The organism is Methylobacterium sp. 092160098-2 (assembly GCF_028920805.1).
Classification (GTDB): domain Bacteria; phylum Pseudomonadota; class Alphaproteobacteria; order Rhizobiales; family Beijerinckiaceae; genus Methylobacterium; species Methylobacterium fujisawaense.
On sequence record NZ_JAQPZJ010000001.1, the window covers coordinates 4930835 to 4986591 of the forward strand.

Genomic DNA, 55757 nt, shown 5'->3' on the forward strand with positions numbered 1-55757 from the left:
CGTAATAGTCGGAGCGTCCTGCCGAGATCACGGTCAGCAGGCCGCCGCTGGTGACCAGCGAGAACGTCCGGGCCTTCTGGGGCTGCGGCTTCGCCCCCTCCGGCGTGGCGGCATCGAGACCGACGGACGCCTCCTCCGTACACGTCATCGGACGGCGCAGCTGGGAGGCGGACGGCGTGATGCTCAGCAGGAGAAGCGCACCGGCGAGCGCTACCCGTTTCGCGATCATCGGCGAGGGATCCGTGATTCGTGGGTAGTTTCTACCCACAAGCTAGGCCTTTACCCGTCGGTGTAAATGCCGCCTGCTCGGGCGGAGAGGCCGATCAACAGATTTGCCCGCTCGTTCCATTTCACGGCGCGCGTGATTACGGGTCAAGCCGGTCTCGCCGAGGACGGCCACCCGGCTTCCGCGGCCGGCGAAACGGGCTCTACGCCTCCGGGACATCTGGATTATCGTTGGCGGCCGCTTCGGCATCGCGCCGCGCCGCGATCTCCGTGCCGATTTCCATCAGCAGCAGCCGGGACAGGAGCTGCATCGTCGACGTGCCGTGCATGGCCAGGAGTTGATGGGCCGCGATGGCCGTCTCCACCATGCGGTCAAAACCGTCTTCGTCGGACATGGCGGGGCGGTAACCTGGTTGAATGCCGAGCATACAACTTAAAGGTATGGATCGAGTTCGATCGCCCGCGCAGAAACAGGAGGCCCCATGATCCCGCCCGGCCAAGCCGACGTTCTGCTGAGGAGATTGGCCGAGGCACTCGAAAGTCCGGTCGAGATCTTCTTCAAGGCATCCGGCTCCGAAGCCGGAGGCGCGTCCGGATCGGACTGCGACCCGATGCCGACCCTGGAGCTGCTCCGCCTGTGGCATGCCTTGCGGGAGCCGCGGAGCCGGCAACGGGTCCTGGCGGCCGCTCGTCAGGAGGCCCGGAACCTGCGCGCGACCGGCGCGACGGACGCGGCGGCCGGCTGATCGAAGCCCGGCCGCGCAGCCGCTTTCAGAGGCTGCGGCGGCCGGGTCGCGCGTGCGCTGTCAATGGCTCGCGGACGGGGGCGCGGGTACGGCCGCGAAGGTCAGGACCGTCGCGGGGAGGGCGGGCGCCGCCGGTGCGGCCGGCTTGTCCTGCGGATCCGGCTTGTCCTGCTTTGCCATGCGCTTGTCGCGCTTCTCGTAGAAGGCATTGCCCCCGGCGACGGCCACGTAGTGCATGTTGGTGTAGGGGAACCGGTGGCCGGCGGTGTGGAAATACATCGCCTTCCCGACCTTCGGGTGGCGCTCGCCGGCCAGGACGGCATCGGCGGCATCGGCAACCTTCAGCAGGTCCTTCTCCTGCATCGGCTTGGTGAGCACGCCCGGCGCGAACTGTCCCGGCTGGCCGACAACCGCGCAGATGCCCCCCGGGAAGACCGCATTCTCGAGCCGGTTCATGACCACCGTCCCGACGGCGACCAGCCCGTCGCTGTCGCTCCGGTTCGATTCGAAATACATGGCGCGGCCGAGACAATCGCGCTCGGCATCGCTGACGACCATCGGCGGCTTGCGGTCGGGGATCGACCCCGTCGTGAGAACCGGCGAAGCGGTGTTGCAGGCCCCCAGGCCTCCGGCTACCGCCAGGACAATCAGTGCAGGACCGACCTTCGTCCTCTCGCTACCCTGCATGCATGTGCGCTCCGTGCTCCCCCCAGCCTGCCGCGTCGGGCGGTGTTCCGCTCCGACCGGGCGAAGGCCAAGCTTGACGGCACGTTCGCGGCGAGGATGTGGCGAGGGCGTTCCCGCCTCGGGGCCGGCCCTGAACCCGGGCCTCAGTGCTGGCCCTGGCCGGCGGCCAGGATGGTCACGCCCAAGGCGATCACCGCGATGCCCGCCAGCATCGTCGGGTTGATCGCCTCGCCGTACAGCCACGCGCCGCCGAGCGCCGCGCCGATCATGCCGATCCCCGACCAGATCGCGTAGACGACGCCGATCGGCAGCAGGTCCATGCTGGTCGACATCAGCCACAGGGCGGTCCCGTATCCGAGGGCCACGATCACCGTAGGTCCCGGACGCGTGAAGCCTTCGGCGGCCTTCAGCGCCAGAGTGGCGGTGACCTCAGCGCCGATGGCGAGCCCGAGGATCAGGAACGGATTCATGGCACGGCGAACTTTCGGGCTGCACGGGCTGCGTGAATCGGGCGGTCGAGGCGTGTAGAACCTGTTTGGAATCGGACGCCCGAGCAGACGGAGGAGCGCAGGGCCGGCCCAAGTCTGCTTCGAATCGGCCGCAGGACATCGGCGGCCGCCGCCCGACACAAGGCCACAGATCCATGAACATTTCCGAACCAGCGTCCCGGACCTTCGCGGGCGCTGAGCCAGGCGCACCGCGCCCGGTTCTGCGGCCGGGCGTGGGTCGATTGGGGCTTTCGTTAAGCCCTCCTGCGCATGGTGGCTGCGCGCCGGCCCACCGCCGCGATGGCGGCCGCGCGACAGCGACGATCCAGAGCGACACAGACCCAGCATGACCGCGTCCTTGGCGATCCCGGACTCTCCGGCCCGCACGCGCCGGGGCCGCCGCTGGGGCGTGATCGCGGCGGCGGGCGGCGCCGCCGTTCTGGGTTGCGCCTGGACCGCCGCCGCGCTGATCAACGTCCCCGACCCCGTCACCCTGACGGCCCTCGCGGTCATCGAGCCGTCGTCGGTGGGCACGTGGTTCCCGAGCCGGATCGTCCAGGCCCCCGCGCGGGCGAGCGATCTGCCGGCCCGGCCGCGCCCGATCCTCGACCGCGTCCCCTGGAAGGGGAAGACCGTCCCGCTGATGGATGTGCTGGCGGCGACCCACACCAACGCCTTCCTGGTGGTGCAGGACGGGGTGCTGATCCACGAATGGCAGCGCGCGGGAACCGGACCGGAGACGCTGTTTCCCTCGTGGTCGGTGGCGAAGTCCATCGTCTCGCTGCTGGTCGGCGCCGCGGTGGCGCGGGGTCAGCTCGCCGAGACCGACCGGGTCTCCGCCCTCCTGCCCGAATTGAAGAACGGCGCGGTGTTCGGTCAGATCACCGTGCGCAACCTCCTCGACATGGCGAGCGGGATCGCGGTGCCGGAGAACTACGATCCCCGGCATCCCCTGACCGGTACCGCGGGGATGTACCTGACGCGCGACATCACGGCCTTCGTGCGCGACAACGCGCATCTGGCGTTCAAGCCCGGAAGCAAGGGCCGCTACCGCAGCATCGACACAGAGCTGCTCGGCCTGATCCTCGCCCGGGTCGAGGGCAAGCCCCTGGCCGACATCCTCTCGGAGCGGATCTGGAAGCCGATGGGCGCCCAGGCCGACGCCACCTGGAACCTCGACCGGCCCGGCGGCGTCGAGAAGGCGTTCTGCTGCATCAACGCGACGGCCCGCGACTTCGCCCGCCTCGGCCTGCTGGTGGCCGACCAGGGCCGGCTGAACGCCAACCGCATCGTCCCGGCCCGCTGGATCGAGCGGATCATGACGCCGGCCCGGCGCGACGTCGACGGCTGGCAGTACTCGGCCCAGTGGTGGCACGCCCCGGGGGGCGAGGACGACGACATCTCGGCGATCGGCGTCTACGGCCAGTACATCTACGTGAACCGCGAGACCGGCACGGTGATCGTCAAGCTCAGCGATCACGGCGCCGAGCAGGACGAGATCGACACGCTCGCGGTGATGCAGACCATCGCGGCCGATCTCGCCGCCGGTCGCCCCCCCGCTTCACGCAAGGAACCCTGAGCGGGGCGCCGCGGCCAAGGCTTAGACCGAGAAGGCTTCCACCGAGAAGGCTTCGGCCAACAAGGCTCCGGTCGAGGCCCGGTCAGGCCTCGGTCGGTCCGCCCCCCCGCACGGAGGATTGCTGGGTGAGCGGGCTCAGCGGCGTCAGACCCCGTGCCCGCCAGTTGCGCAGGAGCCGCCATCCGACCCGCCGCCACGCGATCGACGGGACCGGTGAGGCCGGATCGACGAGGGCGCTGAGAGCCCGCGTGTAGTCGAGCACGAGGCCCGGGGTCCAGGTCATCGACCGCGCCCCGTTGCGCAGGAAGGCCGCCGCCCAGAATTCCGGCGTGGTCAGCGCCGCGGCGAGCTGCCGCCAGGGATGACCGCCGCGGCTGAACGCGCCCTCGACCGCGATGTCCAAGGCCTGGGCCACCGTGGTGGAGCAGTTGCGACTGATGAAATTGTAGGTGGTGTCGGCGCTGTAGTACGCCCAGAACGCCCGCAACCGGGCGGCGTCGATGCCGTTGAGCGTCACCGCCACCGTCGCCGGGCACCAATCCGCCACCTCCGCCTCGTGGGAGGGCAGAAAGCGTCCGGGCACGTCGTTCTCGGGGCCGGCCCGCAGGCTCGATCGCAGGTTGGCAGGCGAACGGTCGATCTCCACCGCGGGATAGTGGCTGATGTAGAGGTCGTCGCCCTGCTGCAGGGCGGCGTGGCCGGTGGAGAACCGCCCCGCCTTGTCGACGGAGGCGACGTAGCGCCGGATCAGCCGCTGGCCGGCGGGGGTCGTCGCCTGCCCGGTGGGGGTCCAGACATAGACCGTCAGGCTGCCGGGCTCGGCGTTGCCGACGGAGGCGGCCGGCTCGGCTGTGCCCAGGCGCCGGGTGCGCAGCCCGGCCAGCGCGAGGTTGGCCCCGTTCAGGATCAGGAACATCCCGATGCAGTAGCCCACCGTGCCGGCATACCAGGTCGGCCAGGGCTGGAGATGGAACAGGCCGAAGGCGATGCTGAGGCCGCCCAGGGCCACCGACATCCGCCAGCCGGAAAACTTCAGCAGGCTCGCGATCGTGATCCGGACCACGCCGTCCACCGTGAAGGCGATGCCGAAGATCATGGCGAGCAGGAAGGTGCTGTGCCGGGTGGCCATCATGATCAGCACCGCCATCACCGACAGCAGCACGCCCTTGAACAGGCGCAGCCGGCGGGCGGCGCCGAGCGCGGACAGGCCGGCGGCGAGGGAACTCACGCCCTCCGCCAGCAGGATCAGGCCGAACCACCGGTCCGGAACGTGGAGCGCCCCGTCCAGGGAATCGATCGCCACGAGGATGCCGAGCGACGACCACAGCAGGCCCGTGGCGACGATCAGGTGCCAGTGGCGGCGGACCGCGGCCCGCCCGACGAGGAGCATCCAGAGGGGCGCCATCCGGCCGCCGGCGGCGTCCGCGCCGCCCGGTCCGGGCGCGTCGAGCGCCGAGAGCGCACGCGGGATGGAGGTCGAACACGGTCCGGACATAGGGGTCGCCCTCGAAAGCGCGCGTCAACGAGCCTCTCGCACAGATCCCGCCATGCCGTCACGGCCGGAGCGAGGCTCCCGACACGCACGAGGTCTGAGGAGCGCGCGAGGCGCACGATCGAGACGACGATCCACAACTTGCCTGAGGACTTTGTTAATCGCGGCCTCGCACGGGCTCCCGCGCGGGTCGCGGATGGCCGGGACGACGACCGTGCCGCCGCCTCGCCCGCGCCTCCCGCGGCCCGGCGGCATCCCGGATTGTCCCACGTCTCCGCGACTGATTCGGCCGCTGACAGCCTGTCATCGCGCGACCATTCGCAGTCATCGGCCGCAGGCCGCCGCAGCAAACGCCGCCACTGCGCAATATTTGCGAAGCCTCCCGAGATGGCAACCTCATGTTGCCTCGCAAGAACAGAATGTGTTCAAAGCACATCTTAAGATAAACCGTAGACAAATCGCACAGTTTTTGTATTGTTACGCGCCAATCTTGGCAGACTCGAAGCAATTCGGCGCATGATCGGGCGGTAAATCACGATCAAGAGTTCGGATTTGTCGGTGCGCTGATGCTCAAGCTTCGTTTCTACGCACTGGGGGATACATGAATACGATCGAATTGAACGAAAAGGCCTCAGATCTGAACACAGATCTGATCAAGTGCACGGCTTCACTGGTTGCGGCTTACGTGTCCCGGAACGCGGTGGGGGTGGGGGACCTGCCGGTTCTGATCGATCAGGTGCATACGGCCATAACGGTCCTGCAGGGGAGCGCCTCGGGATCCGGTGCGGGCTGGACCGGCCCGACCGCCGCACAGATCGAATCCTCGATCCAGCAGGATGGCCTGATCAGCTTCATCGACGGCCGGTCCTACAAGACCCTGAAGCGCCACCTGACCGCGCACGGCCTGACGCCCGAGCGCTACCGGGCCAAGTACGGCCTGCCGGCCGACTACCCGATGGTCGCCCCGGGTTACGCCGCCAAGCGCTCGGAGATCGCCAAGGCGATCCAGCTGGGCCACAAGGCGGCCTGAGCGAAACCCGGTCCGCACCGCCCCTCGACGCCCCATCCGGGCGCCGAGACGGGTGCCGAGACGGGCGGGCGCGGATCCGGGCTGCGGGCCGGCGCGGCAGGATTGCCCCGTGGGGGCCCGCCGCGCGCGGGCGCGGCTCAGACCCGGGCGACGGCCAGGGTCCCGTCATCGATGGGAACGAAGCGGACGCCCGCCCGGCGCAACGCATCGACCGCGTGCAGGCGGGACCGGCTCCCCCGATGCTCGCTGTCCTCCTCCAGGCGCCGCACCGTGGAATGCGACAGGCCGCTCGCCTGGGCGAGATCCATCATCGACCAGTCGAGCAGGGCCCGGGCGGCGCGCAGATGGTGCCCGGTGACGGAGTGCTCCAGGCCCTCGTGCGCGCCGACCGGCACGGGGGCATGGCTGCGGACAGGGTACTTGAGGCCGCCACGCCCGAGATAGGTCCCGTCCAGGTCCCAGATCGGCATCGTGAGAATCCGGAAATGCCAGAGCTCGCCGTTGGCGAGACGCTCGTGGGCCGTACCCTGGAAGAACGCCCGCCGCTCGATCCGCTCCGCGGCCGCCGCCTGGAAGGCGCTCCGCTCCTCCGGAACGATCAGGAGATACGGATCGGCGCAGATCTCCTCGAGGGGGAGGCCGTGGACCTGGGCGACCGCGAACGGGATTTCGCGGATGCGATCGAGGCCCATCGAGAAGGTCGTGATGTGCTCCGTGAGATAGAGCGCGCCCTGGCGCCGCCGCTCCTCCTGCCGCAGGCGCGCCAGCTGCTCCCGGTCGCTCACGTCGAGCGCCGTGCCGTTGAGGGCGACGGGGCGCCCCTCCGTCGAGAACCGGATCTCCATCGTCAGCGACAGGGTGCGAACCGTGCCGTTCGGCCGGATCACCCGCACGATGACCTCGCGCGGGACATGCCCCTGCCGGATATCGGTCAGCGCCGGCATCAGGTGCCGATCCTCCGGGTGGATCAGACTGAGCAGCAGGTCATAGCGCGCCTTCGCGGCATTCGGCACCAGACCGAGCAACCGGTAGAATCCCGGAGACCAGATCTGCTCCCCACCCGCGAAGACCCAGCTCCACGCACCGCTCATCCCACGACTTTCCGTGAGAGTCAGGAACTCTCCCGAAGAAAATGTCAGAGCGCTTAAAGCAGTATGGAACATCTCAGCACCGCGCGGACCATATCATCGTTCCACACATCCGAACAAGGGATTTTTATTGCGATTAATTCATAATTAAGCTCAATGTTCAAGCAATAATGTAAAATGTTTTGCGGAATCTATTTTACAATACAGCATTCCCATCCAATCCGACCCAGATCATCGTGATGCAGCCCATGACCTGCGGGCTTGCGCCTGCCACGCTCCGCTACACGGACATTCCGCCTGCGGAACCCTCATCCGCCCCCGCGGCGCGCCGCCTGAACCGCATCGCGACCGGCTCTCGATCAGTGCACCCGCAAAAGTTGGCACCGTGTCTCGCTCACGCATGTTTCAAAACAATGATCATCCGCGATAACATTGGATCTATTCCGAGCAAGAGGCTTGGCGACACCATATTTCCCCGAGCTATTCACTGAATATTGGATAAATCGCGATCAATATTCGTAACAAAGATATTTTAATACGCCGGGCCACAAGACGATTTCATAAATATTACGGAGCAAATATTTATTCTCATCACCTCGCGCCGGCGGCCATGGTCGCGTGTTCAATCGGTCGCCGGTCCGCACGGAGGGGCGCGGATCCGGGATCCGGTGCGGCCGCGCCGGCGGACGGTTGACAGGTCGGGCCGAACAATGCGGGGAGGTGGGCCGCACACCGGGAGGAACCGCATGAGGGTCGCCTGCATCGGCGAGTGCATGGTCGAGCTGTCCGAACGCCCGGACGGGACCCTCGTCCAGGGCTTCGGCGGCGACACGCTGAACACCGCGCTCTATCTCGCGCGTCTCGGCGTCAGGGTCGATTACGTGACGGCGCTGGGCGACGATGTCTGGAGCGACGCGATGGCGGCAGCCTGGGGCCGCGAGGGCATCGGCCTCGACCGGGTCCGGCGGCTGCCGGGCCGGATGCCGGGGCTCTACATCATCCGCACGGATGCCGCGGGCGAGCGCAGCTTCCACTACTGGCGTGATCGCGCCGCGGCCCGGGACCTCTTCACCGAGCCCGGCGCCGCCGAGACCGAGGCGGCACTGACCGGCTACGACCTCGTCTACCTGTCCGGCATCAGCCTCTCGCTCTACGGCGAGACCGGGCGCGCCACCCTGTTCGGGACGCTGGCGCGCCTGCGGGACCGAGGCGGTCGGGTGGCCTTCGACACCAATTACCGGCCCCGCGGCTGGCCCGACCACGACGAGGCCCGAGCGGCCTTCCGCGCGGCCCTGGCGCTGGCCGACCTGATCTTCGCCTCGGCGGAGGATCTGAACTGGCTCTTCGGCGCGGCGGGGGCGCACGAGGTGCTGCGCCATCGCGGTCGGGCCGAGATCGTGCTCAAGGCCTCCAGCGGATCCGGGCCCGTCGCCCGGGTGCTGCACGGGGCGGCCGACACCGCCGTGCCGGCCGGGCCGGCGGTGCGGGTCGTCGACACCACGGCCGCGGGCGACAGTTTCGCGGCCGGCTATCTCGCCGCGCGCATCGCCGGGCTGGCACCGGAGGCCGCCGCCGGCGAGGCCCATCGCCTCGCCGGGGCGGTGATCGGGCATCGCGGCGCCGTGATTCCCCGGGACGCGATGCCGGCACCCGCCGTCCGGCAGCCCGCTCCGGAGGCCTGAGGGTCGCCGGGACCGGGGGCCGCCCTTGAGGCGGACAGGCGCAACCGCTACCTCTGCTCCCGGGGGACGATCCCCGCAGCTTCATCGCCGCGCGTGGTGCGGCCGAGAGGGCACCCGTGGCGCCGAGTCCCCCGCCGATTCCCCCGCCGATCCAGATTCCCGAGCCCGACGCCGCCGCGGGCGGCGGCGCCCCGAAGACGCGGGTCAGCGCGCGCGGCCGGCTGCGCACCTACTTCCTCACCGGGATCATCGTCGCCGGCCCCCTCGCCATCACCGCCTACATCACGTGGTGGTTCATCGCGCTGATCGATTCGTTCGTGAAGCCGCTGGTGCCGGCGAGCTACCTGCCGGACCATTACCTGCCGTTCTCGATCCCGGGCCTCGGCCTCGTGATCGCCTTCCTGGCGGTCACGCTGCTCGGCTTCCTCACGGCCAACCTCGTCGGCCGTTCGGTGATCGAGTTCGGCGAGGTCCTGCTGGCGCGGACGCCGGTGATCTCCGGCCTCTACAAGGGCCTGCGGCAGATCTTCGAGACCCTGTTCTCGGCCAACGGCACGTCGTTCCGCACGGTGGGGCTGGTGGAGTTCCCCGTGAAGGGCACATGGTCCGTGGTCTTCCTGTCGGCTCCCGCCGGCCACGAGGTCGAGGGCGCGCTGCGCGCCCGGGGCGCCCCCGCCGACGAACTCGTCGGCGTCTTCCTGCCCTGCGCCCCCAATCCGACCACGGGCTTCTTCTTCTACCTGCCCCGCGCCGAGGTGGTGGAACTCGCCATCAGCGTCGACGACGCCGCCAAGCTGGTGATGTCGGCCGGGGTAATCCAGCCCGAGGATCCGCAGGGGCGCCTCAACGCCATGGCGGCGACCCTGCGGACGGCCCAGCAGGCCGGCGGAACGGTGTCGCGTCGGGAGCCGCAGGACGCGTGAGGCCGCGCTTCCGGGCCAGGCCCGCTTCGGGCGCGGCGCCCGCCCGGCTCCGAGATCGACCCGTCACCGCGCGCGCAACACGGCGACCCGGTCGCGGCCGCCCGCGCGGCGTGACGCGCCGCCGGATTGCGTCGTCTCCCTCGCAAAGCACCTGAAGGCGGGGCCGATGCCGCCTGCAGGGCGGACGAAAAAGGCCGGCCCGCACAGGTGCGGACCGGCCTGGAATGCCTTGGAAATCCCGTCCGTTCCGCGGCGGCTCAGCGCTGCAGCGAAGCCGTCTGCGGAGCGATGGTCGGCGGGGTCGCCTGCGCGACCGTCACGGCGCTGCGGGGGGGCGTCGGCCCCCAGCCGGCGGCGCATTGGAGCGTGAGGGCGAGACCCAGCGCGATGCACAGCCCGTTGGCGGCCAGCCAGAAGGGGCGGGCGGCCCGCCGCACGGCGGCCTGCAACTCGTCCGCGGTCTTGCCGGCCGCCTCGGCGGCGCGATCCGAGATCGGCAGCAGCCAGGGCTCGGTCGGCAGGGCTTGGATACCGGCCATCTCGTGGGAGCCCGGCAGGTTTTGGAACAGTCCGTTCGACATGTCCGTCCTCCAGATTCGTCCGTGATGTCCCGGCTTACCGGGCCATTCGTTCATCTCCAGTTAAGGGAAGAATATGGCTGATGCAAGATCGCGCGGCCTGTCCGGAGCCTGCCGGGCCGCCGCCAAGACGCGGCCAAGCTTCCGTCTAATCCCAACAAGTTCTTGATAAGATTGGTCTTTCCCGAGAGCCTGTGACATTGCGGCATCGGCCTCCCGGCTTGGCCGAGCGAGGGCGATTCCCGCCCCCACCGTTCAGGAACACCGGACGTTCCTGAACGAAACCGTTCATCCGGCGCCGATCAAGCGGATCGCAGCCTCGCGCTCGAACAGGTAGAGCAGCACCCGCAGCGCCTGCCCGCGGGGGCTCTTCAGTCCGGGGTCGCGCTCGACGATCATGCGGGCATCGTCGCGGGCGGCTTCCAGCAGGGCGGCATCGCTCTCCAGGCGGGCGAGCCGGAACGCGGCCATGCCGGATTGCCGGGTGCCCAGCACTTCCCCCTCGCCGCGGAGCTTCAGGTCGGCCTCGGCGATGCGGAACCCGTCCTCGCTCGCGCGCATCATCTCGAGCCGCGCCCGCGACACCTGCCCGAGCGGACCCCGGTAGAGCAGCAGGCAGGACGAGGCCTTCGAGCCGCGCCCGACCCGTCCGCGGAGCTGGTGGAGCTGCGCCAGCCCGAACCGCTCCGCGTGCTCGATCACCATGATGGTCGCCTCGGGCACGTCGACGCCCACCTCCACCACGGTGGTCGAGACGAGGAGCTTGGTCTCCCCGGCGGCGAACCGGGCCATGGCGGCATCCTTCTCGGGGCCGGGCATCTTGCCGTGGATCAGCCCGACCGCATCGCCGAAATGCTGCCGCAGGTCGTCGAAGCGCTCGGCCGCGGCGGCAAGGTCGACGAATTCCGATTCCTCCACCAGCGGGCAAATCCAATAGACCCGCTCGCCGCCCGCGATGGCCCGGGCGAGGCCGGCCACCACCTCGTCGATCCGCTCGGTGGGCAGGGTGATCGTGCGGATCGGCTGGCGGCCGGCGGGCTTCTCGTCGAGGATCGAGACGTCCATGTCGCCGAAGAAGGTCAGCGCCAGGGTGCGGGGGATCGGCGTCGCGGTCATGACCAGGAAGTCCACCGCCTCGCCCTTGGCGCCCAGCGCGAGGCGCTGGTGGACGCCGAACCGGTGCTGCTCGTCCACCACCGCGAGGCCGAGATCGCGGAAGGTGACCGCCTCCTGGAACAGGGCATGGGTGCCGACCAGGATGTCGATCTCGCCCGCGGCGAGGGCGGCGAGCGTGCTCTTGCGCTCCGCGGCCCGGTCGCGGCCGGTCATCAGGCGCAGGCGCAGACCGCCGGCCAGGGGCTTGAGCCGCTCGAAATGCTGCCGGGCGAGGATCTCGGTGGGGGCCATCAGGGCGGCCTGACGGCCGGCCTCCACCGCCGAGGCCATGGCCAGCAGCGCCACCGCGGTCTTGCCGGAGCCGACATCGCCCTGGAGCAGGCGCAGCATCCGGCGGGGCGCGGCGAGATCGGCGCGGATCTCCGCCACCGCGCGCGCCTGGGCGCCGGTCAGCGCGAAGGGGAGGGCGGCCTCGATGCGGGCGCTCAGGGCGCCGTCGCCGGCATTGACCCGGCCGGCCTTGCGCCGCTGGCGGGCGCGCAGGAGGGCGAGCGCGAGCTGCGAGGCCAGGAGTTCATCGTAGGCCAGCCGCTTCCGGGACGGGGTCGCGGGCGGCGGCTGGAGCGGATCCTCGGCCTTCGGGGGCGCCTCCTCGGGGCGGTGCTCGAGGCGGAGCGCATCCGCGAAGGCGGGCAGGCGGTTCCTCTCCAGCCAGGCCGGGTCCTGCCATTCCGGCAGGACCGGCAGCCGGTCGAGGGCCGCCACCGCGAGCTTGTTGATCGCCCGCGAGGTCAGCCCCTCCGTGGCGCCGTAGACCGGCTCGACGGCGGGCAGCTCGGCCAGTCCCGCCTCGTCCACGATCCGGGACGGGTGGACCATCTGGCGGGTGCCGTCCCAGAGGTCGATCCGGCCGGTGATGTAGCGGTGCGCCCCGAGCGGCAGCATCTTCTCCACCCGGGCGCGGGGCATGCCGAAGAAGACCAGGGAGATGTCGCCGGTGGCATCCTCCACCAGAACCCGGTGCGGGCGCCGGCCCGAACCGATCTGGGCCGGCCGGTGCGCCACCACGGTGACGCCGATCGTCACCGGCTCGCCGACGGGCGCGTCGCTGATCGAGCCCATGAGCTTCCGCGCCACGCCGCCCTGGGGCAGGTGGAACAGCAGGTCCACGACCCGGGCCTCGCGCTCGGGGGTGCCGAGCAGCTTCTCGATGAGGGGCGCCATCTTCGGGCCGATGCCCGGCAGGGCGCGGGCCGGCGCGAACAGGGCGTCGAGAATGCTCGGGCGCAGGGCGGGTGCGTCGGCCGATGCGGCGGGGCGCGCACGGGCGGCCTCGCCCTCGGACGACTCGGCCGCGTCGGGGTCCTTCAAGGCCGGGTCCTGAGTCGCGCGTGCATCTGTCATGGCGGTTCGGCGGACATGGTGCCGGAGGCGCCTTATCATCCGGTGCATCCCGGCGCGCCAGTGCGGCCGATGAAGACCGAGCCCAGAGACCGATCCCATGGCCAGCGACTTCCTGCCGGGCTTCGACCGGCACCGGATCGAGACCGCACCGGGCGTGACGATCCATGCCCGCTCGGCCGGCTCGGGCCCGCCGGTGCTGCTGCTGCACGGCCATCCGCAGACCCTCTCCACGTGGCTCCACGTCGCCCCGCAACTCGCGGAGCGCCACAGCGTGGTGGCGATGGACCTGCGCGGCTACGGGGATTCGTCGAAGCCCCCGGGCGGGGACCGGCATACCAATTACGCCAAGCGCGCCATGGCGGCCGACGCGGTCGCGGTGATGCGGGCGCTCGGCCACGACCGCTTCGCCGTGGTCGGGCACGACCGGGGCGGGCGCGTCGCCCACCGCCTCGCCCTGGACCATCCCGCCGCGGTCGAGCGGATCGCCCTGTTCGACATCGCGCCGACCGCGACCATGTACGCGCGCACCGACAAGGATTTCGCCACCCGGTACTTCTGGTGGTTCTTCTTCATCCAGCCCCATCCCCTGCCGGAGACGCTGATCGGGGCCGATCCGGAATACTTCCTCCGCCACCACGTCGAGGGCCAGTCCAAGACGCCCGGCTCCACCCCGCCGGACCTCTTCGCCGAGTATCTGCGCTGCTACGCCGACCCCGCCTGCCGCCACGCGATCTGCGAGGATTACCGGGCGGCGGCCGGGATCGACCTGGAGCACGACGCCGCCGATGCGGAGGCGCGCGTCGCGGCGCCCCTGCTGGCGCTCTGGGGCGCGAAGGGCGTCGTCGGCCAGACCTACGACGTGCTGGCGACCTGGCGCGAGAAGGCCACCACCGTCTCGGGCCGGGCGCTGGATTGCGGCCACACCCTCCAGGAGGAGCGGCCGGACGCGGTCGTCTCGGAGCTGACGGCGTTCCTGGGCTGACGGCGATCAGCCGCCCGGAGCAGATCGACCGCGAGCTGGGCCGACAGGGTCTCGCCCCGGTCGAGACCGCCGGGCTCGGCTGCCGCCCAGGCCTCCGTCGCGGCCAGGGCCCGGACCTCGGCCATCGCGGAGAGGGCGGTCCGGGCCCGGCGCACCTGCGCCACCGCGATGCCGTATCCCGCCACCGCGTAGCCCCCTGCGACGAGGGGCAGGGACATCGGCCCGGTGCCGCAGCAGGCGTGGCGGCGCGCCTCCGGGATCCGGCGCGTGGCGCCGCAGCGCGGCGCCACGCTGGCGAAGCGGGAGGTCGGATCGAATCGCGACGGCATGCGAATCTCCGGGCGTGCGGCGCTGTGGCCTGCGCGGATCGGGCTTGGCAGAGAGAGCGGAATGCTCAGATACGGGCATGGGCCGCGCCGACGGGAGACCGTGGCGGCGGCCATCTCCCGGACGGGGGGCGCGGAGCCCGGCCGACCCAGGAACGAGCGGAGCGCGTGCGGGGCAACATGTCCGAAGGAGCCAAGGTCGAAGCGGGCCAGGTCGGAGGCGCCGCGACGCCGTTCGAGGTCGCCGTGGTCGGGGCCGGGGCCGCGGGTCTCGCCGCGGCGCTGGCGGTCGCCCGGGAGGGGATCCCCACGGCGCTGGTCGGCCGCCACGCCCCCGTGGCGGACGGGCGGACCGTCGCGCTCCTCGATGGGTCCGTGCGCTTCCTGGAGGCGCTCGGCGCCTGGGAGGCGGTGGCGCCGCACGCGAGTCCCCTCTGCGAACTCCAGATCGTCGACGACACCGGCAGCCTGTTCCGGCCGCCGCCGGCACGGTTCCGCGCCGCCGAGATCGGCCTCGACGCCTTCGGCTGGAACGTCGAGAGCGCCCGGCTGGTCGAGAGCCTGCGCGCCCGCGCCCGGGCGCAGGACAACCTCACCCTGGTCGAGGCGGACGCCGCCGGCGCCGTGCCCGGCGAAGCGACGGCACGCATCGCCCTGGCCGATGGCGCCGCGGTCGAGGCCCGGCTGGTGGTGGCCGCCGACGGCGCGCGCTCGCCGCTGCGGACCGCCAGCGGCGTCCGCGTGCGCGACTGGACCTACCCACAGAGCGCGATCACCACGATCCTGGCCCATGCGCGCCCGCACCGGGACGTCTCCACCGAGTTCCACACCCGGTCCGGTCCCTTCACCCTGGTGCCGCTGCCGGGCGGTCACCGGTCCAGTCTGGTCTGGGTAACCGGGGAGGGCGCGGCCCGGCGTCTCGCAGCCCTCGACGACGCCGCGCTGGGCCAAGCCGTGGAGCGGCAGGCCCGGGCGATGCTCGGCGCCATGCGGGTCGACGGCCCCCGCGGCCTCGTGCCCATGCGCGGCCTCGCGGTGACCCGGCCGGTGGCGAATCGGCTGGTTCTGATCGGGGAGGCTGCCCACGTCTTCCCACCCATCGGCGCCCAGGGGCTCAATCTCGGCCTGCGCGACGCAGCGACCCTGCGCGATACCCTGCTGGTCGCCGCCCGGGACCGCCGCGATCCCGGCAGCCGCCCGGTGCTCGACACCTATGCGCGGGCGCGCCGGGTCGACACGGCGGCGCGCACCGCCGCGGTGGATCTCCTCAACCGCAGCCTGCTCACCGGCCTGCTGCCGGTGGACGCGCTCCGCGGGCTCGGCCTGCTGGCGATGACGCAGCTCGGACCGCTGCGCCGGCTCGTGATGCGGGAGGGCGTGCTGCCCCGGCTCGGCGCCCCGGAGCTGATGCGGGCGGCCCGCTGAACCGCGGGCGCCGCGACAGCCGGCGTCTTCGCGCGCGCGTCGCAATCCCCCGGGGCATTTCGGCGCCCGACGGCGCACGCGGCCCTGAGATCGATTCGCTGCGCGCGCACGGACGAGACGGTTCAGGGACGCCCGTTAAGGCGGTACGGGGGCCTGCGGCTTCAGAGATCCGGCTGGGCGGCCACGTAGGCGCCGAGGCGGGTCGCGAGGTCCACCGGGCCGCCCGCCCGGGCCCCGCCCGGATCATTGATGAGGATCACCGGGATGCCGCGGTCGCGGAGATGGCCGCGGAGGCGGGCGGCGCGGCGGGCATAGGCGGGATCGCGGCGGGTGGGCGCCTGGAGCAGCACCGCGGCCGGCCGGGCGATCACGGCCAGCACGTCGTCCGCCGCCTCCATCGAGGCGGTCACGCTCGCATAGCCGAGGCTGGCCAGCTCGCCCGAGAGGGACCGGTCCACGGCGCGGACGCCGTCGTCGACCACGAGCACTTGTTGCAGCGCACCCATAAGCTTGAGCGGTACTCCATCCCGGACGACTTGGAAAGATAGCCGTCACGACAATCCGATGCAGAACCCGCCAACAGGCGGTTCGGATCCCGTGGGTCCGTGTGCAGATGCGAGATTATCTGCGCCGCCTGAGCGCCGGATGAACCGGCGCGGCGCCGCCGTTCAGGTCGCCGCGACCGCCACGGCCGTCCCGCCCGACAGGAGCAGGCGGTAGCCCGAATCCCGCCACGCGCGCGGATCCGTCTCCGGGTTTCCGCTCCGGGGAAGCGCCTGTGCGGCGCAGGCCGGCCCACGACAGCCGAGGCCGCCCGCGGGCCCGTGGCCGACGTCCAGGAGCGTGCGCGGCAGGAGCGCGTCCTCCGGATGGGCCAGGGTCGCGGCGAGGTCCTCCAGGCCGGGGCGCGTGAGCACCAGCGCCTCGCCCAGGACCAGCGAATCGAGGCGCTGCGGGCCCGCGAGCCCGGCGCTCCGCCGGGTCAGCCGCGCGGGCGCACGATGGACCACGTCGAGGACGCGGACGGTCCAGGGCAGCGGCAGAGCGGCAATGGCCGATTCGACCAGGGCCGGGACCACGAGCCGGGTGGGCACCGGCCGCAGGAGGGCGGCGCGGAACCCGGCTTCGTCGAAGGGCAGCACGGTCTCCAGGCCGGCGCCCGCCGCCAGGGCGGCGCCGAGGCCGGTCACGAGGCCGCGCAGGTCGTGGCCGGGCAGGAGCGTCAGGACCCGCTCGTCCGCGGACAGGGGCAGCGCGTCGAGATGGGCGGCGATCGCCGCCGCGAGCGCCGCGGCGCTGCGGTAGACGGGCCGGCCGGGATCGCCGCCCGCGAAGGTGACGAGGCCGCGGCTCGGCGCCGGTTCGACCACGCCCCGCTCCAGGGCCATCGCGTCGAGGCTGATCACGCCGTCCGGCACGCTCGGACCGAAGGCCGCGAGATAGCGCAGGCCGAAATGGCGCATGGCCGCGCGGGTGAGGTCCTCCGCGGGCCGACGCGCGCCGCGGCGGCCCTCCGTCAGAACGGCCACGAGGCCGGCGGACTCGATCCCGGCGGAGAGCTCGGCGCAATCCCAGACGGCCGGCATCGCGCAGGGGAGGTGGCCCGCCGCCTCGACGGCGAGATGGGCGAGGGTCGATTCGGCGCCCCCCGAGAACCACAGGCCGATCCGGCTGCCGGCGGGAAGCCGCCACGCGCCGATCCCGCGGGCGAGCCGCCCGACGATCTCGGCGGCGGCCGCGTAGGTCCAGGTGATGGCCGGGCGCCCGCACCAAGCGACGCGGTCCCCCGAATCACGCAGGACCGTGCGCTGGGGGCCCGTCAGAGCCGCCGCGAAGAGGCGGGCCGCGAGCCCCTCGGACAGGCCGCCGAAGAAGCTTTCGGACAGGCCTTCGGGCGCGTCCTCGGATCGCGCGGACGCGTCCAGCGCGGCGTCGGCCGCCCACTCCGCCACCGCCAACGCGCTCACACCCGCCGCCCCCGCCGATCCTGCAGAACTCCTATCATCTCGGCCCGGCAGGGTTAACCGACCGCTAAGGGGGCCGCCGCCGGAGGGCGGCCGCCGGCGGCCGACGGCGTGCCCCGATCACGCGCTCGTGCCTCGCGCCCGCGCAACGTCGTGCTTGCGGCCGGGCGTATGGGGGCCTATCGGGGGCCGGGCGCGGCCAGGACGGTTCCGACAGCCTCCCCGGCCGCGGTGTCATGCCTTCGCCTCATTCAAGGGGAAAGGCAGGCCGCCCGGTCGCCGGGGTGAGGGATGCGCGCAGACGGGCGCCCGTCCCGCCCGATGGCCGGACCGATTCATCCGGAGTTCCGGGCGGCACGCCAACGCGGCGGGCATCCGGACGGTCCGGCGGACCTGCCGCCAGGCCGGCTCCGCATCCTGCCAGCCACACCACGTCTCTTCCAAGGGGTCAGAGCCGATGTCCTTCACCCGCACCGCGACGCTCGCGCGCGCCGCTCTTTTCGGCCTCGCGGGCCTCGGTCTCGCGGCCGCGCCGGCCCTGGCGCAGCCGAAGAAGCCCGCCGCTCCCGCGCCGGCCGCGCCGGCGCCGACCGCCCCGGGCACCCCGGCGGCGAACACCCCGGCCGCCCAGACCGGCCCGCAGATCGTCGCCGTGAAGTCCGAGCCGAGCCAGGCCGACTGGACCAAGGTCTGCGGCAAGGATCAGGGCTCGGGCACCGACATCTGCTACACGACCCGCGACTTCGTGTCCGACCAGGGCCAGCCCGTGCTGGCAGTGGCGGTCTACGAGATGAAGAACGCCGCCCAGAAGCAGGAGGTGCGCGTGGTGCGCTACCTGCTGCCGCTCGGCCTGCTGCTGCAGCCGGGCATCCGCTTCAGCGTCGACGGCCAGGCGGCGACCGCCGGTCGCTTCGCGGTCTGCTTCCCGAACGGCTGCTTCGCCGAGGCCGGCGGCGTCGATGCCGGCGTGATCGCCGCGATGAAGAAGGGCACGACCCTCAACGTCTCGGTCCAGAACCAGACCCAGCGCGAGGTCACCTTCGCGGTGCCGCTGACCGGCTTCGGCAAGGCCTTCGACGGCCCGGCCATCGACCCGAAGGTCCTCGAGGAGCAGCAGAAGAAGCTCCAGGCCGAGCTGGAGAAGCGCTCCGAGGACATGCGCAAGAAGCTGGAGCAGCAGCAGGGCTCCGCTCCGGCCGCCGGTGCCGCGGCGCCGGCCCCCGCCGCCAAGTAAGGGCTTCTCGTCCGCGGTCCTCCGGGACCGCGAGCGCCATCGACCCGCCGCGCGGCGGGTCCGTATCGGGGGCCGGACCGCGAGGTCCGGCCCTTCGCGTTTGAGGCGCCCGGCGCCGGGATCTACCGGGTCCCCGCCGGGCCCGAACCCGGCTGGACGATCAGCACGCGCAGATCCTGGTCGGGAACGTAGTCCCGGGCCTCCCAGCGGAACGTGGTCGGCCCGGTCTTCCGGATGCCCGTGCGGCAGAAGCTCACCACCGCCTCCGGGCTGCCCTTGTCGACCGTGAGGGTGAAGCGCCCGATCGGCGCGGCCCAGTTGCGCGCCGTGGTGACGATGTAGGGCACTACGGTGGCGCGCAGGTAGCCGCTGGGATCCGCCGCCTTCGCCTGCAGGCGCCGGATCGCCGTGAGCCCGGCCTCGTCCAGGCAGTAGGTCGCCCGGTAGCCCTCGCGGGAGGCGTCCTTGAGGTCGAGGAAATGGAAGCCGTTCACCGGCGCGTAGCTGTGCGCGATGCGGATATCCTGCCCGGGCGGGAAGGTCTGGAGCCAGTGGAACTTCGCCTCGCTGCGCCACAGGCCCTCGGTCATGCGATCGGTCATCCCCTCGGATTCGGGGAACAGGCCGGCCTTGACCAGTTCGGCCCACGCGGCGGTGCCGATCCGCTTCTCGGCCGCCTTGATCGCGTCGAAGCGGAGCGGGTTCAGGGGCAGGTCGTGGCGGCGGAGGAGGTCCGTCACCTCGCGCTCGCCCACGAAGGCCCGCTCCTCCAGCTCCGGTGCGAGCGGCTTTCCGTCCACCGTCACGGTGAAGCCGACGAAGTTCGGGCTTTCGGGCTGCGGCAGCGCGAGGGCCGAGAAGCTGAGTTCGCGCCCGTCGATGGGCGGCAGCGGGAAGGCGATCCGCACCGTGCGGGGCTCCTGCCCCTGATTGCGGAACAGGTAGGAGACGCCGATCCGGTCGCTGGCGATCGACAGGTCCTCGCTCGCCAGCGCGATTCCGGGCTCGCGCCTCAGGACCAGCCCGCCGGCATCGAGTTCGGCGGCGCTATCGTTGGCGCGGGCCTGGATCGAGAGAAGGCCGGCGGCCAGAAGCGCGGCGGCGACAGGTCGGATCATGGCGTCGGGCCCGTGCGACGGCACGGGCCGTCACGGAAGGCTATCGCGGCGGCGTTGCCAGGATCTTGACGAGTCCCGGCCCGCTCAGTTCGTGGGGCGGTCCCGCATCCGGTATGCGCCGGCGGCGTCGCGCTCGAACATCTCGGCGATGCCGGCATGGCGCAGGGCTTCGCCCGACGTGTCGGGCAGGAGGTTCTGTTCCGACACGTAGGCCACGTACTCGGTCTCGGCGTTCTCGGCGAGCAGGTGGTAGAACGGCTGGTCCTTGCGCGGCCGGACCTCCTCGGGGATCGCCAGCCACCATTCCTCGGTGTTGTCGAACACCGGGTCGACGTCGAACACGACGCCGCGGAACGGGTAGATCCGGTGGCGCACCACGGCGCCGATCGCGAATTTCGCGGTTCTCAGTGTTACGTCCGTCATGGTTCAGTCCGTCCAGAACGGACAGATAGGTCCGTTGACGGGGCCTGTCACCGGGTCGGTGCCGCCGACCGGTAACGGCGCGCACCGGCCTGCGCGTCATCGGGTGACGGACGCGGGTTCGGGAGGCCGGATGCCGCGTTCGGCCGCGATCGCCCGGGCGGTGGCCTCGCGCCGAGCGGTGAGGTCGGCGGCGGCCGCCCGCGCCCGCGCCACGATGGCCGGCGGGGCCGTCCGGGGCGTGCCGCTGTCGAAGGGCGGCTCGGGGCGTATTGCATGCCGAGCTGGATCGCCTGCGCGGCCTCGTCGCCGCGCAGCGCGGCGGCGAGCCGCAGCGCCCCGTCGATGCCCGCGGTGACCCCGGCCGCGAACACCCAGGTGCGGCCGTCCGCGTCGCGGTCGATCACGACGCGCTCATCCACCGGCTCGGCCCCGAAGAACGGGAGCAGGTGGACGGCGTTCCAGTAGGTCGTGGCCCGCCGCCCCACCAGCAGACCGGCCGCACCGAGGAGGAGCGCGCCGGTGCAGACCGAGAGGACGTGGCCGGCCCCGGCCGCCTGGTCGCGGATCCAGCCGAGCACGGCCGCGTCCCGCATCAGGGCCTCCTGGCCCTGGCCGCCCGGGACGTGCAGCACGTCGAGCCGCGGGGCCTCCGCCAGGGTGGCATCCGGCAGGATCCGGAGGCCGCGGACGTCGCGGACGGGGTCCAGGCTCGGCGCGTAGACCCGGTAGGTGCTGTTGGGCACCCGGGACAGGACCTCGAACGGGCCGGTGAGGTCGATCTGGTCCAGCCCCTCGAACAGGAGCGAGCCGATCTGCAGATGGGTGTCGGGCGGGATCATGCCGGGCCTCCGTGGTGGACAGGGACACCCTACCGCGTCAGGATCTGGCCGAAATGCCAAAGAGCCCTCGTTTCTCGCCAGATCAACCGCGACCGATCGAGGTGCTGGCCTTCCCGTCGGTGCAGCTCCTCGACGTGGCCGGGCCGCTCCAGGTCTTCGCCACCGCCAACGAGCACGGCGGCGCCGGGACCCCATACGCGCCGCGGGTGATCGCGGCCGGCGACCCGGGGCTCACCGCCTCGGCGGGCCTGCGGCTGGTCGCCGACCCGCTGCCGGATCTCGCGGCGCCGGTGGACACGCTGGTGATCGCGGGCGGCCCCGGCGTCGTCGCGGCCTGCGACGACGCCGCCCTGGTGGCCTGGGTGCGGGCCCGGGCGGGCCGGGCCCGCCGGGTCGCCTCGGTCTGCACCGGCGCGTTCCTGCTCGGAGCGGCGGGGCTCCTCGACGGGCGGCGGGCCGTGACCCATTGGAAGCATTGCGGCGCGCTCGCCGCGCGCTACCGGCGCGCCCGGATCGAGCCCGACCCGATCTTCGTGCGCGACGGCCCGGTCTGGTCCTCGGCGGGGGTCACGGCGGGCATCGACCTGGCCCTGGCGCTGGTCGAGGAGGATCTCGGCCGCGCGACCGCCCTGGCGGTGGCGCGCCACCTCGTGATGTTCCTCAAGCGCCCCGGCGGGCAGGCGCAGTTCAGCGCGGCGCTGGCCCTGCAGGCGGGCGAGGAGCGGTTCGGGCGGCTCCACGCCTTCATGGCGGACAACCTGTCCGGCGACCTGTCGCTGCCGGCGCTGGCCGCGGCGGCCGGGATGAGCGCGCGCAGCCTGAGCCGGCACTATCTGGAGGCGACCGGCCTCACCCCCGCCAAGGCCGTGGAGCGCCTGCGGGTGGAGGCGGCCCGGCGGGCGCTCGCCGAGACGGCGCAGCCGGTGAAGCGAATCGCCCGGACCTGCGGCTTCGGCTCCGAGGAGAGGCTGCGGCGCAGCTTCCTGCGGCACGTCGCGGCGACGCCGCAGGCGTATCGGGCGCGGTTCGGCGGATGAGGGGGGACTAGACCGTGTCGCGGCGCTCGAGGGCCGCCAGGATCGTCTCGCGCACGCCGTCGCGATGGTCGTGGATGTCCGCGTTCGGGATGCGGAGCAGGGCGAAGCCGAGCGATTCGAGGATTTCGGTCCGCATGGCGTCTCGGACGAGCTCGGCATCCGTGGAATGCGTTGCCCCGTCCACTTCGACGATGAATTTGGCCTCTATGCAGGCAAAGTCGACGATGTATCGGTCGATCGGGTGCTGGCGGCGGAATTTCCAGCCGTTCAGGGCGCGGTTTCGCAGAACGCGCCAGAGCTTAGCCTCGGCGGATGTCTGAGCGCGCCGCAGCGAGCGGGCGCGCGGGATCGATCTGGTCACCGCTCGGTTCCGGCAGGGCGATCGCGGATCCGGCGGATGATACGGAGGCCTCGCTTGCGCGGGCCTGACCCGAAGAAGCGCTCGGGTCCGCGACGGCACCGGTCCAGACCGGCGCGACGCGCCCCCTCTCCCGTGCGGGAGAGGGTTGGGGTGAGGGGCGAGAACGCTCAGGATCAAGCACGTGATCGACGCGCCGACAGGGCGCGCCTCTTCCGGACAGACCTGATCCCTCACCCTGTCCCTCTCCCGCACGGGAGAGGGGACCCGCGTTTCGTCCCGTCACCGCGGCGCCGCACACGACGCCCGAATCCGGCAGCCGCTCACCCCAGCCTGTAGACCGCCGCCAGCTCCGGATCCTTCGCGGCCACCAGCTTGGCGAGATCCACGATGACCTTGGCCTGCTTCCAGGTGGCGTCGTCCTGCATCTTGCCGTCGAGCATCACGGCGCCGGTGCCGTCCGGCATGGCCTCGACGATCCGGGCCGCGAAGGCCACCTCGGCCGGGTCCGGCGCGAAGACCCGCTTGGCGATCGCCACCTGGCTCGGATGCAGCGTCCAGGCGCCCGCGCAGCCCATCAGGAAGGCGTTGCGGAACTGCGCCTCGCAGGCCGCGCCGTCGGAGAAGTCGCCGAACGGGCCGTAGAAGGCCTTGATGCCGTTGGCCATGCAAGCATCGACCATCTTGGCGATGGTGTAGTGCCAGAGGTCCTGCTGGGCGCTGGCCCGGGGCGCGTCGCCCGCCGGGTCCGCGATCACCCGGTAATCCGGGTGGCCGCCGCCGACCCGGGTGGTCTTCATGCCGCGGGACGCCGCGAGATCCGCCGGCCCGAGGCTCATCCCGTGCATCCGCGGCGAGGCCGACGCGATGGCGTCGACGTTGGCGACGCCCTCGGCGGTCTCCAGGATCGCGTGGACCAGGATCGGCTTCGTCACGCCGTGGCGCGCCTCGAGCTGGGCGAGGAGCTGGTCGATGTAGTGGATGTCCCACGGCCCCTCGACCTTGGGCACCATCACGACGTCGAGCTTGTCGCCGACCTCGGCCACGATCGTGAACAGGTCGTCGAGAATCCAGGGCGAGTTGAGGGCGTTGATCCGGGTCCAGAGGCCGGTGCCGGTGGCGGCGAAGTCGGTGGCCTGGGCCATCGCCACGAAGCCCTTGCGGGCCGCCTCCTTCTGGTCGGCCGGGACCGCGTCCTCCAGGTTGCCCAGCACCACGTCGACCGTGCCGGCGAGCTCCGGCACCCGGGCGCGGACCTTGTCGTTGTGGGGCGGCACGAAGTGGATCATCCGCTCCAGCCGCACGGGCAGCTCGCGGAACGGGGCCGGCGCGCCGGTGGCGAGGGGCTGGAAGAAGCGGCGGGGCAGTTTCATCGGGTGCCTCTTGTCAGGGCTGGCGTCTGAGCCCCGTTAAGGCAGCTGGGGCGGGCGCGTAAAGCCGCGCCGCGCCGAAGTGGTCTCGAACTTTCGGCTCAGACGGTCGTCAACCCTGTCGCGCTTCAGCCCCGGCTGCCGCGGCGCCCGGCCAAGCCGATCCGGTTGAGGATGCCGCCGGCCTCGCTGCCGGCCACCACCACGAGGCGCCGGACCTCGCCCCGCAGGAAGGCCTGCAGGAAGCGGTTGTAGTCGCGGAAGGAGACGCAGCCGTTCGAGGCGCCGGGCTGCCGCAGCATGTAGGTGTGGGCGAGCAGGCCGTCGCGGCCGTGGATCGCGGCGCTGCCGCCCACCGGGTTGAGGCGGATCGCCCGGACCCCGTGGAACAGGCGCTCGCGCTCGGTCAGCGTGTAGGTGCCGGGCGGCGTCGAGCCGCGCATGCGCAGGTGGACGTAGCGCGGGTTGTCCATGGCCTCGCCGAGGCCGGAATGGGCCTCCAGCACCTCGCCGGAGGGCAGCGTCACCGTGCGCGCGGTGATGTCGTAGACGGCCGTGCCGGCCACCGAATCGGGCTCCGGGCTGATCCGGGTGCGCGGCGCCTCCTGCGGCAGGGCGTCCGGGCTGGCATAGGCCAGCGCCTGACGGGGCTCCTGGCGGCTGTCCTGTGACGGGGCCGCGGAACCGACGCCGAACAGCTTCTCGAAGAAGGACGGCTCCTCGGCCATCGCGGCGCGGAACACGTCGCGGGTCCGGGGCAGGGCGCGGGTCGCCACCCGCGTGGCCGGGACCGCGGGCGCACGCCGCAGCTCGGGCGGACGCGACACCGGCAGCGGCACGAGGACGGAGGCGGGCGCGAGGGCGGCGGGCGTGGGCTCGGCCGCGGCGATCCGGACCGGGGCGGCCGGCGCCTCCGCGGTCGTCTCGCCCATCTTGGCCTGGGCCATCCGGATCTGGGCCATCCGGATCTGGGCCTGCTCGGCCGTCTGCGCGGCCTTGGACTGCTCGGCCCGGGCAACCTGCCGGGCGATCTCGCGGACCGCCGGGGACGGCTCGGCACGGGCGATCTGGAAGGTGGCGGTCGGCAGGGCCTCGCCGAAGGCCGTCGCGGAACCGGAGCCCAGCGCCGGGCTCGGATCGAGCATCCAGGCGATGCTCGGCTTCGGCGCGGCGTTGCGAGCGGCGTGCCGGATCGGGGCGGCGACCGGCGGGAGCCCGGACATCGCCCCGGTCGCGGCGACGGTCTGCTGGTCGATCCGGGCCGGCCCCTGCGGCTGGCTGAACACGGCCCAGCCGGCCAGGGTTATGCCCGTCAGGGAGATGAGCGCCGTCAGCCGGGCGCGGCGGCGCGCGCGCCGCATGGCACTCGGGTAGGGCGCCCGGGTGCGGATGACGGGATCGTAGACGGTCTCGACGTAGGTGATGCGCGGCGGCGCCCGGCGCAGGGGCGCCGCGCTCGGATACGCAGTCTGGAACGCGGCTTGGGACAACGCAGCCTGGGCCATTCGGGGAACTCGCGTACGCGCTTCCCCGTGGGCAGCCGCCGCCGTTCGCCCGCGAAAGCTTGTTTCCGCGCACGTGGCCTGGGTCGCCCGTCTGGGGAGGACATCAACCGTCCACCCCATTAAGCCGTGCTGTGGTTAATCCCCGCTAAAGAGACAGTTTCCGCGCGCGTTCCCGTGTTGGGACACAGCCTCAGATCGCCTGTCCGGGCGTGTCCATGGGCCCGTGGCGGCGCGCGACCAGCAGGCAGAGCAGGGCCACCGGCACGCCGATCAGCGATGTGCCGACGAAGAACCACGTGAACCCGGTCCGCTCGATCACGAAGCCCGAGAACCCGGCGAGCAGGCTGCCCGGCAGGGCGCAGAGCGAGGTGAGCAGGGCGTACTGGCTCGCCGCGTGCGCGGTCGCCGAGAGCCGCGACATGTAGGTGATCAGCACGATCGACGCGAAGGCGTAGGCGAAGCCGTCGATCCCCACGGTCAGCGCGAAGGTCCAGAACGCCGCCCCGCCATGGCCGCCGTGCCACGCGAGATAGGCCAGCGCGAGGTGCGAGGCCGAGGCCGTCACGGTGCCGATCAGCAGGCTCGCCATCATGCCGATCCGCGGGATGATGGCGCTCGCCAGGAAGGTGCCGCCGAGCGCGATCCAGAAGCCGAACAGCTTCGTCACGGTGGCGATGTCGGTGTTGGAGTAGCCGAGCGTCTTGAACAGCGGGATCGCCATGGCGTTCGAGACGTAGCCGGGCATCCGGAAGCCCGCGACCAGCGCCAGCACCGGCACGGCCAGCGGCCCGAGCCGGGCGAGGAGGTCGCGGATCGGCGCCCAGACGGTCTCGACGAAGCCGCCGGTGGCGGGCGTCTCGGGGGCGGGGGGCTCGGGGGCGAGCAGGGCCGCGATCGTGCCGGGGGCCATCAGGGCGGCCATGCACAGGTAGGCGGCGCGCCAGCCATAGGCGTCGGACAGGTAGAGGGCGCCGGCGCCCGCCGCGAGGTTGCCGATCCGGTAGCCGATCTCCGACCACGACGACATCAGCGCCTGCCGCTCCGGGGGCGCGGCGGTGATGCGCCAGCCGTCGATCACCACGTCCTGGGTGGCGCCGGCCACGCCGAGCGCCAGGGAGAACGCCACCGTCCAGGCGAGCCAGTGGGCCGGATCGCCGAAGGCGACGCCGGCCAGCGCCAGGGCCACCAGGATCTGCGTGGCGACGATCCAGCCCCGGCGCCGCCCGAGCCAGCGGCCGATGAGCGGCGCGTCGTGGCGGTCGAGGAAGGGGGCCCAGAGGAACTTGAGCTTGTAGGCGATGGTCAGCTCGCTCATCAGCCCGATCGTGGCGAGCGGCACCTGCGCCTGGACGAGCCACGCCGACTGGGTCGCGTAGACGAGCAGGAACGGGATGCCCTGCGCGAAGCCGAGCCCGAGCACCGCGACGACGCGCCGGTCGGTGAACAGGGGGGTGAGGAAGGCGTTTTTCTCGGATCTTGCCGGATCGGACGGGGCGCTGGCTGCGGCCGGGTTTGCCATCCACGCGTCTCCTGGGATTCGCGACGGAGAGAGCAGAGATGGGCGGGCGGTGCAACACACACGGCTTTCCCACCTGCCCCCTCATCCTGAGGTGCCCACTGACGCGGGCACCTCAGGATGAGGGAGTCTATCGGGCGGATCGTTACGCCGCCTTCTTCCCCCGCTCGGCGATCTTCACGAGGCTGCGCAGCACCTCGGTGGCGGTCTTGAGCCGGGCCGGGACCGTATTCAGCTCGCGCACGAACACGACGCTCATGTCGGGCCGCACCTTCGCGAAGGAGGCCTGCTCGGCCACGTAGGCGACGAGCCCCTGCGGGTTGGCGTAGGAGCGGTCGCGGAAATGGACCACCACGCCCTTCGGGCCGGCCTCGACCTTCTCGACATTCGCCTTGAGGCAGAGGATCTTGATCGTGCCGATCTTGAGGAGCTGCTCCACCTCCGGCGGCAGCGGCCCGAACCGGTCGATGAGCTCGGCGCCGAAGCTCTCCATCTCGGCATCGTCCTGGAGGGTGGCGAGGCGCCGGTAGAGCGCGAGCCGCGCGCCGAGATCCTCCACATAGGTCTCCGGGATGGTCACCGGGGCGCCCAGCGCGATGGTCGGCGACCACGCCTCCTCGGGCACGTCCTCGATGCCGGCCTTGAGCGCCGTCACCGCATCCTCCAGCATCTGCTGGTAGAGTTCGTAGCCGACCTCCTTGATGTGGCCGGACTGCGCGTCGCCGAGCAGGTTGCCGGCGCCGCGGATGTCGAGATCGTGGCTCGCGAGCTGGAAGCCCGCGCCCAGGGTGTCGAGGCTCTGGAGCACCTTGAGGCGCTGCTCGGCCTGGGCGGTAAGCTGGCGGTTCGCCGGGGTCGTGAACAGCGCGTAGGCCCGGGCCTTCGAGCGCCCGACCCGGCCGCGCAGCTGATAGAGCTGGGCCAGCCCGAACATGTCGGCCCGGTGGACGATCAGCGTGTTGGCGGTGGGGATGTCGAGGCCCGATTCCACGATCGTGGTCGAGAGCAGCACGTCGAACTTGCCCTCGTAGAAGGCCGTCATCACGTCCTCGAGCTGGCCGGCCGCCATCTGGCCGTGGGCCACCGCGACCTTGATCTCGGGCATCTCGGCGTCGAGGAATTTCTTGACCTCCGCCAGATCCTCGATCCTGGGAACCACGTAGAAGGACTGGCCGCCGCGGTAGCGTTCGCGCAGCAGGGCCTCCCGGATGGTCAGCGGGTCGAAGGGTGTCACGAAGGTGCGCACCACCAGCCGGTCCACCGGCGGCGTCGCGATGATCGAGAGCTCGCGCACCCCCGTCATGGCGAGCTGGAGCGTGCGCGGGATCGGCGTCGCCGACAGCGTCAGCACGTGGACGTCGGCCTGGAGCGCCTTCAGCCGCTCCTTGTGGGCGACGCCGAAATGCTGCTCCTCGTCCACGATGATCAGGCCGAGATCCTTGAAGGCGATGTTCTTGGCCAAGAGGGCGTGGGTGCCGACCACGATGTCGACCGTGCCGGCGATGAGCCCCGCCCGCGTCTGCTTCATCTCCCCGGCGGAGGCGAAGCGGGAGAGCTGCGCCACCTGAACCGGCAATCCTTTGAAGCGCTCCGCGAAGGTCCGGTAGTGCTGGCGGGCCAGCAGCGTCGTGGGGACGATCACCGCCACCTGCTTGCCGGAGATCGCCGCCGCGAAGGCGGCGCGCAAAGCCACCTCGGTCTTGCCGAAGCCGACATCGCCGCAGACCAGCCGGTCCATCGGCCGGCCGGCATTGAGGTCGTCCAGCACCGCGTCGATCGCGTTGGCCTGATCCTCGGTCTCCTCGAACGGGAAGCGGGCGGCGAATTCCCCGTAGAGCCCCTCCGGCGCTTTGAGGGCGGGGGCCTTCCGGACGAAGCGCTGGGCCGCGACCTTGATCAATTCGCCCGCCATCTCGAGGATGCGGCGCTTCATCTTGGCCTTGCGGGCCTGCCACGCGCCGCCACCGAGCCGGTCGAGGGCGACCTCGGAATCCTCCGAGCCGTAGCGGGTCAGGAGCTCGATATTCTCCACCGGCAGCAGCAGCAGGCCGCCGGTGTATTGCAGCTCCAGGCAATCGTGCGGGGCACCCGCGGCGTGGATCGTCTTGAGGCCGACGAACCGGCCGATGCCGTGGTCGGCATGGACCACGAGGTCGCCGGGCTGGAGCGCCTGCACCTCCAGGATCACGTCCTGGGGCCGCTTGGCCTTGCGCTTCTGGCGGACCAGCCGGTCACCCAGGATGTCGCCCTCGGAGACGACGGCTAGCTCGCCCGCGGTGAAGCCCGCCTCCAGGCCCCAGACGGCCACTGCCGCGTCGGTGCCGCGCTTGAGCGCGTAGACGTCGGTGAGCCGGGTGATCGCCACCGGCTTCTTGAGGCCGTGGTCGGTGAGCACGCCGCAGAGCCGGTCGCGGGATCCGTCGGACCAGGCGCCCAGGATCACGTGATGACCGGATCCCTGGAGGTCGCGGATATGCGCCACAGCGGCGTCGAACACGCTGGCATTCTCGTCGGCCCGCTCGGGGGCGAAGCTCCGCCCGGCCTTGGCGCCGCAATCGATCACGGCGCGCTCCGCGGATTCGGGCTGCGCGAAGGGCGTCAGCCGCGCCACCGTGGCGGTGGCGATCCGCTCCTTCAGCTCGTTCGGCGTCAGGTAGAGGGCCCGGGGCGGTAGTGGCTTGTAGGGAGCGACGCCGGCCTGCGGCGTCTTCATCGCGCCCTCGCGGGCTTGGTAATAATCCTGGACGAGGCTGATCCGCTCGGCGGCGGCGTCCTCGACCTGCGGGTCGAAGACCAGCGGCACGCCGCCGAGATAGTCGAACAGCGTGTCGAGGTGGTCGTAGAACAGCGGCATCCAGTGCTCGAGGCCGGCGTAGCGGCGCCCCTCGCTCACGGTCTCGTAGAGCCGGTCGTCCCGGGTCGCCGCGCCGAAGCTCTGGATGTAGCCCTGGCGGAAGCGCCGGATCGTCTCGGTGGTGAGCTGGACCTCGCTCATCGGCATCAGGTCCAGCGAGCGGAGCTGCCCGGTGGTGCGCTGCGTCTCCGGATCGAAGGCGCGGATCGATTCCAGCGTGTCGCCGAAGAAGTCGAGGCGGATCGGCGCGGCTAAGCCCGGCGGCGACAGGTCGAGGATGCCGCCGCGCACCGCATACTCGCCGGTGTCGCGCACGGTGCCGGTCCGCAGGAAGCCGTTGGCCTCGACCCAGGCGACCACGTCGTCCATGGACACGACGTTGCCGATCGCCGCCGAGAACGCCTCCTTGGCGATGTGGGTGCGGGGCGGAACCCGCTGCACCAGGGCGTTGACCGTGGTGCAGAGGATCCGCGGGCGGTCCTCGGCGGAGCGGGTGCGGGCGAGGCGGGCGAGCGCCGTCATCCGGGCGGCGGCCGTGGCCGTGGTCGGCGAGACCCGGTCGTAGGGCTGGCAGTCCCAGGCCGGCAGGCTCATCACGTCCATCTCGGGCGCGACGAAGCCGAGCGCCGCCTGGAACGAGGCCGAGCGTCCGGAATCCCGCGCCACGTGGACCAGCACGGCCGGCGCGTCGACGGTGGGCGCCAGGGCGCGGGCGAGGTCGGCGAGCGCCAGCGCGTCGAAGCCCTCCGGGGCGTTCGCCAGGACCGGGCTGTCGCCGCGCTTCAGGGCGTCGATCGCCCGGGCGAGCGCCGAGGATTTCGGCAGGGCGAAGCGCGCGACCTGCGGCTTGGCGGCGGGGGCGGGGGGCTTCGGCTGAGGCTTGGCCATCGGGTCTTTCGCGGGAAATCCCGCCGGGCGCGTCAGGGGTAGAGGTCGGGTGGCGTTAGCCGATCGGGCCGCCGCGATAAAGCATGGCGGCGGCGGCCGGGCGGCGGGACAGAGCCTATATGGACGCTCCGTCGCGGCAGGGAACGGCCCTGCGCCGATGGGCGGCCGATCGTCGGTGAGCCGGGCCCAGGATGGCGCGCGGGTCCCCTCTCCAGCATGGGAGAGGAGACCCGCGCCGCGTCGGGGCCGGGGATACCCCGGCGCACGCCCCTCAGGCGTCCGGCCCGACGATCTCCGCCAGCGCCGCCTCGACCCGGCCGCGGAAGAAATCCGCGTTGGGCATGTGCTCGGTCATCGCCCCGGCGCGCACCGTCGCCTGCCGCAGAATCTCGGCGCGGAGCGCCGGATCGGAGCGCTCCATCATCTCCAGCATGATCCGCACCACCAGCTCGGTGGCGATCGACCGGGCCGGGTGATCGTAGTTGGGCTTGGGTTCGTCCATCGCGGGCACTCTCGACCGGTCGCTCTCAGGAATGGATCGGCGCGTCGTGCCGGTGGAACGCCCGCACCCGCCGCCAGACCGACGTGTCGTAGTTCGACGGCGTCTCGACCTCGCCGGTGAGCCACTTGAACAGGTCGCGGTCCGGCACCTCGATCAGCGCCTCGAACTGGTCGAGCTCCGCCTCCGACAGGTCGCCGATCTCGGCATCGGCGAAGCGGCCCATGATCAGGTCCATCTCGCGGATGCCCCGGTGCCAGGCGCGGTAGAGGAGGCGGCGGCGGCGCGGATCGAGGTCGGCGCTCGTGCGGGTGGTGCCGGACATGGATCTCGGACCTCGGCTGAGGAAGGGCAGGAGCAGGGACGAGGGCTAGATAGGCGCCCGGGACCGGCGGATCCAGAACGGCGGCGCCCCTGGGCGGGTTACAACCGGCGCACGGGCGGCGTACGGGGGCCCAAAAACGAATTGCCTCCGGCGGGCGCTCCGTTATCTCGGGCTGCAACGCCCCGGACGGGGCGGCGAGCGGGAGCAGGACGATGCCGAAGGCGATCCGGGTCTACGAGTACGGCGGCCCCGAGGTGATGCGCTTCGAGGACGTGCCCCTGGCCGAGCCCGGCCCCGGGCAGATCCGCGTCAAGCAGGCCGCCATCGGCGTCAACTTCATCGACATCTACTTCCGCACCGGCGCCTACAAGTCCCCGCACATGCCCTACACCCCCGGCAAGGAGGGCGCCGGCACCGTCACGGCGGTGGGCGAGGGGGTCTCGCAGTTCAAGCCCGGCGACCGGGTCGCCTACGGCTCGGTGGCGGACGGCTGCTACGCCGAGGAGCCGGTGATCCCGGCCTCCGCGGCCGTGCCGATCCCCGAGGGGGTCGACGAGAAGACCGCCGCCGCCATGATGCTCAAGGGCCTGACCGTCGAGTACCTGCTGCACCGGACCTACGCGGTGAAGCCCGGCGACACGATCCTGTGGCAGGCGGCCGCCGGCGGCGTCGGCCTGATCGCCTGCCAGTGGGCCAAGCACCTCGGCGCCACCGTGATCGGCACCGCCGGCAGCCCCGAGAAGGCGGAACTCGCCAAGCAGAACGGCTGCGACCACGTCATCCTCTACCGCGAGGAGGATGTCGCCAAGCGCGTGCGCGAGATCACCGGCGGCAAGGGCGTGCCGGTGGTCTATGACGGCGTCGGGCAGGCGACCCTGATGGGCTCGCTGGACAGCCTCGCGCCGCTCGGCCTCCTGGCGAGCTTCGGCTCGGCCTCGGGGGCGATCACCGGGCTCGACCTCGGCCTGCTGGCCCCGCGCGGCTCGCTCTACGTGACCCGCCCGACGCTGGCGACCTTCACGTCGGACCGCGCCACCCTGGAGGAGGCGGCCGCCCGCCTGTTCAAGGTGGTGCGCGACGGCGCGGTGAAGATCGCGGTGAACGCCACCTACCCGCTGGCCGAGGCGCAGCAGGTCCACCGCGACCTCGCGGGCCGGGAGACCACCGGCTCGATCGTGATGCTGCCCTGAGGCCCGCGACCGTGACGCCCGGCAACGCCGACCTGCTCCTCGTCGTCGACGTGCAGGTCGATTTCCTGCCGGGCGGGGCGCTCCCCGTCCCGGGGGGCGACGCGGTGGTCGAGCCGATCAACGCGCTCCAGCACCGCTTCCGGCATGTGGTGCTGATGCAGGACTGGCACCCGGCGGATCACGTCTCCTTCGCCGAGACCCATCCCGGTCGGGCGCCGTTCGAGACCATCGTGCTGCCCTACGGGCCGCAGGTGCTGTGGCCCCGGCACTGCGTCCAGGGCAGCCGAGGCGCCACCTTCGCGCCGGGGCTTGCCACCGACCGGGCGAGCCTAGTGGTGCGCAAGGGGCTCGATCCCCGGGTCGACAGCTACTCGGCCTTCCTCGAAGCCGACCGGGCCACGCGCACGGGCCTCGCGGGGGCGCTCAGGGAGCGCGGCATCACCCGCGTCGCCGTGTGCGGCCTCGCCACCGATTTCTGCGTCGCCTGGAGCGCGCTCGACGCCCGCGACGCCGGCTTCGAGGTCCTCGTGGTGGAGGATGCGGTGCGCGGGATCGACGTGGACGGGTCGCTGGCGCAGGCCTGGGCGCGGATGGAGGCGGCGGGCGTCCGCCGGATCGCGGCGGCGCAGATCGGCTGAGCGCCCCCGGGGCGCGGGAGGCGAACCGCCGCATGCCGCGCGGGAGACCGCCCCCGCCCCGACGCGTTGGCCCGACATCGGCATCCGGGCAGGATGCCAGTCAGGAGCCAGCATGTCAGGCAAGCACCCGAAGACCGACACGCCCACGGACGCCGACCTCAAGGGCAATCCCGGGATCGGCACCTCGAAGGGGATGAGCGGCGCCGACCCGGCGGATCTGCAGGCGGATTCGACCTTCGAGGGCGACGTCGACAACGAGACGAAGCGCGACGGCGGCGTCGACCCGGACCACCGGCCGCGCAAGAACGCCTGACCGAGCCGGGGTGACGGCACGCCCAGGCCGGCCCGGCCCGGGCGATCCCGGTCAGCGGGCGCGGGCCGGCGGCTTCGGCCGCTGGGGCGCCGGGCCGGTCGCGAACCCGGCGGATGGGCCACTCGCCGGGACGTAGAGCTGGGCGGGGCTCGCGGTGTAGCCCAGGAGCTGCGCCGCGTTGGCGGCCCCGAAGGCGGCGGTGCCGTCGGCGCGGGCGGCGCCCACCGGGACGGTCAGCAGGAGCGCGGCGGACAGAGCCAGGACGGCGGGCTTCGACATGGGACGGACCCTTCGGTGCGCGCGGTCCCGGCGAATGCCGGTCCGCGCCGGATGGATCCCATGTGGGGGCGGCCGCGCGGGCCCGGCGTGCGCGACCGCACGACGATCCCGCGTCGCATCAGCGCGGGCCGCGCGACGGCGCTCCGCGACAGGGCCCCGCGACAGGGCCCCGCGACGGGGCGCCTCGTCAGAGCGCCAGCCCGAGCTGGAGCGGCGCCTCGGGCGCGTCCTGCGCGAAGCCCGACAGCGACACCCCGATCAGCCGCGCGCTGCGCCGCAGGGGGAACAGGCCGGCGAGCAGGTCGAGGCCGATCCGCTCCAGATTGGCCCGGTCGGCCACGGGAACGGTGAGCGATTTCGCCCGGGTAACCTGGGCGAAATCCGAGAACTTCAGTTTCAGGGTCACGGTCCGGGCGCGCATCCCCTTGGCCTCGGCCCCCGCCCAGACCTTGTCGAACAGCGGCGCCAGCCGGGCGGCCAGGACCTCGAAGGCCGCCGTATCCTCCGAGAAGGTGGTCTCCGCCCCGATCGATTTGCGCACCCGGTGGGCGCGGACCGGCCGCTCGTCGATCCCCCGGGCGACCGCGTGGTAATAGGCGCCCGCGGAGCCGAAGGTCTCGCGCAGGCGCTCCGGCGTCCAGGCGCGGAGATCCGCCCCGGTCTCGATCCCGAGCCGCTTCATCTTCGCCTCGGTGACCGGACCGACGCCGTGGAACCGGCCGATCGGCAGTTCGGCCACGAAGTCCGGCCCCATGGCGGGGGTGATGACGAACAGGGCGTTCGGCTTCCTGTGGTCGGACGCCACCTTGGCGAGGAACTTGTTGTACGAGACCCCGGCCGAGGCCACGAGCCCGGTGCGCTCCAGGATCTCGGCCCGGATCGCCTTCGCCACGGCCGTCGCCGTCGGCAGGCCCAGGAGGTTCTCGGTGACATCCAGATAGGCCTCGTCGAGGGCCACCGGCTCGATGAGCGGCGTGTGCCGGGCGAAGACCGCGCGGATCTCCTCCGAGACCGCCCGGTAGACCTCGAAGCGCGGCTTCACGAACAGCAGGTCCGGGCAGAGCCGCCGGGCCGTGGCCGACGGCATGGCCGAGCGCACGCCGAACTTGCGCGCCTCGTAGCTCGCCGCCGCCACGACGCCCCGCTCCCGCGAGCCGCCCACCGCCAGGGGCTTGCCGCGCAGGGACGGGTCGTCGCGCTGCTCCACGGAGGCGTAGAACGCGTCCATGTCGATGTGGATGATCTTGCGGAGCGCGACCTCCGGATCCATCGCCGCCTCGGAGATCCGCGGTGAGTTCCTGCTCTGTTCCAAAGACCGCGGTGGGCCGGCGGGGTCAAGCCGCGTCGGAGAGGGCTTCAACAGGAGTCCGGCCCGCGCCCGTCATCGCGAGCGCAGCGAAGACGGGAATAGCCTTACGCCACGCTGCCGTAGAGGTCGTAGGCCTCGGCCCGGTCGATCTTCACGGTGACGATGTCGCCGACCCGCACCGGGCGCCGGAAGGCGGCGTGGACGGTGCCGTCGATCTCCGGCGCGTCGGCCTTGGACCGGCCCCGGGCGACCCCGCCCTCGACGGCATCGACGATGATCGGCAGCCGCTTGCCGACCTTGGCGCGCTGCAGCCGCAGCGCGATGCCGTTCTGCGTCTCCATGAACCGGCGCTTGCGCTCGGCCTTCACCGCCGGCGGCACGAGGTCGCCGAGCGCGTTGGCGGTGGCGCCCGCCACCGGCTCGTACTCGAAGCAGCCGACCCGATCGAGCTTGGCCTCCTGCAGCCAGGCCAGCAGCTCCTCGAACTCGGCCTCGGTCTCGCCGGGGAAGCCGACGATGAAGGTCGAGCGGATCGCGAGGTCCGGGCAGGTCTGCCGCCAGTTCCGGATCCGGTCGAGCTGGCGCTCTTGGTTGCCTGGCCGGCGCATGCGCTTGAGCACCGAGGGGCTCGCGTGCTGGAGCGGCATGTCGAGGTAGGGAAGCACCTTGCCCTCGGCCATCAGCGGGATGACCTCGTCCACGTGCGGGTAGGGGTAGACGTAGTGGAGCCGCACCCAGGCCCCGAGCTCGCCGAGCTCCTTGGTCAGGTCGTAGAACTTGGCCCGGACCTGCCGGTCGCGCCACGGGCTCTCGGCGTAGCGGATGTCGACGCCGTAGGCGCTGGTGTCCTGCGAGACGACGAGCAGCTCCTTCACGCCGGCCTTCACCAGCTTCTCGGCCTCGCGCAGCACGTCGGCGGCGGGGCGGCTCACGAGATTCCCGCGCAGGGACGGGATGATGCAGAAGCTGCAGCGGTTGCTGCACCCCTCCGAGATCTTCAGGTAGGCGTAGTGGCGCGGGGTGAGCTTGATCCCCTGCGGCGGCACGAGGTCGAGGAACGGGTCGTGGGCCGGCGGCACCGCCTCGTGGACGGCGGCCACCACCGACTCGTAGGCCTGCGGCCCGGTCACCGCCAGGAGATCCGGATACTTCTCGCGGATCTCCTCCGGCTGCGCGCCCATGCAGCCGGTGACGATCACCCGGCCGTTCTCCGCCATGGCCTCGCCGATGGCCGAGAGCGACTCCGCCTTGGCCGAATCGAGGAAGCCGCAGGTGTTGACGATCACCACGTCGGCGCCGTCGTGCCGGCGGGCCAGCTCGTAGCCCTCGGCGCGCAGGTGGGTGAGGATCCGCTCGGAATCGACCAGCGCCTTCGGGCAGCCCAGCGACACGAACGAGATCTTGGGGGCCGTGATTTTGGATTCGGCTCCGGGAGCGGGGCCGCGGGGAGCAGGCGTGGCGGTCATGGCATTCGGGTCGGACAGGCCCGGCGCGGGCAACCAAGGATCGGTCGCCCGAAGCGCGAGGACGGGAATTCGGGATCGCGGTTCCTATACAAGCTCCCGCGCCGCCGCGCGAGACCGGCCGCCGCAGGGGTGACCGGACCGGCGCGCGCCGCTGACGCAGAACCGGAAACCTGGCTGTTTGACCAGGACTTTGCGCGCCTGCCCTGACATCCCACATGAAGCCGCGGGGACGCGGTCTGCGTCGGAAGCACGCCCTGTCTGCCCCCCGGGGCGGTCCCTGCGTGCAACTGCCGCTTCCCCCGCGGCATCGCCTGTGCGACGGCAGCGTGACAGGATCTGCCCCGCCCTCGCCCAGGACAACAGCCCGAACCCGGTCATGTGGACCCGAGAGATCCCCTTCATCGATCCCGTCGCGGCGGCGGCCCGGCTGCGCGCCCTGCCCGGGCTCGCCTTCCTCGACAGTGCCATGCGGCACGACTCCCTGGGTCGCCATTCGATCGTGGCCGCCGAGCCGTTCGCACGCTTCCGCTACCGCGACGGGCGGGCGACCCTCGACGGAAATCCGGTGCCGGGCGGTCCCTTCGCGGCTCTGCGGGCGTGCCTCGCGCCGTACCGGATCGAACCGGACGCCGAAGAACCCTTCCCCGGCGGGGCGATCGGCTATCTGGCCTATGACCTCGGGGCATCGCTGGAACGGGTGGCGCCGCCGGCCCGGCGGGCGGGGCTCACCGACGACATCGCCCTGAACTTCTACGACACGGCCCTGGTGATCGATCACGCCGCGGGCACTTGCCGGCTCGTCGCCACGGGGTTCCCGGAGACCGCACCGGCCCAGCGGCAGGCCCGCGCGGAGGCGCGGCTCGCCCGATTCGCCGACCGGCTCGGCGGCGCGGAGATCCCGAGCGCGGCCGCCGCCGGAGCGCCGGAGCCGCTCACATGGCGCTCGAACTTCGACCGACAAACCTATGAAGAGGCTGTCGAAAAGGTCCGCGCCTACATCCGGGCGGGCGACATCTACCAAGCCAACATCGCCCAGCGTTTCACCGCCGATCTCCCGGCCGGCTTCGATCCGTTCGCCCTCTACCGGCGGCTGCGCGCCACCAACCCGGCGACCTTCGGCGCCTATCTGGAGTTGGAGGGCCTGACCGTCGCCTCGTCCTCGCCCGAGCGGTTCATCCGCCTCGACGGCCGTCACGTGGAGACCCGGCCGATCAAGGGCACCGCCCGCCGCGCGGATAACCCCTCGGACGACCCGGCGGCCGACCGGGCGGCGGCCGAGGCGCTCCAGGCCAGCGTGAAGGAGCGGGCCGAGAACGTCATGATCGTCGACCTGCTGCGCAACGATCTGTCCCGGGTCTGCGCGCCGGGCAGCGTCGCCGTGCCGACGCTCTGCGGCCTGGAGACCTACGCCAACGTCCACCATCTGGTGTCGGTGGTGACCGGAGAGCTCCGCGACGGGCTCGACGCCCTCGACCTCCTGGAAGGGACCTTCCCGGGGGGCTCGATCACCGGCGCCCCGAAGATCCGCGCCATGGACATCATCACCGAGATCGAGGGCGACGCCCGGGAACTCTATTGCGGCGCCATCGGCCGGATCGGCTTCGACGGGGCGCTCGATACCGCGATCGCGATCCGCACGGTGTTCATGGACGACCGACAGGCGGTCCTGCAGGCCGGGGGCGGGGTGACCCTGCTGTCGGAGCCCGGCCCGGAATACGACGAGACCCTCGCCAAGGCCGCCCGCGTCTTCGAGGCCTTCGCATGATCCTCGTCCTCGACAACTACGATTCCTTCGTCTTCAACGTCGTCCGCTACCTGGAGGAGCTGGGCGAGGAGGTCCGGGTCGTGCGCAACGACGCCCTGGACGTCGCCGGCATCCGGGCGCTGGCCCCCGAGGCCCTGGTGGTCTCGCCCGGCCCCTGCACCCCGGCGGAGGCCGGCATCTCCCTGCCGGCGATCCGGGAGCTGTCGGGGGCGGTGCCGATCCTCGGCGTCTGCCTCGGCCACCAGGCGATCGGCGCGGCCTTCGGCGGCACGGTGGCGCGGGCGCAGCGGCCCCTGCACGGGCAGATGACGCCGATCGCCCATACGGGCGAGCGGCTGTTTTCCGGGCTGCCGGCGCCGATGCCGGTGGGGCGCTACCACTCGCTCGTGGTGACCCCCGGCCCCGAGATGGAGAAGCACCTCTCCGTCGACGCGGTCTCGCAGGAGGGGGAGGTGATGGCCCTGTCGCACCGGACCCACCCGACCTACGGCATCCAGTTCCACCCGGAATCGGTCCTGACCGAGGGCGGCCACGCCCTGTTCGCCAATTTTCTGGGGCTGGCCCGGGCCTGGCGGGAGGGACAGCGCGATGCTGTGGCGTGACGGCGCCCTCGTCGCGGGGACGACCGCGCCACTGGACCTCACCGACCGCGGCCTGACGCTGGGCGACGGCCTGTTCGACACGGCGCTGGCGCTGGGCGGCCGGGTCGCCTTCGCGGAGGCCCACATCGCCCGGCTCGTGACCTCCGCGGACGCGCTGGGGATCCCCGCCGCGCCGGACCGGATCCGGGAGGCCATGCGGGCGCTGGCCGGCGCGAGGAGCAGGACCGGGGAGCGGCTCGCGATCCGCACCACCCTCACCCGCGGTTCCGGCCCACGCGGCCTGAAGCCGCCGGAGGATCCGAGCCCGACCCTGTTCGCCACCGCGGCGCCGAGCGCCCGCAGCGCGGCCTTCGCGCCCCTGCGCCTGTGGCCGACTTCGATCGCCCGCAACGACACGTCCCCGGCCGCCCGGCTGAAGACCTTGGGCTACGGCGACGCGGTGCTGGCCGCCCGCGACGCCGCCGCGGCGGGGTTCGACGAGGCGCTGTTCTGCAACACCCGGGGACGCGTCGCATGCGCGGGCACCGGCAACCTGTTCGGCCTGTTCGGGGAGATCCTGGTGACGCCGCCGCTGACCGACGGCGTCCTCGCCGGGATCGTGCGGGCGGAGATCCTGGCGCTCGCCGCCGGATGCGGGCTCCGGGCGGAGGAGCGGTCGCTGAGCCTGCCCGACCTGATGGGCGCCGAGGCCGTGTTCCTGACCAATTCCCTGCGGCTCCTCGCCCCCGTGACGGCGGTGGGCGAGACGGCCTTCGCCAGCCTCGGGCACCCGGCGGTTGTCCGCCTCAGGGCGGCGCTCCGCGAGTCGGTGGCCCGCGCCTGCGGGGTGGCGGAGGAGTCCGTCGCGTGACCGGGCAAGCGGTCGAGACGGGCCGCCGCCGGCTCCGCTACGGGCTCGTGGCCCTCTACGCCTTCATCGGGGTGGTGCATCTCGTGGCGACCGACGCGATGCTGCCGCTGATGCCCGACTGGGTGCCGCAGCCGCGGCTCGTCATCCTGGCGACCGGCCTGTGCGAGATCGCCGGCGCCGTCGGCCTGCTGACGGGCCGGTTCCGCCGGGCGGCCGCGCTCGGCCTCGCCCTCTACGCGGTCTGCGTCTACCCGGCGAACCTCAAGCACGCCTTCGACCACGTCGCCATCGCCGGCATCCCGGATTCCTGGTGGTACCACGGCCCGCGCCTGGCGTTTCAGCCGGTCTTCGTCTGGGCGGCGCTCTGGGCCGGCGGGCTGATCGACTGGCCGTTCGTCGGGGACCGCGGATCCGCCGGCGGCGCGCCCCGGACCGCCAGCGCTCCGCAGCGCCCGCCGACGCCACCGGGACGGGACGCGCAGGCCCCCATCCGGGATCCCTGATCACAGGATCCCCGGATCCCCGGATCCCGGCAGGCCCTGACCACAGGATCCCGGGCCATGGACCGGCCGCCAGGCGGCCCGGAAGACCGCCCCCCGGCCCCGAACGGCGGACGACAGGCCGACGCGTCGCGACCCGGGCCCGCCCGTCTCTGCCCGACGCGGTGGGGGGCGCCTTCGAAACCGCCCTCGACTACATGTGCCCGGATCCGGCCGGAAGACGCGCCCGGACGGGGCGGCCGCCGAAACCCCGAAAGGTTCCTCCACAGGCCGAAGATATCGCCCGGATACAGCCGGCCGGACCGGGGTTCACCGAGGAGGCCGCCGACACCGACGGTGGCCCTTCAACGGAGACAGACCGCCATGGCCAAGCAGAAGACGCTGCAGGACGCCTTCTATGAGACCCTGAAGGACGTCTACTATGCCGAAAAGCAGTCGGTGAAGGCGCTCAAGAAGTCCGCCAAGGCGGCGGAGCACGACGCGTTGCGCCAAGCCTTCGAGACCCATGCGGAGGAGAGCGCCCAGCAGGTGGAGCGCCTGACGCAGGTCTTCGAGATCATCGGCAAGCCGGCCCGGGCCAAGACCTGCGAGGCGATGCAGGGGATCGTCTCCGAGATGGAGGAGGACCTCGACGACTTCGCGGGCAGCCCGGCCGCCGACGCGGTTCTGGCCGCCTGCGCCCAGGCGGTGGAGCATTACGAGATCGCCCGCTACGGCACCCTGAAGACCTGGGCCGCGCAGCTCGGCTACGCGGATGCCGCCAAGCTCCTGGACGAGACCCTGCAGGAGGAGAAGACCACCGACGCGCTGCTCTCCCGGATCGCCGGGACGATCAACGCGGCGGCTGATGCCGGGGAGGGCGAGGCGGAACCGGCGAAGGGCAAGGGCAAGAAGGGCGCCTGATCGCCCACGGGGCCCGGCGCCCCTCGCGGGTGCCGGACAGCGGGGCCGCCCTCCGGCCGGGCCCGGCTCAGTTCGCCTTCTCGATGGCGCTGAGCGGCGTCCAGTAGCAGCGGTCCTGCGCGTCCTTCAGGGCGAGGCAGCCGTAGCTCATCGTCCGGGACTCGAGCCGGACTTCCTCGCCGGGCTTGAAGGACCGGCACTCGCCGCTGGCGAGGCTGCCCTTCAGCAACTGCCCGAACCCGGATTCGTCGCCCGCCATGACCAGCTTGAACAGGCGGTCGGTGACCTCCTGGCTGTGGCAGCCGAACCGCTCCTGGACGACCGTCTCGGCCGCGGCGGGCCGGGACAGGGCGGCGGTGACGGCGAGGGCGGCGAGGACGGGCAGGGCGAAGCGCATGCGCGGAACATATCCGCGGACCGCCCCGTGTCGACCCCTCGGCGCGCCGGGGAGCCGCGGAGGATCGCCGCGGGTAACCCCGGCGCGGATCGCGGCGCGGTCGATCAGGAACGTGGCACCGCTCGGCCTCTGAACCTGGACGGGGGAGGTTCCTTCAATCCGAGCCGGCGCGTCCGGAGCGGGAATCCCGGCGTCGGCGGTCCGCCGACGCGCGCCCGGAAGCCCCTTGTCGAGAGCGCGGGTGCCTCGCGGGATCAAGCCGCCCCCGGCTGCCGCGAAGGCCGCCGTCGCCGGCGTGCCGGGCGGCGAGGACGGGCAGTGCCGATTTGCCCTACGCGGCGACGGGCCTGACCACGACGTCCTCGGCATAGACGAGGGTTGCCATGACGCCGGACCGGATCCGATCGAACACCGCGTCGAGATCCCCGACGCTCTGCATCAGCACGGCGCACGAGAGGGCGACGATCTGCGGGGTGCGATCCGTCCCTTCGGCGAGGAAGTCGCGGATCGCATCGACGAGGGACGCGGTGGCGTCCGCCTCCGCGGAGGCGCCGAGGACATGCAGGCAATCCTGCCGCAGGGACACGAGATTGCCGTCAACGACCGAGACCCATTGCCGGTCGTGATCGTAGATGAGCCAGCGCACCGATCCCGCCGCCACGGGAGCCAGTCCCGCGAGATAGCGCTGAGCGGCTGCATCATCGAACATGGCGCGGGTTTAACGCCCGGCGGCCGGAACGCCAACGCGTCGGATCACCGTTGCGGAGCCCGGCGGATCCGCCGCGACGAGCCCGCAGATCGAGCCGCGGGCGTTCGAGCGGCGCGGCCTGACAGCGCCGCTCGAACGCGGACAGACGAAGGTCCCGGTCGCGGATCTCGCGAGGCGGTCGCCCGATTCAGATCCGGGCCACGCGCCGCTACGGCCCACCCCCCGCCTCGTCGCGCTTGGCCGCCTGCCACGCCGCCTCCATGGCGGCGAGGTCGGAGCGGCCGAGGGCGCCCCCGGAGGCCGCGAGGTGCCGCGCCATGGCGGCGAAGCGGCGCTCGAACTTGGCGGTCCCGTCGCGCAGGGCGGTCTCCGGGTCGATCCCGGCATGCCGGGCGAGGTTGGCCACCGAGAACAGGAGATCGCCGATCTCCTCGGACAGGGCCTGCGGGTCGCCCGCCGCCAGGGCCTCGGCGACCTCGTCGGTCTCCTCGCGGACCTTGTCGACGACCTGGGCGGCCTCGTCCCAGTCGAAGCCGTAGGCGGCCGCCCGCCGGGAGATCTTCTCCGCCCGGGCGAGGGCCGGCAGCGCCCGGGCGACGCCACCGAGCGGGTCCGGCGTTGGATCCGGCGCGGCGCCTGTATTCTGCCGCGCCTCTTGCCGCTCTTCCTGCCGCTCTTTCTGGCGGGCCGCCCGTTCCTTCGCCTTGATCGCCGCCCACTGGGCCTCGACCTGGGCCGGATCCCGCAGGGGCGAGCCGGCGGGCAGGGGCGTGCCGTCCGGGGTGAAGACGTGGGGGTGGCGCCGGACCAGCTTGTCGCCGATGGCGCGGGCCACGTCGTCGAAAGCGAAGGCGCCCTGCTCCTCGGCCATGCGGGCGTGGAACACCACTTGGAGCAGCAGGTCGCCGAGTTCGTCCCGCAGGTCGTGCAGATCCCCCCGCGCCACCGCGTCGGCGACCTCGTAGGCCTCCTCGATCGTGTAGGGCACGATGGTGGCGAAGCTCTGCGCCACGTCCCAGGGGCAGCCGGCGACGGGATCGCGCAGGGTCGCCATCAGGCGCAGGAGCCGGCTCAGAGGCGCCTCCTCCGCAGCACCCGCCGCCTTCGCCCCGCCCGGCCCAGGCCGGCCCGCATCGCGTGTCTCGCTCATGCGGATGGCGTTAGAGCATGGCGCGGCGCAGGGAAATCCGCCCGCCGGCGTGCCCCTCGGGATCGCGATGCAGGTCCGGCCGCGCCAGCGGGCCATCGACGCGCGGGCCCCGGGGGGCATCCGGCTCCGGCGGCCGTCAGCGCGTCGCCCGGACGCAGGGCGGCTCCCGGGCCAGCGCCAGGGTGAACGACCAGAGGATCCGGCCGACCGAATCCGTCAGCACCGCGCCCCGGTCAGGAGCATGGGGCTGGCGGTCCGGCCCAGCTCCCGGGCACCACGGATCGCCGCCTCCACGCCGTCCGCCTCCAGGTGGTCGCTGGCGGAGGCGAGGCCGCAGCGGCCGTCCGCATGCTCGAGGGTGTGTCGGAGGCAGAAGGCCGGCATCGCTTGGGCCGCCGCGAGGCGAATCACCGGCCGCCCGGGGCGCGGGCACGAGCCAAGCGCCGACGTGAGCGGTGCCGCCGGTCGGCGCGACTGATCCAGATCAAGCGGAGGCGCATGCGCCGCCGTCCGGCCCGCGCGCCGTGTCGCAGGGTGTCGCAGGCCGCCCGCGCCGGGCCCGCCGCCCGCTGCGGGAGGTTCGCGCGAGGCCGTGCCGGGTCTTGTTCCAGCGCAGCGGGGCGCGGACCAGCTCGATCAGCGCCAGCCACGCGGCCAGGCTGACCAGCAGGAAGTAGACCGGCATCCACGGGACCGACTGGGCGAGGTCCCCCCAGCCGCGCCGGGCGCAGCCGGCGAGGGCGGGCAGGACCAGGGCGGCGAGCCCCGTCCCGAACAGGGTGATGGCGAGCCCGGTGGGCAGGTTGTCCAGGAAGGCGGGCGCGGCCGGGATCTCCAGGACCAGGAAGGACCACGCCGCCGCGACGAGGCAGACCGGGTAGGCGAGCGCCGAGGCCACCGTCCCCGGGACCAGCGCGACGGCGCAGAGCGTCTCCAGGCCGCCGAGGCTGCGTGCGGTGTCGAGGGGGCGCCGCCCGTGGGTGAGGCTGGTCTGGACCAGACCTTTGAGCCAGCGGGTGCGCTGGCCGAGCCAGGGTCCGAGACGGGCGGGGGCCTCCTCGAAGGTGGGGCTGGGCAGGTCGCCGACGGTGTAGCCCGCGAGCGCCAGCCGCAGGCCGAGATCCGCATCCTCGGTGACGTTGTGGGCATCCCAGCCGTGCAGCGCCCGCACCACCGCGGTGCGCAGGTGCATCGAGGTGCCGCCGAGGGGGACCGGCAGGCCGCAGCGGGCGAAGGCCGGGTTCAGCACGTCGAACAGGCCGGCATATTCGAGGGCGAAGACGCGGGCGAGATACGAATCGCCGGCATTGTCGATCACGAGCCGCCCCTGGAGGCAGGCGGTGCGCGCGGGCAGGCGCGCGAACAGGGCCGCCGCCAGCCGCAGCTGTCCGGGATCGGGCACGTCCTCGGCGTCGTAGACCGTGAGCAGGGCGCCGCGGGCCAAAGGCAGCGCGGCGTTGAGCGCCCGGGGCTTGGTGCGCGGGCCGCCCGGGGGCACCGTGATCACCTCGAACCGGGCCGGCAGGGTGTCCCGGGGAAGGGCGGAAGCGGTCTCCGCGTCGTCCGCCTCGAGCAGCAGCTTGATGTCGAGCTTGGCGGCCGGATAATCGAGGGCGGAGAGCGCCCTGAGCAGGTCGGGCACCACCGCCGCCTCGCGGTGGAGGGGGACGAGGACCGTGTAGACCGGCAGGTCGGCCTCGGCGAGGGGCGCCACCGCCTCCGGCTCCACCGGGGCCGCGATGGCGAGGGCCGCGATCCGGAGGGCCGCCATGGCCAGGAACAGGATCTGCCCGGCGATCACCACCGCGCGCGCCAGCGGGGGCGGCAGCGCCGCGCACAGGCAGAGCGCGGCGGTGACCGCGAGGGCGAGGACCAGCAGCCAGCGGAGGGCGGGCTCGGGGGCCGTCGCCCGCTCGGGGGCGCGCCGCCGCAGGTCGTGCGCCGCATGATCCGCCACCTGCTCGGGGATGGCCGCGAACACGGCCTCGCGCAGGCGCGTTGGGCTGGTGATCGCCGGCATGGCGGCGCGGCACGGAGCGCGGCCCGGGGCGTCGAGGAGGTCCGCGATCGCCCGGCCCCGGGGCGCCAGCACCCAGGGCGACACCGATCCCGGCGCCAGCGGCGCGAGACCGGCCACCAGGCTGTCGGGGAAGCGCAGGCCCAGGCCGAACGGGATCGGGCCGTCGAGGTAGGGGGCGCCGAGCGCCCGGGCCAGGGCTTCGTAATAGGCCGATTCGGCGATCAGGCCGGCATTCAGCAGGGCGGTCGCCGCGTCGGTCCCGGCCGCGGCCGCCGCGGCGGCCGCCCGGACCAGCAGCCGGCCGTCGACGCCCTCGGCCAGCAGGAAGGCGATCTCCGACGGCAGGGCCGCCGGCCCCGCGGGCGGGCGCTGGACCGACACGCCGCGCTCCCCCGGTGGCCCCAGGACGTGGTAGAGGAGGAGGGTGAGCCAGTCCCCGCCCCCACGCTCCGAGAGGAGCACCACCCCCTCCCGATCGTCAAGAGGCGATAGGACACACATCCCATCCCGGTGCATGGCGGCCGTGCTCGCCGCCGCGCTCCTCGCGGCCCCGGCCGCGCCCGCCGGTGCTGCAGCCGGTGCCACCGCCGAGGCCACAGGTGTCACCGCCACCCCCGCCGTCACGGTGCCGGATTTCTGGAACCCGCGCAGCCGGGGCGAGCGGATCGAGGCGCCCCAGACCGGCCGGGCGGTCCGCTTCCTCACGGACGACGAGTTCCCGCCGCTGCACTTCGCCGGCCCCGACGGCAACCCGACGGGCTTCGTGGTCGAGCTCGCCCGCGCCGTCTGCGAGAAGCTGACGATCACCTGCACGGTGCAGGCGCGCCGCTTCGACACCCTGCTCGATGCCCTCGACAGCCGGCAGGGCGACGTGGTCGCGGCCGCCATTCCCCTGACGGCGACGCTGCGGCAGAAATTCCTGGCGACGCGGCCGTATTTCCGCTGGCCGGCGCGGTTCGCCGCCCGGACCGACAAGGGCCTGCCCGTCCCCTCGGCGGCGGCGCTCGCCGGCCGCAGCGTCGGGGTCATCGCCGGCAGCGCCCATGCGGCCTACCTGAAGGCGTTCTTCCCGAAGGCCGTGGACAAGGACTTCACCGACCTGGCGGCGGCCGAGGGCGCGCTCAAGCGCGGCGAGATCGACTACCTGTTCGCCGACGGCCTGAACCTCGCCCTCTATGTCGGCGGCCAGGACGCGGAGACGTGCTGCGCGCTCATCGGCGGCGACTATCTGGAGAACCGCTATTTCGGGGAGGGGATCGGCCTGATCACCCGCCCGGAGGACGCCGCCCTCTCCCGGGCCCTGGACGACGCGCTCCAGCGGGTCTGGGACGACGGCAAGTACACCGAATTGTACCTGCGGTTCTTCCCCGTGAGCCCGTTCTGACGGACTTCCTTCCTGGGCGATGATGCCGCCGTCGACCGGTTCATGCCGGACGGGGCGGCGGAGCCGGGCGCCGCAGTCTCAGGCCACGAGCTCAGGCCACGAGCGCGGGCGCGCGATGGAACCCCGCATTGCACCGTCAGGCGTTCCGCTCCGATGCGAACCGCTCTAGGGTGCGCGCTCCCAATTCGCGTTCATCCCCGAAGACATGCAAGCCGCCCCCCCAGCCCTGACCCTCGACCCCGACATCATCGAGGCCGCCGCCAACGCCGCCGCCTGGCCCTTCGAGGAGGCGCGCAAGCTCGTGGCGCGGCTGGAGAAATCCGGCAAGACGGAGGTGCTGTTCGAGACCGGCTACGGCCCCTCGGGCCTGCCGCATATCGGCACCTTCGGGGAGGTCGCCCGCACCTCCATGGTGCGCCACGCCTTCCGGGTGCTCACCCGCGACGCGGTGCCGACCCGGCTGATCGCCTTCTCGGACGACATGGACGGGCTGCGCAAGGTTCCGGACAACGTGCCGAACCGCGAGATGCTGGCCGGCCATCTCAACCAGCCGCTCACCCGCGTGCCGGACCCGTTCGGCACCCATGACAGCTTCGGGGCGCACAACAACGCCGAGCTGCGCCGCTTCCTCGACGCCTTCGGGTTCGCCTACGAGTTCCGATCGGCGACCGAATGCTACCGCTCGGGCGTGTTCGACGCGACGCTGCTGCGGGTACTGGAGCGCTACGACGCCGTCATGGAGATCATGCTGCCGTCCCTGCGGGCCGAGCGCTCGGCGAGCTACTCCCCGTTCCTGCCGCTCCACCCGGTCACTGGCCACGTGATGCAGGTGCCGATCGACGCGGTGAACGCCGGCAGCGGCACCATCGCGTGGCGCGATCCCGCCACGGGCGAGCGCTACGAGACCCCGGTGACCGGCGGCCACGCCAAGCTGCAATGGAAGCCCGACTGGGCGATGCGCTGGGTGGCGCTGGGCGTCGATTACGAGATGGCCGGCAAGGACCTGATCGATTCGGTCAAGCTCTCCGCCAAGATCGCCCGGGCGCTCGGCGGCGAGCCGCCGGAGGGCTTCAACTACGAGCTGTTCCTCGACGAGAAGGGCCAGAAGATCTCGAAGTCGAAGGGCAACGGCCTGACCATCGACGAGTGGCTCAAGTACGGCACGCCGGAATCGCTCGCCCTGTTCATGTACAACAAGCCGCGCGAGGCCAAGCGTCTGTTCTTCGACGTGATCCCCCGGCACGTCGACGAGTATATCGGCTTCCTCGACCGCTATGCCGGCCAGGACGCGAAGCTCCGCCTCGGCAACCCGGTCTGGCACCTGCACGCCGGCACCCCGCCGGAGCCCGAGACGGTCGAGGGCGCGAGCCTGACCTTCGCGATGCTGCTCAACCTCGCCGCGGTGGCCAACACCGAGGATCCGGCGGTGCTGTGGGGCTTCATCCGCCGCTACGCGCCGCAGACCGGGCCGGAGACCCATCCGGGCCTCGACCGGCTGGTGAAGCACGCGCTGAAATACTTCTCGGATTTCGTGCGGCCGGCCAAGACCTACCGGGCGCCGACCCCGGAGGAGCGGGCGGCCCTGGAGGATCTGTCGGAGACCCTCAGGGACCATGCCGGCTCCACCGATCCGGAGGCCCTGCAGGCGGCGGTCTACGAGGTGGGGCGGCGCCACTTCCCCGACACGTCCGGCAAGGCCAAGAGCCCGGACGGGCGGCCCGGCGTGTCGCAGGCGTGGTTCACGAGCCTCTACAATGTGCTGTTCGGCGAGGCGCGCGGACCCCGCTTCGGCTCCTTCGTGGCCCTCTACGGCGTGGCGGAGACCCGGAGCCTGATCGAGGCGGCCCTCTCGGGCGCGCTGGTGGCCGAGCACGAAGCCTTCGTGGCCGGCACGGCCAAGGTCGCGTGAGCAAGGACCGCAGGAGGGCGTGATGGTCGTCGACAGCCTCGCCGCCCTGGAGGCGATCTACACCGCCCCCCCGGCGGCCGCCTCCACCGCCAAGGTGGCGGATTCGGTCACGCCGGACTACGCGGCGCTGATCGAGGCCTCGCCCTTCGCGGTGCTGGCGACGAGCGGCCCGGAAGGGCTCGATTGCAGCCCCCGCGGGGACCAGCCGGGCTTCGTGCGGGTCGCCGATCCGCGCACGCTGATCCTGCCCGACCGGCGCGGCAACAACCGGATCGACTCGCTCCGCAACATCGTGCGCGATCCGCGGGTGGCGCTGCTGTTCCTGATCCCGGGCTCGGGCACGACGCTCCGGGTGAACGGGCGGGCGGTGATCTCGGCCGATCCGGATCTCCTCGCCACGTTCCGGGTCGACGGCCACGCGCCGCGCACCGCAATCGTGATCACGGTCGCGGAGATCTACTTCCAGTGCGCCCGGGCGATCATCCGGGCCAAGCTGTGGGATCCGGATGCCCGCGTCGATCCGGCGAGCCTGCCGACGCCCGGGTCGATCCTCGCGGCGCTCACCGCAGGCGCGGTCGGCGGCCAGCGCTACGACGCGGAATGGCCGGAGCGGGCGGCCAAGACGATGTGGTGAGGGACGAGTCTGGGCGCCGGCCTGTCCGACCCGCTGCCTCATCCTGAGGGGGGTAGACGTTTCGGGCACCAGCCGGCGGGCCGCTCCGGGATCCCTCACCCCACCAGAGCGAGATCCTGCGTCTCGGTATCGGGGATGACGTCGACCTCGACCTTGAGGCGCTGCTTGCCCGAGCCGCTGACGATGCCGTCCACGGGGGCCACGTCGCCGTAGTCGCGGCCGCGGGCCACCACGATGTGGTCGTCCTGCACCGGCACGCCGTTGGTCGGGTCGAGGCCGAGCCAGCCGTCCCCGCACCAGACCGCCACCCAGGCATGGCTCGCATCCGCCCCGCGCAGGCGCGGGCGGCCCGGCGGTGGCACGGTGCGCAGGTAGCCGCTGATATAGGCCGCCGGCAGGCCCATGCCGCGCAGAGCCGCGATCATCACGTGGGCGAAATCCTGGCAGACCCCGGCCCGGAGCGCGAAGGATTCGGCGAGCGGCGTGGAGACGGTGGTCGCCTTGGCATCGAAGCGGAAGTCCCGGCCGATCCGCAGCATCAGGTCGTGGGCCGCCCCGTAGGCGCTGCGGCCGGCGGAGAAGCTCGGCCGGGCATAGTCGGTGATCGCGGGCAGCAGCGGCACCCGGCCGCTCGGGAACAGGAAATGCACCGGCGCCCGGCCGGCGAGGTCGCGCCCGGCCACCACGGCGTCGCGGACCCGCTCCCAGGCCATGCCGGATTCCGGCGGCGGCGGGGCCGGGCGCTCGACCCGCACGGTGGAGAGCGCCTCGACGCTGAAGGTGGTGTGCGGCGCCTCCAGGGTGATCGCCACGGCCTCGATCCCGAAATAGTCGCGCCGCATCACCGCGCGGGCCGGGCTCGGGTCGATCGTGACGGCGCTCGCCAGCACGCTCTGGCCCTCGCCCTCCTGCGGCTTGAGCCGCAGGGTGCAGCGGGCGAAGTGCACCGGCCGCCCGTAGCGGTAGGTTGTGCGGTGGCGCAGCGTGTAGATCACGCCAGCCCCGTCAGCTTCTCGGGGCGCAGCGCGTTCGGCCCGGTGGGGAAGTAGCGGGCCGCGATGCCGTCGGCCAGCCGCTCCAGGTCGGTCGCGAGCGCGGTGAGGCGCACGGCGTCGAAATCCGCGGCCTCGCCGCTGCGCAGCTCCGCCAGGATCCGGGTGGCGAGGCGGCAATGGGGCTCGGGGATGCCGTCCGCGGCCAGCGCCGGCAGGTCGGCGAGGTGCCGGGTGATCGCCTCGGCCTGGAAGGCGATCGAGCGCGGGTTGTAGGGATCGAGCAGCACCATGTCGCGGACCGGATCGAGGGCCGCCCCCTGCAGGTAGCGCCGCCCGTAGCTGATCTGCGAATCGCACAGCGACAGCATCACCCCGAGGCAGCCGGGCGTCGCCTCGTCGTTGGCGAAGGCGAGCGCGAAGGCGCCGGTGTTGATCGCCCGCTCGATGCGCCGGCCGAGCTCGATGAAGTGCCAGCCCTCGGCGCGGCTCATGTTCTCGTGGGTGAGGCCGGCGAGCGCCGCGAGCTGGCTCAGGGCCCGCTCGGCGCGGCCGGCGAGCTGCGACTCGGTGAAGGCCCGCTCGGTGTTGAGGGACAGGAACTCGTTCAGGTCGGCCAGCACCCGCCACGCCTCGCCGGACAGGCGGGCGCGGAGCGCGGCGGCGTTGCGGCGGGCCGCGAGGATGTGGGACCGCGCCGAGCCCGGCCGATCGCGCCCGGCGAGCGCCTCCAGGGCGAGGCGGGCGGTGGGCAGGTCGGCCGCGCCGATGGCGCCCCATTCGTGCAGGAGGGCCCGGAGCGCCAGGGCCGCGGGCGTGTCGAGGGCGCCCGAGATGTCGGTCCCGACGGCGTCGCCGACGCTGCGCAGATGGGCGAGCACCAGCCGGATCACCGCCTCGCCGCGCTCCAGGTAGCGTCCGAGCCAGAACAGGCCGTCGGCGGCCCGGGCGGGGAGATGGCCCCCGACCCGCCGCACCCGCGGGGCCGCCTGCGTGCCGATCAGGGGCGCGGCGACCGGCTTCTCGGACAGCACCCAGACATCGGCGGAGCGGATGCCGAGCCGCAGCTCGATCGGGTCGACGTCCTCGCGCTCGGAAACCCGGCAGAAGCCGCCGGGCATGACCTGCCAGCCGAGCGGCGTCCGCGTGGCGAAGACGCGGACCACGAAGGGGCGGGGGACCAGGACGAGGCCGTCCGGCCCGCGCTCCCAGCCCGGCATGGTCGAGAGCGGCGCGGCCTCCTGGGCGACGTAGTCGAAGGGCCGGTCGCGCAGGGCGGCGACGACCCGCTCCCGCTCGGCCGCCAGGACCGGGCCCGCGAGGATCGCGTCGCGCCCCGCCCCGCGCTGGGGCGTGGCGGCCGGGCGCAGGGTCAGGCTGTCGAGGTTGGCCTGGGCGTGCGCCAAGCCCTCCAGGTCGCCGCACCACCACGTGCGCGGATGGCCGAGCCTTAGGGGCTCGCCGAGAACGCGCCGGGCGATGCCGTCGAGATAGGGGGCGAGCGCGGCCGACTCGACGAGGCCCGAGCCCGGCATGTTGGTCATCACCAGGGAGCCGTTGCGCAGGGCCTCGAGGATCCCGGGCACGCCGAGCCGCGAAGCCGGATTCAGCTCCAGGGGATCGAGGAAGTCGGAGTCGATCCGCCGCCACAGGGCGTCGGCCCGCTTCAGGCCCGAGACGGTGCGCACGTGCAGGCGGCCGTCCCGCATGACGAGGTCGTCGCCCTCCACCAGCATCAGGCCGAGATAGCGGGCCAGCGCCGCCTGCTCGACATAGGTGCTGCTGTAGGGGCCGGAGGTCAGCAGGCAGATCCGCGGGTCGACGCGCTCGGCCCCCAGCGCCAGACCATCGCGAAAGGCCTGGAAGAAGGCCGGCAGGCGCTCGACGTGGAGGTCCTGGAAGAAGTCCGGGAAGGTCCGGGCCAGGACCATCCGGTTCTCCAGCGCCCAGCCGAGGCCCGAGGGGGCCTGCGTCCGGTCGGCCAGCACCTGCCACCGCCCGTCCGGGCCCCGGCCGAGATCGGCGGCGTAGAGCTTGAGGTAATGGCCGCCGGGGGGCGTGACGCCGTGGAGCGGGTGCAGGAATTCCGGCGTGCCGGCCACGATCGCGGCGGGCAGCAATCCCTCGGCGACCAGCCTTCCATCCCCGTAGACGTCGGCGAGGATCGCCTCCATCAGCTCCGCGCGCTGGACGATCCCGGCGCTGAGGGCCGCCCACTCGGACCCCTCGATCACCAGGGGCAGGCAGCCCAGCGGCCAGGGATGCTCCCGCTGGTCGCCGGCGATGCGGAACGAGATGCCCGCGTCCCGGATGTGCCGCTCCGCCGCGACGAAGCGGGCCATGATCTCCGGCTCGGTGAGGCCGCCGAGACGGTCGAGCAGGCGCGGCCACGCCCCGCGCGGAGCGCCGTCCGGGCCCAGGAACTCGTCCGGCCGGCCAGGGGCGGGGCGGTAGCCCGCGCTCCAGCGGGCGACGCGCTCCCGCGGGCCCTCCGGCCGCTCGGCCCGGCCGCGGCTGCCCGCGAGCGCCGCCTCCATCACGGGCCCCCGGTCACTGCGGCTTGCGGATCCACACAGCGTGGACGGCGACGCGGCCGCAGAAGGGAGCGCGGGTCCCCTCTCCGTGCGGGAGAGGGACAGGGTGAGGGGTCGGGTCTGCCCGAAAGGGGCGCGTCCTGCCGGCGCGTCGACCCTGAAGCCTCTCGTCCCTCACCCCAACCCTCTCCCGCACGGGAGAGGGGGCGCGTCGCGCTCTGTCGTTCGCGTCCGTGTCCGACCCAGATGTGTGGACATCGCGGATCATTGCGGGGCCGGCATCCGCAGGTCGAGGGTGAGAGGGAACTCGGCGCTCGATTCCGGCCGGGGCATGTCGATCCGGCCGGGGGTATGGCCGTGCGGCTGGAACCGGGCGAGGCGGCGCCCCTCCGCCTCGTAGGCGTTCACCGGATGGGTCTCGTAGTTGCGGCCGCCCGGATGGGCGACGTGGTAGCGGCAGCCGCCGAGCGAGCGCCCGTTCCAGGCATCGAGGATGTCGAAGGTGAGCGGCGAGTGGGCCGGGATCGTCGGATGCAGCGAGGAGGCCGGCTGCCACGCCTTGAAGCGCAGGCCCGCCACGGCCTCGCCGCCGCGGCCGGTGCCGGTCATGGGCAGCCGGCGGCCGTTGCAGGCGATGACGTGCCGCTCGGGCACGAAGCCCTCGACCTTGACCTGCAGCCGCTCGACCGAGCTGTCGACGAAGCGCACGGTGCCCCCGCTGGTCCCTTCCTCGCCCATCACGTGCCAGGGCTCCAGCGCCTGGCGCAGCTCCATCCGGACCCCGCCCTGCTCGACCGTGCCGAAGACCGGGAACCGGAACAGGGCCTGCGCCTCGAAGGCGACCGGATCGAAAGCGTACCCCGCCGCCCGGAGATCCTCCAGCACCGAGAGGAAGTCGGACCAGAGGAAATGCGGCAGCATGAACCGATCGTGGAGGTTCGTGCCCCAGCGGACACAGCCGCCGGTCTGCGGCTCCCGCCACAGCCAGGCCACGAGGGCGCGGAGCAGGAGCTGCTGCGCGAGGCTCATCCGGGCGTCCGGCGGCATCTCGAAGGCCCGGAACTCCAGCAGGCCGAGGCGCCCGGTGGGCCCGTCCGGCGAGTAGAGCTTGTCGATGCAGATCTCGGCCCGGTGGGTGTTGCCGGTGACATCCACGAGGATGTTGCGGAACACCCGGTCGACGAGCCAGCGCGGGATGTTGGGCGCGTCGGGGGCGGGGATCTGGGCGAGCGCGATCTCCAGTTCGTAGAGCCCGTCGTGGCGCGCCTCGTCCATGCGGGGGGCCTGGCTCGTCGGGCCGATGTAGAGGCCCGAGAACAGGTACGAGAGCGCCGGGTGGCGCTGCCAGTAGAGCACGAGGCTCTTGAGTAGGTCGGGCCGGCGCAGGAACGGCGAATCGTCCGGCGTGACGCCGCCCATGACCACGTGGTTGCCGCCGCCGGTGCCGGTGTGGCGCCCGTCGGTCATGAATTTTTCCGCGCCGAGCCGGGTTTGCCTCGCCTCGGCATACAAGTCGGTGGTGATGGCGACCGCCTCCCGCCAGGAGGCGGCCGGGTGGACGTTGACCTCGATCACGCCCGGATCGGGGGTGACCTTGATCACGCCGATCCGCGGGTCGTAGGGCGGCTCGTAGCCTTCCAGCTGGATCGGCAGGTTCAGCTCGGCGGCGGCCGCCTCCAGGTGGCCGGCGAGTTCGAGATACTCGTCGGCGCGCTGCACCGGCGGCATGAACACCCGCACCACCCCGTCGCGGGGCTCGATCGAGAGCGCCGTGCGCACCGCGACGCCGGTGATCCCTGAACCGTTGACGGTGGTCGCGCCGGGACGCCCGTCGGTGAGGGGCGGGCGCGACTCCAGGGGGTCCTGCGGCTGGTAGTAGGGATAGTGCTCCGGCGGCACGTAGGGCAGGGACGACAGGGGCAGGCGGAAGCCCACCGGCGAGTCGCCCGGCACCAGGAAGGCGGCGCCGCGCCGGAAGTCCCAGGCTTCCGAGATCCAGACCCGGTCGGCATCGCCGTCCCTGCCGGTGGGCAGGCTCGCCAGCGGCAGGACGTAGCCCGCGGCCTCAGCCAAGCCCCGCTCGTAGACCCGCCTGATCCGGGCGTCGAACTCCACGGAGCCGGACCGGGCCGCGGCGGGCGTGACGTTGACCGGCAGTTCGGCGGCCTTCTTCTCCCAGACCTCGCTGTCCTCGAAGGCCGGGATGACGTAGTCGGCGAGGCCGAGGCGGCGGGCCAGCGCGTCGGCGAGGGCCTTGGCCTGCGCGATCGTGGCTTCGCCCGCCTGGCCTGCGGCCGCCTCGGGGGCGATCAGGTCCGGATCCCGCCAGATCGGCTGGCCGTCCTTGCGCCAGTACAGGGCGAAGGCCCAGCGGGGCAGGCTCTCGCCGGGATACCACTTGCCCTGGCCGTAATGCAGCAGCCCCCCCGGGCCGAACCGGTCGCGGAGGCGCCGGATCAGCGTGTCGGCGAGCCCCCGCTTGGTCGGGCCGACCGCGGCGATGTTCCATTCG

Annotated in this window: 50 protein-coding genes and 1 pseudogene (2 of these 51 running past the window's edge); 20 read left to right on the plus strand and 31 right to left on the minus strand. The window is 72.5% G+C overall.

Annotated features, from left to right (window positions below):
- Window positions 1–229 carry the 5' portion of a hypothetical protein gene (locus PQI07_RS23335; protein ID WP_043357279.1) on the minus strand. 179 nt of this gene lie to the left of the window's left edge, so 229 of the gene's 408 nt are visible here — the first part of the coding sequence; it begins with the start codon at window positions 227–229; the stop codon falls past the left edge of the window.
- Between the two features lie 199 nt (window positions 230–428).
- Window positions 429–620, minus strand: coding sequence for a hypothetical protein (locus PQI07_RS23340; RefSeq protein WP_274927517.1), 192 nt, complete (start codon window positions 618–620; stop codon window positions 429–431).
- An 87-nt stretch (window positions 621–707) separates the two neighbouring features.
- On the opposite strand from PQI07_RS23340, the gene PQI07_RS23345 reads away from it, so the two are divergent.
- Window positions 708–971 (plus strand): hypothetical protein, encoded by a 264-nt coding sequence (locus tag PQI07_RS23345; RefSeq protein ID WP_274927518.1) that lies wholly within the window; start codon window positions 708–710, stop codon window positions 969–971.
- 60 nt (window positions 972–1031) lie between these two features.
- Here PQI07_RS23345 and PQI07_RS23350 read toward each other — a convergent pair whose 3' ends face one another.
- Both PQI07_RS23350 and PQI07_RS23355 read right to left on the minus strand, forming a co-directional pair.
- On the minus strand, window positions 1032–1658 hold the full coding sequence (locus PQI07_RS23350; RefSeq protein WP_051045108.1) for a cell wall hydrolase: 627 nt from the start codon (window positions 1656–1658) through the stop codon (window positions 1032–1034).
- A 143-nt stretch (window positions 1659–1801) separates the two neighbouring features.
- The gene (locus PQI07_RS23355; RefSeq protein WP_274927519.1) at window positions 1802–2128 is read right to left on the minus strand and encodes a DMT family transporter; all 327 of its coding nucleotides are present in this window, start codon (window positions 2126–2128) and stop codon (window positions 1802–1804) included.
- A gap of 364 nt (window positions 2129–2492) precedes the next feature.
- Here PQI07_RS23355 and PQI07_RS23360 point away from each other — a divergent pair, with 364 nt between their 5' ends.
- Window positions 2493–3725, plus strand: coding sequence for a serine hydrolase domain-containing protein (locus PQI07_RS23360; protein WP_043379632.1), 1233 nt, complete (start codon window positions 2493–2495; stop codon window positions 3723–3725).
- 82 nt (window positions 3726–3807) lie between these two features.
- Here PQI07_RS23360 and PQI07_RS23365 read toward each other — a convergent pair whose 3' ends face one another.
- Window positions 3808–5220 (minus strand): DUF4105 domain-containing protein, encoded by a 1413-nt coding sequence (locus PQI07_RS23365; RefSeq protein ID WP_043357293.1) that lies wholly within the window; start codon window positions 5218–5220, stop codon window positions 3808–3810.
- Window positions 5221–5818: 598 nt separating this feature from the next.
- Between PQI07_RS23365 and PQI07_RS23370 the strand changes: the two genes are divergently transcribed.
- Window positions 5819–6247, plus strand: coding sequence for a Ros/MucR family transcriptional regulator (locus PQI07_RS23370; protein WP_043357295.1), 429 nt, complete (start codon window positions 5819–5821; stop codon window positions 6245–6247).
- Window positions 6248–6384: 137 nt separating this feature from the next.
- Here the strand turns inward: PQI07_RS23370 and PQI07_RS23375 are convergent, their stop codons facing one another.
- Window positions 6385–7338, minus strand: a complete 954-nt coding sequence (locus PQI07_RS23375) for a PAS domain-containing protein (RefSeq protein ID WP_236961451.1) — start codon at window positions 7336–7338, stop codon at window positions 6385–6387.
- A 743-nt stretch (window positions 7339–8081) separates the two neighbouring features.
- On the opposite strand from PQI07_RS23375, the gene PQI07_RS23380 reads away from it, so the two are divergent.
- Together PQI07_RS23380 and PQI07_RS23385 are read left to right on the plus strand one after the other, a co-directional pair.
- The gene (locus PQI07_RS23380; protein WP_053608245.1) at window positions 8082–9017 is read left to right on the plus strand and encodes a sugar kinase; all 936 of its coding nucleotides are present in this window, start codon (window positions 8082–8084) and stop codon (window positions 9015–9017) included.
- Window positions 9018–9133: 116 nt separating this feature from the next.
- Window positions 9134–9940 carry a DUF502 domain-containing protein gene (locus PQI07_RS23385; protein ID WP_374701387.1) on the plus strand — a complete coding sequence of 269 codons (807 nt, stop codon included), beginning with the start codon at window positions 9134–9136 and terminating at the stop codon, window positions 9938–9940.
- Window positions 9941–10197: 257 nt separating this feature from the next.
- Here the strand turns inward: PQI07_RS23385 and PQI07_RS23390 are convergent, their stop codons facing one another.
- Both PQI07_RS23390 and recG read right to left on the minus strand, forming a co-directional pair.
- On the minus strand, window positions 10198–10521 hold the full coding sequence (locus PQI07_RS23390) for a hypothetical protein (RefSeq protein WP_043357302.1): 324 nt from the start codon (window positions 10519–10521) through the stop codon (window positions 10198–10200).
- 285 nt (window positions 10522–10806) lie between these two features.
- Window positions 10807–13038, minus strand: a complete 2232-nt coding sequence (gene recG / locus PQI07_RS23395) for an ATP-dependent DNA helicase RecG (RefSeq protein WP_274927520.1) — start codon at window positions 13036–13038, stop codon at window positions 10807–10809.
- Window positions 13039–13135: 97 nt separating this feature from the next.
- Here recG and PQI07_RS23400 point away from each other — a divergent pair, with 97 nt between their 5' ends.
- Together PQI07_RS23400 and PQI07_RS23405 are read left to right on the plus strand one after the other, a co-directional pair.
- The gene (locus PQI07_RS23400; RefSeq protein WP_043357310.1) at window positions 13136–14020 is read left to right on the plus strand and encodes an alpha/beta fold hydrolase; all 885 of its coding nucleotides are present in this window, start codon (window positions 13136–13138) and stop codon (window positions 14018–14020) included.
- Window positions 14021–14526: 506 nt separating this feature from the next.
- Window positions 14527–15771, plus strand: a complete 1245-nt coding sequence (locus PQI07_RS23405) for a UbiH/UbiF family hydroxylase (RefSeq protein WP_043756817.1) — start codon at window positions 14527–14529, stop codon at window positions 15769–15771.
- Window positions 15772–15932: 161 nt separating this feature from the next.
- Here the strand turns inward: PQI07_RS23405 and PQI07_RS23410 are convergent, their stop codons facing one another.
- Together PQI07_RS23410 and PQI07_RS23415 are read right to left on the minus strand one after the other, a co-directional pair.
- A complete protein-coding gene (locus tag PQI07_RS23410; RefSeq protein WP_043357312.1) occupies window positions 15933–16277 on the minus strand; it encodes a hypothetical protein in 345 nt (114 codons plus the stop codon).
- Between the two features lie 162 nt (window positions 16278–16439).
- Window positions 16440–17738, minus strand: coding sequence for a class I adenylate-forming enzyme family protein (locus PQI07_RS23415; protein ID WP_274927521.1), 1299 nt, complete (start codon window positions 17736–17738; stop codon window positions 16440–16442).
- A 454-nt stretch (window positions 17739–18192) separates the two neighbouring features.
- On the opposite strand from PQI07_RS23415, the gene PQI07_RS23420 reads away from it, so the two are divergent.
- Window positions 18193–18969 carry an invasion associated locus B family protein gene (locus tag PQI07_RS23420; RefSeq protein ID WP_043379642.1) on the plus strand — a complete coding sequence of 259 codons (777 nt, stop codon included), beginning with the start codon at window positions 18193–18195 and terminating at the stop codon, window positions 18967–18969.
- A gap of 122 nt (window positions 18970–19091) precedes the next feature.
- Here PQI07_RS23420 and PQI07_RS23425 read toward each other — a convergent pair whose 3' ends face one another.
- The 3 genes and pseudogenes from PQI07_RS23425 to PQI07_RS23435 all read right to left on the minus strand — a co-directional run bounded on the left by PQI07_RS23425 (window position 19092) and on the right by PQI07_RS23435 (window position 21349).
- Window positions 19092–20087, minus strand: a complete 996-nt coding sequence (locus tag PQI07_RS23425; RefSeq protein WP_043379645.1) for a DUF4424 domain-containing protein — start codon at window positions 20085–20087, stop codon at window positions 19092–19094.
- Between the two features lie 84 nt (window positions 20088–20171).
- Window positions 20172–20510, minus strand: a complete 339-nt coding sequence (gene hspQ / locus PQI07_RS23430; protein ID WP_043357318.1) for a heat shock protein HspQ — start codon at window positions 20508–20510, stop codon at window positions 20172–20174.
- Between the two features lie 96 nt (window positions 20511–20606).
- Window positions 20607–21349: pseudogene (locus PQI07_RS23435) on the minus strand (DJ-1/PfpI family protein).
- 53 nt (window positions 21350–21402) lie between these two features.
- On the opposite strand from PQI07_RS23435, the gene PQI07_RS23440 reads away from it, so the two are divergent.
- Window positions 21403–22386 (plus strand): GlxA family transcriptional regulator, encoded by a 984-nt coding sequence (locus tag PQI07_RS23440; protein ID WP_274927522.1) that lies wholly within the window; start codon window positions 21403–21405, stop codon window positions 22384–22386.
- Between the two features lie 7 nt (window positions 22387–22393).
- Here the strand turns inward: PQI07_RS23440 and PQI07_RS23445 are convergent, their stop codons facing one another.
- The 7 genes from PQI07_RS23445 to PQI07_RS23475 all read right to left on the minus strand — a co-directional run bounded on the left by PQI07_RS23445 (window position 22394) and on the right by PQI07_RS23475 (window position 31701).
- Entirely contained in the window at window positions 22394–22747 is a 354-nt protein-coding gene (locus tag PQI07_RS23445; RefSeq protein ID WP_075380066.1) for an endonuclease domain-containing protein, read from the minus strand.
- 320 nt (window positions 22748–23067) lie between these two features.
- A complete protein-coding gene (locus tag PQI07_RS23450) occupies window positions 23068–24117 on the minus strand; it encodes an HpcH/HpaI aldolase/citrate lyase family protein (RefSeq protein ID WP_274927523.1) in 1050 nt (349 codons plus the stop codon).
- A gap of 125 nt (window positions 24118–24242) precedes the next feature.
- Window positions 24243–25619: a DUF2778 domain-containing protein gene (locus PQI07_RS23455; protein WP_274927524.1), complete on the minus strand. Its 1377-nt coding sequence runs from the start codon at window positions 25617–25619 to the stop codon at window positions 24243–24245.
- 190 nt (window positions 25620–25809) lie between these two features.
- Window positions 25810–27138 (minus strand): AmpG family muropeptide MFS transporter, encoded by a 1329-nt coding sequence (locus PQI07_RS23460; protein ID WP_274927525.1) that lies wholly within the window; start codon window positions 27136–27138, stop codon window positions 25810–25812.
- Between the two features lie 142 nt (window positions 27139–27280).
- Window positions 27281–30877: a transcription-repair coupling factor gene (gene mfd, locus PQI07_RS23465; protein WP_053608239.1), complete on the minus strand. Its 3597-nt coding sequence runs from the start codon at window positions 30875–30877 to the stop codon at window positions 27281–27283.
- Between the two features lie 271 nt (window positions 30878–31148).
- Window positions 31149–31379 carry a hypothetical protein gene (locus tag PQI07_RS23470; protein WP_043351867.1) on the minus strand — a complete coding sequence of 77 codons (231 nt, stop codon included), beginning with the start codon at window positions 31377–31379 and terminating at the stop codon, window positions 31149–31151.
- Window positions 31380–31404: 25 nt separating this feature from the next.
- Window positions 31405–31701, minus strand: a complete 297-nt coding sequence (locus tag PQI07_RS23475) for an FAD assembly factor SdhE (protein WP_043351869.1) — start codon at window positions 31699–31701, stop codon at window positions 31405–31407.
- A 212-nt stretch (window positions 31702–31913) separates the two neighbouring features.
- On the opposite strand from PQI07_RS23475, the gene PQI07_RS23480 reads away from it, so the two are divergent.
- From PQI07_RS23480 to PQI07_RS23490, 3 genes are all read left to right on the plus strand, one after another.
- The gene (locus PQI07_RS23480) at window positions 31914–32891 is read left to right on the plus strand and encodes a quinone oxidoreductase family protein (RefSeq protein WP_043379664.1); all 978 of its coding nucleotides are present in this window, start codon (window positions 31914–31916) and stop codon (window positions 32889–32891) included.
- Between the two features lie 11 nt (window positions 32892–32902).
- On the plus strand, window positions 32903–33529 hold the full coding sequence (gene pncA / locus PQI07_RS23485; RefSeq protein WP_053608238.1) for a bifunctional nicotinamidase/pyrazinamidase: 627 nt from the start codon (window positions 32903–32905) through the stop codon (window positions 33527–33529).
- Window positions 33530–33641: 112 nt separating this feature from the next.
- The gene (locus tag PQI07_RS23490; RefSeq protein WP_043350668.1) at window positions 33642–33842 is read left to right on the plus strand and encodes a hypothetical protein; all 201 of its coding nucleotides are present in this window, start codon (window positions 33642–33644) and stop codon (window positions 33840–33842) included.
- A 51-nt stretch (window positions 33843–33893) separates the two neighbouring features.
- Here the strand turns inward: PQI07_RS23490 and PQI07_RS23495 are convergent, their stop codons facing one another.
- The 3 genes from PQI07_RS23495 to rimO form a co-directional block, all read right to left on the minus strand.
- The gene (locus PQI07_RS23495; RefSeq protein WP_053608237.1) at window positions 33894–34121 is read right to left on the minus strand and encodes a hypothetical protein; all 228 of its coding nucleotides are present in this window, start codon (window positions 34119–34121) and stop codon (window positions 33894–33896) included.
- A 187-nt stretch (window positions 34122–34308) separates the two neighbouring features.
- Complete coding sequence (gene dinB, locus PQI07_RS23500; protein ID WP_043350672.1) at window positions 34309–35391, minus strand: DNA polymerase IV; 1083 nt, start codon at window positions 35389–35391, stop codon at window positions 34309–34311.
- A gap of 143 nt (window positions 35392–35534) precedes the next feature.
- The gene (rimO, locus tag PQI07_RS23505) at window positions 35535–36896 is read right to left on the minus strand and encodes a 30S ribosomal protein S12 methylthiotransferase RimO (protein WP_274927526.1); all 1362 of its coding nucleotides are present in this window, start codon (window positions 36894–36896) and stop codon (window positions 35535–35537) included.
- Between the two features lie 376 nt (window positions 36897–37272).
- On the opposite strand from rimO, the gene pabB reads away from it, so the two are divergent.
- The 5 genes from pabB (at window position 37273) to PQI07_RS23530 (ending at window position 41516) form a co-directional block, all read left to right on the plus strand.
- Window positions 37273–38661: an aminodeoxychorismate synthase component I gene (pabB, locus tag PQI07_RS23510; protein WP_043379677.1), complete on the plus strand. Its 1389-nt coding sequence runs from the start codon at window positions 37273–37275 to the stop codon at window positions 38659–38661.
- A complete protein-coding gene (locus PQI07_RS23515) occupies window positions 38658–39263 on the plus strand; it encodes an anthranilate synthase component II (RefSeq protein WP_043379680.1) in 606 nt (201 codons plus the stop codon). The genes pabB and PQI07_RS23515 overlap by 4 nt, the downstream gene beginning before the upstream one ends.
- Window positions 39250–40113 (plus strand): aminotransferase class IV, encoded by an 864-nt coding sequence (locus PQI07_RS23520; protein WP_179698609.1) that lies wholly within the window; start codon window positions 39250–39252, stop codon window positions 40111–40113. The genes PQI07_RS23515 and PQI07_RS23520 overlap by 14 nt, the downstream gene beginning before the upstream one ends.
- Window positions 40110–40616, plus strand: coding sequence for a DoxX family protein (locus PQI07_RS23525; RefSeq protein ID WP_274927527.1), 507 nt, complete (start codon window positions 40110–40112; stop codon window positions 40614–40616). The genes PQI07_RS23520 and PQI07_RS23525 overlap by 4 nt, the downstream gene beginning before the upstream one ends.
- A 360-nt stretch (window positions 40617–40976) precedes the next feature.
- A complete protein-coding gene (locus PQI07_RS23530) occupies window positions 40977–41516 on the plus strand; it encodes a YciE/YciF ferroxidase family protein (RefSeq protein ID WP_043756791.1) in 540 nt (179 codons plus the stop codon).
- A gap of 67 nt (window positions 41517–41583) precedes the next feature.
- Here the strand turns inward: PQI07_RS23530 and PQI07_RS23535 are convergent, their stop codons facing one another.
- The 5 genes from PQI07_RS23535 to PQI07_RS23555 form a co-directional block, all read right to left on the minus strand.
- Window positions 41584–41913, minus strand: coding sequence for a hypothetical protein (locus PQI07_RS23535; RefSeq protein ID WP_043355615.1), 330 nt, complete (start codon window positions 41911–41913; stop codon window positions 41584–41586).
- 331 nt (window positions 41914–42244) lie between these two features.
- Complete coding sequence (locus PQI07_RS23540) at window positions 42245–42622, minus strand: hypothetical protein (RefSeq protein WP_043379694.1); 378 nt, start codon at window positions 42620–42622, stop codon at window positions 42245–42247.
- A gap of 208 nt (window positions 42623–42830) precedes the next feature.
- Window positions 42831–43772: a nucleoside triphosphate pyrophosphohydrolase gene (mazG, locus tag PQI07_RS23545; RefSeq protein WP_274927528.1), complete on the minus strand. Its 942-nt coding sequence runs from the start codon at window positions 43770–43772 to the stop codon at window positions 42831–42833.
- A gap of 216 nt (window positions 43773–43988) precedes the next feature.
- On the minus strand, window positions 43989–44156 hold the full coding sequence (locus tag PQI07_RS23550) for a hypothetical protein (protein ID WP_274927529.1): 168 nt from the start codon (window positions 44154–44156) through the stop codon (window positions 43989–43991).
- A gap of 100 nt (window positions 44157–44256) precedes the next feature.
- A complete protein-coding gene (locus PQI07_RS23555) occupies window positions 44257–46257 on the minus strand; it encodes a glycosyltransferase family 2 protein (protein WP_274927530.1) in 2001 nt (666 codons plus the stop codon).
- 49 nt (window positions 46258–46306) lie between these two features.
- Here PQI07_RS23555 and PQI07_RS23560 point away from each other — a divergent pair, with 49 nt between their 5' ends.
- The 3 genes from PQI07_RS23560 (at window position 46307) to PQI07_RS23570 (ending at window position 49719) form a co-directional block, all read left to right on the plus strand.
- Window positions 46307–47176 (plus strand): transporter substrate-binding domain-containing protein, encoded by an 870-nt coding sequence (locus tag PQI07_RS23560; RefSeq protein ID WP_274927531.1) that lies wholly within the window; start codon window positions 46307–46309, stop codon window positions 47174–47176.
- A gap of 205 nt (window positions 47177–47381) precedes the next feature.
- A complete protein-coding gene (locus PQI07_RS23565; RefSeq protein ID WP_043756775.1) occupies window positions 47382–49085 on the plus strand; it encodes a lysine--tRNA ligase in 1704 nt (567 codons plus the stop codon).
- A 22-nt stretch (window positions 49086–49107) separates the two neighbouring features.
- Window positions 49108–49719 carry a pyridoxamine 5'-phosphate oxidase family protein gene (locus tag PQI07_RS23570; RefSeq protein ID WP_043379707.1) on the plus strand — a complete coding sequence of 204 codons (612 nt, stop codon included), beginning with the start codon at window positions 49108–49110 and terminating at the stop codon, window positions 49717–49719.
- Between the two features lie 95 nt (window positions 49720–49814).
- Here the strand turns inward: PQI07_RS23570 and PQI07_RS23575 are convergent, their stop codons facing one another.
- From PQI07_RS23575 to PQI07_RS23585, 3 genes are all read right to left on the minus strand, one after another.
- Window positions 49815–50714 (minus strand): transglutaminase family protein, encoded by a 900-nt coding sequence (locus PQI07_RS23575; protein WP_043357963.1) that lies wholly within the window; start codon window positions 50712–50714, stop codon window positions 49815–49817.
- Window positions 50711–53248 carry a circularly permuted type 2 ATP-grasp protein gene (locus PQI07_RS23580; protein WP_043357961.1) on the minus strand — a complete coding sequence of 846 codons (2538 nt, stop codon included), beginning with the start codon at window positions 53246–53248 and terminating at the stop codon, window positions 50711–50713. Before PQI07_RS23580 ends, PQI07_RS23575 begins: the two co-directional genes overlap by 4 nt.
- Window positions 53249–53509: 261 nt before the next feature.
- Window positions 53510–55757 carry the 3' portion of a transglutaminase family protein gene (locus PQI07_RS23585; RefSeq protein WP_274927532.1) on the minus strand. Its footprint extends 1031 nt past the window's final position, so the window shows 2248 of its 3279 coding nt (coding positions 1032–3279); the start codon falls outside the window, past its right edge; the stop codon is at window positions 53510–53512.

What these genes read in the sequence shown, in the direction of transcription:
- PQI07_RS23340 (WP_274927517.1), bottom strand. Translation starts at nt 620, where the DNA reads ATGTCCGACGAAGACGGTTTTGACCGCATGGTGGAGACGGCCATCGCG.
- PQI07_RS23345 (WP_274927518.1), top strand. Translation starts at nt 708, where the DNA reads ATGATCCCGCCCGGCCAAGCCGACGTTCTGCTGAGGAGATTGGCCGAG.
- PQI07_RS23350 (WP_051045108.1), bottom strand. Translation starts at nt 1,658, where the DNA reads ATGCAGGGTAGCGAGAGGACGAAGGTCGGTCCTGCACTGATTGTCCTG.
- PQI07_RS23355 (WP_274927519.1), bottom strand. Translation starts at nt 2,128, where the DNA reads ATGAATCCGTTCCTGATCCTCGGGCTCGCCATCGGCGCTGAGGTCACC.
- PQI07_RS23360 (WP_043379632.1), top strand. Translation starts at nt 2,493, where the DNA reads ATGACCGCGTCCTTGGCGATCCCGGACTCTCCGGCCCGCACGCGCCGG.
- PQI07_RS23365 (WP_043357293.1), bottom strand. Translation starts at nt 5,220, where the DNA reads ATGTCCGGACCGTGTTCGACCTCCATCCCGCGTGCGCTCTCGGCGCTC.
- PQI07_RS23370 (WP_043357295.1), top strand. Translation starts at nt 5,819, where the DNA reads ATGAATACGATCGAATTGAACGAAAAGGCCTCAGATCTGAACACAGAT.
- PQI07_RS23375 (WP_236961451.1), bottom strand. Translation starts at nt 7,338, where the DNA reads ATGAGCGGTGCGTGGAGCTGGGTCTTCGCGGGTGGGGAGCAGATCTGG.
- PQI07_RS23380 (WP_053608245.1), top strand. Translation starts at nt 8,082, where the DNA reads ATGAGGGTCGCCTGCATCGGCGAGTGCATGGTCGAGCTGTCCGAACGC.
- PQI07_RS23390 (WP_043357302.1), bottom strand. Translation starts at nt 10,521, where the DNA reads ATGTCGAACGGACTGTTCCAAAACCTGCCGGGCTCCCACGAGATGGCC.
- recG (WP_274927520.1), bottom strand. Translation starts at nt 13,038, where the DNA reads ATGACAGATGCACGCGCGACTCAGGACCCGGCCTTGAAGGACCCCGAC.
- PQI07_RS23400 (WP_043357310.1), top strand. Translation starts at nt 13,136, where the DNA reads ATGGCCAGCGACTTCCTGCCGGGCTTCGACCGGCACCGGATCGAGACC.
- PQI07_RS23405 (WP_043756817.1), top strand. Translation starts at nt 14,527, where the DNA reads ATGTCCGAAGGAGCCAAGGTCGAAGCGGGCCAGGTCGGAGGCGCCGCG.
- PQI07_RS23410 (WP_043357312.1), bottom strand. Translation starts at nt 16,277, where the DNA reads ATGGGTGCGCTGCAACAAGTGCTCGTGGTCGACGACGGCGTCCGCGCC.
- PQI07_RS23420 (WP_043379642.1), top strand. Translation starts at nt 18,193, where the DNA reads ATGTCCTTCACCCGCACCGCGACGCTCGCGCGCGCCGCTCTTTTCGGC.
- PQI07_RS23425 (WP_043379645.1), bottom strand. Translation starts at nt 20,087, where the DNA reads ATGATCCGACCTGTCGCCGCCGCGCTTCTGGCCGCCGGCCTTCTCTCG.
- hspQ (WP_043357318.1), bottom strand. Translation starts at nt 20,510, where the DNA reads ATGACGGACGTAACACTGAGAACCGCGAAATTCGCGATCGGCGCCGTG.
- PQI07_RS23440 (WP_274927522.1), top strand. Translation starts at nt 21,403, where the DNA reads ATGCCAAAGAGCCCTCGTTTCTCGCCAGATCAACCGCGACCGATCGAG.
- PQI07_RS23450 (WP_274927523.1), bottom strand. Translation starts at nt 24,117, where the DNA reads ATGAAACTGCCCCGCCGCTTCTTCCAGCCCCTCGCCACCGGCGCGCCG.
- PQI07_RS23455 (WP_274927524.1), bottom strand. Translation starts at nt 25,619, where the DNA reads ATGGCCCAGGCTGCGTTGTCCCAAGCCGCGTTCCAGACTGCGTATCCG.
- PQI07_RS23460 (WP_274927525.1), bottom strand. Translation starts at nt 27,138, where the DNA reads ATGGCAAACCCGGCCGCAGCCAGCGCCCCGTCCGATCCGGCAAGATCC.
- mfd (WP_053608239.1), bottom strand. Translation starts at nt 30,877, where the DNA reads ATGGCCAAGCCTCAGCCGAAGCCCCCCGCCCCCGCCGCCAAGCCGCAG.
- PQI07_RS23470 (WP_043351867.1), bottom strand. Translation starts at nt 31,379, where the DNA reads ATGGACGAACCCAAGCCCAACTACGATCACCCGGCCCGGTCGATCGCC.
- PQI07_RS23475 (WP_043351869.1), bottom strand. Translation starts at nt 31,701, where the DNA reads ATGTCCGGCACCACCCGCACGAGCGCCGACCTCGATCCGCGCCGCCGC.
- PQI07_RS23480 (WP_043379664.1), top strand. Translation starts at nt 31,914, where the DNA reads ATGCCGAAGGCGATCCGGGTCTACGAGTACGGCGGCCCCGAGGTGATG.
- PQI07_RS23490 (WP_043350668.1), top strand. Translation starts at nt 33,642, where the DNA reads ATGTCAGGCAAGCACCCGAAGACCGACACGCCCACGGACGCCGACCTC.
- PQI07_RS23495 (WP_053608237.1), bottom strand. Translation starts at nt 34,121, where the DNA reads ATGTCGAAGCCCGCCGTCCTGGCTCTGTCCGCCGCGCTCCTGCTGACC.
- dinB (WP_043350672.1), bottom strand. Translation starts at nt 35,391, where the DNA reads ATGGATCCGGAGGTCGCGCTCCGCAAGATCATCCACATCGACATGGAC.
- rimO (WP_274927526.1), bottom strand. Translation starts at nt 36,896, where the DNA reads ATGACCGCCACGCCTGCTCCCCGCGGCCCCGCTCCCGGAGCCGAATCC.
- pabB (WP_043379677.1), top strand. Translation starts at nt 37,273, where the DNA reads ATGTGGACCCGAGAGATCCCCTTCATCGATCCCGTCGCGGCGGCGGCC.
- PQI07_RS23515 (WP_043379680.1), top strand. Translation starts at nt 38,658, where the DNA reads ATGATCCTCGTCCTCGACAACTACGATTCCTTCGTCTTCAACGTCGTC.
- PQI07_RS23520 (WP_179698609.1), top strand. Translation starts at nt 39,250, where the DNA reads ATGCTGTGGCGTGACGGCGCCCTCGTCGCGGGGACGACCGCGCCACTG.
- PQI07_RS23530 (WP_043756791.1), top strand. Translation starts at nt 40,977, where the DNA reads ATGGCCAAGCAGAAGACGCTGCAGGACGCCTTCTATGAGACCCTGAAG.
- PQI07_RS23535 (WP_043355615.1), bottom strand. Translation starts at nt 41,913, where the DNA reads ATGCGCTTCGCCCTGCCCGTCCTCGCCGCCCTCGCCGTCACCGCCGCC.
- PQI07_RS23540 (WP_043379694.1), bottom strand. Translation starts at nt 42,622, where the DNA reads ATGTTCGATGATGCAGCCGCTCAGCGCTATCTCGCGGGACTGGCTCCC.
- mazG (WP_274927528.1), bottom strand. Translation starts at nt 43,772, where the DNA reads ATGAGCGAGACACGCGATGCGGGCCGGCCTGGGCCGGGCGGGGCGAAG.
- PQI07_RS23550 (WP_274927529.1), bottom strand. Translation starts at nt 44,156, where the DNA reads ATGCCGGCCTTCTGCCTCCGACACACCCTCGAGCATGCGGACGGCCGC.
- PQI07_RS23560 (WP_274927531.1), top strand. Translation starts at nt 46,307, where the DNA reads ATGGCGGCCGTGCTCGCCGCCGCGCTCCTCGCGGCCCCGGCCGCGCCC.
- PQI07_RS23565 (WP_043756775.1), top strand. Translation starts at nt 47,382, where the DNA reads ATGCAAGCCGCCCCCCCAGCCCTGACCCTCGACCCCGACATCATCGAG.
- PQI07_RS23570 (WP_043379707.1), top strand. Translation starts at nt 49,108, where the DNA reads ATGGTCGTCGACAGCCTCGCCGCCCTGGAGGCGATCTACACCGCCCCC.
- PQI07_RS23580 (WP_043357961.1), bottom strand. Translation starts at nt 53,248, where the DNA reads ATGGAGGCGGCGCTCGCGGGCAGCCGCGGCCGGGCCGAGCGGCCGGAG.